This is a genomic window from Streptomyces sp. SID9727, assembly GCF_010550605.1.
GTDB lineage: Bacteria > Actinomycetota > Actinomycetes > Streptomycetales > Streptomycetaceae > Streptomyces.
Window position 1 is genome coordinate 1 of the sequence record NZ_JAAGNI010000294.1, and the last position, 44,112, is coordinate 44,112.

At 71.9% G+C, this 44,112-nt stretch carries 36 protein-coding genes and 1 tRNA gene; 27 read left to right on the plus strand and 10 right to left on the minus strand.

The window, feature by feature from the left end; all coding sequences use genetic code 11:
- Positions 1 to 271: 271 nt before the first annotated feature.
- Both G3I41_RS18800 and G3I41_RS18805 read right to left on the minus strand, forming a co-directional pair.
- On the minus strand, positions 272 to 1,366 hold the full coding sequence (locus G3I41_RS18800) for a LacI family DNA-binding transcriptional regulator (RefSeq protein WP_164401408.1): 1,095 nt from the start codon (positions 1,364 to 1,366) through the stop codon (positions 272 to 274).
- A 95-nt stretch (positions 1,367 to 1,461) separates the two neighbouring features.
- Entirely contained in the window at positions 1,462 to 2,451 is a 990-nt protein-coding gene (locus tag G3I41_RS18805) for a hydroxyacid dehydrogenase (RefSeq protein WP_164401376.1), read from the minus strand.
- Between the two features lie 340 nt (positions 2,452 to 2,791).
- On the opposite strand from G3I41_RS18805, the gene G3I41_RS18810 reads away from it, so the two are divergent.
- The 6 genes from G3I41_RS18810 (at position 2,792) to G3I41_RS18835 (ending at position 10,324) form a co-directional block, all read left to right on the plus strand.
- Positions 2,792 to 3,814, plus strand: a complete 1,023-nt coding sequence (locus tag G3I41_RS18810; protein ID WP_164401377.1) for an ABC transporter permease subunit — start codon at positions 2,792 to 2,794, stop codon at positions 3,812 to 3,814.
- Positions 3,815 to 3,896: 82 nt separating this feature from the next.
- Positions 3,897 to 4,757, plus strand: coding sequence for a carbohydrate ABC transporter permease (locus G3I41_RS18815; protein WP_164401409.1), 861 nt, complete (start codon positions 3,897 to 3,899; stop codon positions 4,755 to 4,757).
- Positions 4,758 to 4,802: 45 nt separating this feature from the next.
- A complete protein-coding gene (locus G3I41_RS18820; RefSeq protein ID WP_164401378.1) occupies positions 4,803 to 6,476 on the plus strand; it encodes an extracellular solute-binding protein in 1,674 nt (557 codons plus the stop codon).
- Complete coding sequence (locus G3I41_RS18825; protein ID WP_164401379.1) at positions 6,473 to 7,939, plus strand: M1 family metallopeptidase; 1,467 nt, start codon at positions 6,473 to 6,475, stop codon at positions 7,937 to 7,939. The genes G3I41_RS18820 and G3I41_RS18825 overlap by 4 nt, the downstream gene beginning before the upstream one ends.
- Positions 7,936 to 10,131, plus strand: coding sequence for a right-handed parallel beta-helix repeat-containing protein (locus G3I41_RS18830; RefSeq protein ID WP_164401380.1), 2,196 nt, complete (start codon positions 7,936 to 7,938; stop codon positions 10,129 to 10,131). The genes G3I41_RS18825 and G3I41_RS18830 overlap by 4 nt, the downstream gene beginning before the upstream one ends.
- Positions 10,132 to 10,250: 119 nt before the next feature.
- Positions 10,251 to 10,324 (plus strand) — tRNA-Pro (locus G3I41_RS18835).
- A gap of 88 nt (positions 10,325 to 10,412) precedes the next feature.
- Here G3I41_RS18835 and G3I41_RS18840 read toward each other — a convergent pair.
- Positions 10,413 to 11,102 carry a helix-turn-helix domain-containing protein gene (locus G3I41_RS18840; RefSeq protein ID WP_343242166.1) on the minus strand — a complete coding sequence of 230 codons (690 nt, stop codon included), beginning with the start codon at positions 11,100 to 11,102 and terminating at the stop codon, positions 10,413 to 10,415.
- Between the two features lie 180 nt (positions 11,103 to 11,282).
- Between G3I41_RS18840 and G3I41_RS18845 the strand changes: the two genes are divergently transcribed.
- Genes G3I41_RS18845 through G3I41_RS18855 form a run of 3 tightly spaced genes read left to right on the plus strand, consistent with a single transcriptional unit; the run spans position 11,283 to position 14,714 of the window.
- Positions 11,283 to 12,830 carry a bifunctional 3-(3-hydroxy-phenyl)propionate/3-hydroxycinnamic acid hydroxylase gene (locus G3I41_RS18845; RefSeq protein ID WP_164401382.1) on the plus strand — a complete coding sequence of 516 codons (1,548 nt, stop codon included), beginning with the start codon at positions 11,283 to 11,285 and terminating at the stop codon, positions 12,828 to 12,830.
- Positions 12,831 to 12,870: 40 nt separating this feature from the next.
- Positions 12,871 to 13,857: a VOC family protein gene (locus G3I41_RS18850; RefSeq protein WP_164401383.1), complete on the plus strand. Its 987-nt coding sequence runs from the start codon at positions 12,871 to 12,873 to the stop codon at positions 13,855 to 13,857.
- Positions 13,857 to 14,714 carry an alpha/beta hydrolase gene (locus G3I41_RS18855; RefSeq protein ID WP_164401384.1) on the plus strand — a complete coding sequence of 286 codons (858 nt, stop codon included), beginning with the start codon at positions 13,857 to 13,859 and terminating at the stop codon, positions 14,712 to 14,714. Before G3I41_RS18850 ends, G3I41_RS18855 begins: the two co-directional genes overlap by 1 nt.
- Before the next feature lie 237 nt (positions 14,715 to 14,951).
- Here the strand turns inward: G3I41_RS18855 and G3I41_RS18860 are convergent, their stop codons facing one another.
- The gene (locus G3I41_RS18860; protein ID WP_164401385.1) at positions 14,952 to 15,746 is read right to left on the minus strand and encodes an IclR family transcriptional regulator; all 795 of its coding nucleotides are present in this window, start codon (positions 15,744 to 15,746) and stop codon (positions 14,952 to 14,954) included.
- Positions 15,747 to 15,813: 67 nt separating this feature from the next.
- On the opposite strand from G3I41_RS18860, the gene G3I41_RS18865 reads away from it, so the two are divergent.
- The 7 genes from G3I41_RS18865 to G3I41_RS18895 all read left to right on the plus strand — a co-directional run bounded on the left by G3I41_RS18865 (position 15,814) and on the right by G3I41_RS18895 (position 22,898).
- Positions 15,814 to 16,974: a cupin domain-containing protein gene (locus G3I41_RS18865; RefSeq protein WP_343242167.1), complete on the plus strand. Its 1,161-nt coding sequence runs from the start codon at positions 15,814 to 15,816 to the stop codon at positions 16,972 to 16,974.
- Between the two features lie 2 nt (positions 16,975 to 16,976).
- Positions 16,977 to 17,804, plus strand: a complete 828-nt coding sequence (locus G3I41_RS18870) for a fumarylacetoacetate hydrolase family protein (protein WP_164401386.1) — start codon at positions 16,977 to 16,979, stop codon at positions 17,802 to 17,804.
- Positions 17,801 to 18,436, plus strand: a complete 636-nt coding sequence (locus tag G3I41_RS18875; RefSeq protein ID WP_164401387.1) for a maleylpyruvate isomerase family mycothiol-dependent enzyme — start codon at positions 17,801 to 17,803, stop codon at positions 18,434 to 18,436. Before G3I41_RS18870 ends, G3I41_RS18875 begins: the two co-directional genes overlap by 4 nt.
- Before the next feature lie 12 nt (positions 18,437 to 18,448).
- The gene (locus tag G3I41_RS18880; protein WP_203601299.1) at positions 18,449 to 19,717 is read left to right on the plus strand and encodes an FAD-dependent oxidoreductase; all 1,269 of its coding nucleotides are present in this window, start codon (positions 18,449 to 18,451) and stop codon (positions 19,715 to 19,717) included.
- A gap of 147 nt (positions 19,718 to 19,864) precedes the next feature.
- Positions 19,865 to 21,100: an ATP-binding protein gene (locus G3I41_RS18885; protein WP_164401388.1), complete on the plus strand. Its 1,236-nt coding sequence runs from the start codon at positions 19,865 to 19,867 to the stop codon at positions 21,098 to 21,100.
- Positions 21,097 to 22,218, plus strand: a complete 1,122-nt coding sequence (locus G3I41_RS18890; RefSeq protein WP_164401389.1) for a tetratricopeptide repeat protein — start codon at positions 21,097 to 21,099, stop codon at positions 22,216 to 22,218. The genes G3I41_RS18885 and G3I41_RS18890 overlap by 4 nt, the downstream gene beginning before the upstream one ends.
- Before the next feature lie 89 nt (positions 22,219 to 22,307).
- A complete protein-coding gene (locus G3I41_RS18895; protein ID WP_164401390.1) occupies positions 22,308 to 22,898 on the plus strand; it encodes an HAD family phosphatase in 591 nt (196 codons plus the stop codon).
- 10 nt (positions 22,899 to 22,908) lie between these two features.
- Here the strand turns inward: G3I41_RS18895 and G3I41_RS36925 are convergent, their stop codons facing one another.
- The gene (locus tag G3I41_RS36925; protein ID WP_239081704.1) at positions 22,909 to 23,913 is read right to left on the minus strand and encodes a substrate-binding domain-containing protein; all 1,005 of its coding nucleotides are present in this window, start codon (positions 23,911 to 23,913) and stop codon (positions 22,909 to 22,911) included.
- 169 nt (positions 23,914 to 24,082) lie between these two features.
- Between G3I41_RS36925 and G3I41_RS18910 the strand changes: the two genes are divergently transcribed.
- Positions 24,083 to 25,528, plus strand: a complete 1,446-nt coding sequence (locus G3I41_RS18910; RefSeq protein ID WP_164401391.1) for a glyceraldehyde-3-phosphate dehydrogenase — start codon at positions 24,083 to 24,085, stop codon at positions 25,526 to 25,528.
- Positions 25,529 to 25,585: 57 nt separating this feature from the next.
- On the opposite strand, the gene fusA is transcribed toward G3I41_RS18910, so the two are convergent.
- Positions 25,586 to 27,670: an elongation factor G gene (gene fusA, locus G3I41_RS18915; protein ID WP_164401392.1), complete on the minus strand. Its 2,085-nt coding sequence runs from the start codon at positions 27,668 to 27,670 to the stop codon at positions 25,586 to 25,588.
- 707 nt (positions 27,671 to 28,377) lie between these two features.
- Positions 28,378 to 29,295 (minus strand): DUF2510 domain-containing protein, encoded by a 918-nt coding sequence (locus G3I41_RS18925; RefSeq protein ID WP_164401394.1) that lies wholly within the window; start codon positions 29,293 to 29,295, stop codon positions 28,378 to 28,380.
- 174 nt (positions 29,296 to 29,469) lie between these two features.
- On the opposite strand from G3I41_RS18925, the gene G3I41_RS18930 reads away from it, so the two are divergent.
- The 4 genes from G3I41_RS18930 to G3I41_RS18945 all read left to right on the plus strand — a co-directional run bounded on the left by G3I41_RS18930 (position 29,470) and on the right by G3I41_RS18945 (position 32,555).
- On the plus strand, positions 29,470 to 30,210 hold the full coding sequence (locus tag G3I41_RS18930; protein ID WP_164401395.1) for a class I SAM-dependent methyltransferase: 741 nt from the start codon (positions 29,470 to 29,472) through the stop codon (positions 30,208 to 30,210).
- 34 nt (positions 30,211 to 30,244) lie between these two features.
- Positions 30,245 to 30,664 carry a DUF4440 domain-containing protein gene (locus tag G3I41_RS18935; RefSeq protein ID WP_164401396.1) on the plus strand — a complete coding sequence of 140 codons (420 nt, stop codon included), beginning with the start codon at positions 30,245 to 30,247 and terminating at the stop codon, positions 30,662 to 30,664.
- A 9-nt stretch (positions 30,665 to 30,673) separates the two neighbouring features.
- On the plus strand, positions 30,674 to 31,717 hold the full coding sequence (locus G3I41_RS18940) for a S66 peptidase family protein (protein WP_164401397.1): 1,044 nt from the start codon (positions 30,674 to 30,676) through the stop codon (positions 31,715 to 31,717).
- A 91-nt stretch (positions 31,718 to 31,808) separates the two neighbouring features.
- A complete protein-coding gene (locus G3I41_RS18945) occupies positions 31,809 to 32,555 on the plus strand; it encodes an FCD domain-containing protein (RefSeq protein WP_164401398.1) in 747 nt (248 codons plus the stop codon).
- 18 nt (positions 32,556 to 32,573) lie between these two features.
- On the opposite strand, the gene G3I41_RS18950 is transcribed toward G3I41_RS18945, so the two are convergent.
- Entirely contained in the window at positions 32,574 to 34,250 is a 1,677-nt protein-coding gene (locus tag G3I41_RS18950; protein ID WP_164401399.1) for an L-lactate permease, read from the minus strand.
- A gap of 198 nt (positions 34,251 to 34,448) precedes the next feature.
- Here G3I41_RS18950 and G3I41_RS18955 point away from each other — a divergent pair, with 198 nt between their 5' ends.
- The 4 genes from G3I41_RS18955 to G3I41_RS18970 are packed head-to-tail and all read left to right on the plus strand — an operon-like array spanning position 34,449 to position 38,185.
- Positions 34,449 to 35,216, plus strand: a complete 768-nt coding sequence (locus G3I41_RS18955; protein ID WP_164401400.1) for a (Fe-S)-binding protein — start codon at positions 34,449 to 34,451, stop codon at positions 35,214 to 35,216.
- Positions 35,213 to 36,751, plus strand: a complete 1,539-nt coding sequence (locus tag G3I41_RS18960) for a LutB/LldF family L-lactate oxidation iron-sulfur protein (protein ID WP_164401401.1) — start codon at positions 35,213 to 35,215, stop codon at positions 36,749 to 36,751. The genes G3I41_RS18955 and G3I41_RS18960 overlap by 4 nt, the downstream gene beginning before the upstream one ends.
- Complete coding sequence (locus tag G3I41_RS18965) at positions 36,748 to 37,380, plus strand: LUD domain-containing protein (protein ID WP_164401402.1); 633 nt, start codon at positions 36,748 to 36,750, stop codon at positions 37,378 to 37,380. Before G3I41_RS18960 ends, G3I41_RS18965 begins: the two co-directional genes overlap by 4 nt.
- A gap of 37 nt (positions 37,381 to 37,417) precedes the next feature.
- A complete protein-coding gene (locus G3I41_RS18970; protein WP_164401403.1) occupies positions 37,418 to 38,185 on the plus strand; it encodes a sulfite exporter TauE/SafE family protein in 768 nt (255 codons plus the stop codon).
- A 69-nt stretch (positions 38,186 to 38,254) separates the two neighbouring features.
- On the opposite strand, the gene G3I41_RS18975 is transcribed toward G3I41_RS18970, so the two are convergent.
- Both G3I41_RS18975 and G3I41_RS18980 read right to left on the minus strand, forming a co-directional pair.
- Positions 38,255 to 39,778, minus strand: coding sequence for an amino acid permease (locus G3I41_RS18975; protein ID WP_164401404.1), 1,524 nt, complete (start codon positions 39,776 to 39,778; stop codon positions 38,255 to 38,257).
- Between the two features lie 49 nt (positions 39,779 to 39,827).
- A complete protein-coding gene (locus G3I41_RS18980) occupies positions 39,828 to 40,814 on the minus strand; it encodes a hypothetical protein (RefSeq protein ID WP_164401405.1) in 987 nt (328 codons plus the stop codon).
- Positions 40,815 to 41,144: 330 nt separating this feature from the next.
- Here G3I41_RS18980 and G3I41_RS18985 point away from each other — a divergent pair, with 330 nt between their 5' ends.
- A complete protein-coding gene (locus G3I41_RS18985; protein WP_164401406.1) occupies positions 41,145 to 42,578 on the plus strand; it encodes an FGGY family carbohydrate kinase in 1,434 nt (477 codons plus the stop codon).
- Positions 42,579 to 42,609: 31 nt separating this feature from the next.
- Complete coding sequence (locus G3I41_RS18990; RefSeq protein WP_164401407.1) at positions 42,610 to 44,031, plus strand: NAD(P)/FAD-dependent oxidoreductase; 1,422 nt, start codon at positions 42,610 to 42,612, stop codon at positions 44,029 to 44,031.
- Positions 44,032 to 44,112 lie beyond the last annotated feature (81 nt).

The window sequence follows — 44,112 nt, forward strand, 5'->3', positions numbered from 1 at the left end:
CGCGCCCGCCGCCGCGCCGAGGACGGCGCGGCGGCCCACGGAGGAGGCGGATCCGGGGGCGGGGGAGGCGGCCGGGGTGGCGGAGCGGGTGTGCGAGGGGGTGTGCTGACGCATGCGGAACTCTCCCTGCAGTCATGAACGAGGGGCGAAGGCGTGCGGAACGGTGGGGGTGCTCCGTCAGCATGTAAGCGGTTGCTGTCGAGCCGCAAGAGGGGTCGGGAAGTTACTGTGATTTTCTATGGCCAACTGCGGACAGGCGGGAAGTAACCGGTCACTTCCGGAGCGGTCTGCCGGACCGGGGCGCCACGGAATCGCGTACCACGATGTGCGTGCCGAGTCGCAGCGCGCCGGTGGTCGGCTCCCGCCAGTCGTCCTCGTCCCCGCCGGACACGGCGAGCCGGACCGCCTGCCGCCCCATCTCCTCCAGCGGCACATGGACGGTGGTCAGCCGGGGGCGCAGCTCCTGGGCGACCGGGATGTCGTCGTACCCCACCAGCGAGACGTCCTTCGGAACCCGGACGCCCGCCTCCTCCAGGGCCTGCGCCGCACCGGCCGCGACCATGTCGTTGGCCGCGAACACGGCAGTGAACTCGGGACCGCCCCGCAGGAGTTCGGCCATCCTCCGGTACCCGAAGCCACGGCTGAAGGCGCCCGGCTGGGCAAGCTCGGGATCGATGGCCACGCCCCGCAGCTCCAGGGCGCGGCGGTGCCCGGCGAGCCGGTCGCGGGTGGTGGAGAGCTTGGGCGGCCCGCCCAGGTAGAGGATGCGCTCGTGGCCCTGCATCAGGAGGTGGTCGGTGATCGCGAAGGCGCCGCCCTCGTTGTCGTACTCCACGGCGGCGGTCGGCGCGGACTCGCCGAGCGGGGGCCGGCCGCACAGGACCAGCTTCGAGCCGCCCGCGTCCAGCTCGCGCGCCCGGCGGGCCAGCTCCGCGGTGTAGCCGCGGTCCGCGAGGGAGCCGCCGACGACCACGACCGCGTCCGCCCGGCGCTCGTGCATCAGGTCGATGAAGGCCAGTTCGCGCTGCGGGTCGCCCTGGGTGCAGCAGACCAGGCAGAGCCGTCCGCCGAGCGCCGCCTCCCGCTCCACACCGCGCGCGATGTACGCGTAGAAGGGGTCGATGACCTCGTTGACGATGATGCCCACGGTGCGGTTGGAGACGCCGGCCAGGGCGCGGGCGTGCGCGTTGACCACGTAGCCGAGCTCGCGCATGGCGGACTCGACGCGCTCCCGGGTCGCTTCGGCGACGGGGTAGTTGCGGTTCAGGACCCGTGAGACGGTGGCCGTCGAGACGCCCGCGTGCCGGGCGACGTCGGTGACCGTCGCCCGCCGCTGTCCGTCCCCGGCCGTGCTCTGCCGGCGCATCCGGCTCACCCCCTGAAGGCTGTTGTGTGACGACGAGCCTAGTGCCGTGGCGGGCGTGGCCGGCCGCGTCGCCGGAGCCCGCGGCGGAAGGGCGGTCACGCGATCCGCCCCAGGTCGGCCCGGTGCACGGGGTGCCCGAACGGCTCGCCCCGCGCGTAACGCGCCAGCTCGTCCACGGCGAGGGCGCCGAGCCGGCCCACCTCGTTGCCCTGGGCGCCCGCCAGGTGCGGGGTCAGGAACACGTTGGGCAGGTCCCACAGGGGGTGGCCGGCCGGCAGCGGCTCGGGCGAGGTCACGTCGAGGACCGCGTCGAGCCGGCCGCTGACCAGGTGCCCGGTCAGCGCCTCGGTGTCCACGAGCGGGCCGCGCGCGGTGTTGACGAGCAGCGTCCCGGGCCGCATCAGTCCGATCCGGCGGGCGTCGATCATGTTCCGGGTCTCGGGTGTGTCCGGGGCGTGCAGGGTCACCACGTCGCTCGTCGCCACGAGGGTGTCCAGGTCGACCGGGGTCACGCCGAGGAGGGCGGCCTCGGCGGCGCCGACGTACGGGTCGTGGAGCAGGACGTCCCCGTCCAGTGCCGTCCGCAGCAGCTCGATCACGCGGCGTCCGATGCGGGAGGCGCCGACCACGCCGACGGTCAGCCCGTGGGTGCCGAGCCAGTGGTGGCGGTCCAGGTCGGCGGCGGTGCGGTGGGTGCGGCGGGTCCGGTAGAGGCCCGCGAGCGGGAAGACGCGCTTGGCGCCCATGATGATGGCCGCGAGGGTGTACTCGGCCACCGGCACGGCGTTGGCCGCGGCGGCCGAGGAGACGACGATCCCGCGGTCGAAGGCGGCCGGTGACAGGAAGGTCTTCACCGTACCGGCCGCGTGGACGACGGCCCGCAGCGCGGGCGCCCGGTCCAGCAGCGCCGGGTCCACCGGCGGACAGCCCCAGCCGGTCAGCAGCACCTCCGCCTCGGACAGCGCCCGGGCGGCGGCCGGCGAGTCGAACTCGCTGATCACCGCCGGATCGAGCAGCTCGGCGGTCTCCTCGAGACGCGACCGGACGGCGGGTGGGAAGACGTCGTCCAGCAGGCCCGTGCTCATGACCAGAACCGTGCGCGGACGCCGCCCGGGCGGCTCCGCTGCCTCGGTACCGGAACGGGCCGGTGCCTCTTCGGTGGTTCGCACCCTGCCTCCGGATAGTAATCGTGTTCTATCGAGTGACGGGCACGCTAGGGAGGTCGATGGCCGACCGTCAAGCGCTCGACCTGCCGAAATGAGACGTTGCGGGTGGTCTGTTCACATTTACTACCCCGGAAATCGCCTCGAAGATCGACGACCGGCGAAGACGTTCGTGCGGATCCCTTGACGCTTGGGTTAACCGCTTACTAACTTGCCGCCGCAGAAGGCACACCACGCGCCACCCAGCCGAACAGGACCCACCATGGCTGACACAGCACCCCCGCTGCCGCGCGAAAAGCGGCGAACGCGGCGAAAGCAGGCCGAGGGGCCTGCCCCGCGGCCCGGCCCGAACCTCGCCGCCCCGCACCGGCTGACGCTCGGACAGCGCCTCAAACGCGACCGGGTGATGCTGCTGCTCACCCTGCCCGGCCTGCTCTACTTCATCGTTTTCCACTACGTGCCGCTGCTCGGCTACGTGGTGGCGTTCCAGGACTACCAGCCGTACCTCGGGTACATGCACAGCGTCTGGGTCGGCTTCGCCAACTTCTCCGCGGCGTTCAGCGAACCGGCCTTCTGGAGCGCGACGTTCAACACCCTGGAGATCGCCCTCGTCCAGCTGGTGTTCTTCTTCCCGGTGCCCGTCGCCCTTGCCCTGCTGCTCAACAGCATCGCCAGCGACCGCATCCGGCGCTTCGTGCAGAGCGTCGTCTATCTGCCGCACTTCATCGGCTGGGTCATCATCGTCTCGATCTTCCAGCAGATCCTGGGCGGCGCGGGCGTCCTGCCCGACGTCCTCGGCAGCATGGGCCTGCCCCGCTACGACATGATGAGCGACCCGGACGCCTTCCCCTGGCTGCTCACCCTCCAGGTGGCCTGGAAGGACGCCGGCTGGGGCACGATCATCATCCTCGCCGCCCTCCTCAACATCGACCGGCAGCAGTACGAGGCCGCCGCGATCGACGGAGCGGGGCCCCGGCGCAGGCTGTGGCACGTGACGCTGCCGGGCATCGCGCCCGTGCTCATCCTGCTGCTCATCCTCAACCTCGGGCAGATCCTCTCCGTCGGCTTCGAGCAGATCCTGCTCCAGCGCGACGCGGTCGGTCCGGACGCCGGCGAGGTGCTCGACACCTACGTCTACTACCACGGCATCAGGGACAACGACTGGGGCGTCGCCGCCGCCGTCGGACTCGTCAAGGCGGTCATCGGCACCGCACTCGTGCTGGGCGCCAACAAGTTCGCCCACCGACTCGGCCACGAAGGGGTGTACCGCGGTGCTGACCGCTGAGAAGACGCGCGCCACGGCCCGGACCACCGCGCCCGAGCCCCCGCCCGCCCCCGCCCGCAAGTCCGACGGCCGTCCGCCGTGGATGGAGCGCCCGACCCGCATCGGTCAGACCGCGAAGGCCGTCGCCGTCGTCGTGGTCGTCCTCGCCGTCGCGTACCCGCTCGTCGGCGTCATCGGGACGAGCTTCGCCTCGCAGACCGACATCATCAGGAGCTCCGGCCTCGTCCTGTGGCCGGACCACCCCACCCTCGACGCCTACCGCACCATCTTCACCGGCGGCGTCGTCAGCCGGGCCCTGATCGTGTCCGTGGGCATCACCGTGCTCGGCACCCTCGCCAGTCTGCTCGTCACCGTCGGCATGGCGTACGGGCTCTCCCGGCGCGAGGTCACCGGCTCGCGCTTCATCCTGATGACAGCCCTGTTCACCATGCTGTTCAACGCCGGCATCATCCCGAACTTCCTGCTGGTCAAGGGACTCGGGCTGTACGACACCTACGCGGCGCTCGTCATGCCCACCCTGGTCAGCGCCTTCAACCTGGTCGTCCTGCGCTCCTTCTTCATGAACCTGCCGGAGGAGCTGTACGACGCGGCCAAGGTGGACGGCGCCGGGGACTTCCGCATCCTGGTCCGCATCGTCCTGCCGCTGTCCAAGGCCGTCCTCGCCGTCATCAGCCTCTTCTACGCGGTGACGTACTGGAACGCCTTCTTCAACTCGCTCCTGTACCTCAACGACTCCGACAAGTGGCCGCTGCCCATGGTGCTGCGGACCTACGTCCTCCAGGGCCAGAGCCTCGACTCCGCCTCGGCGGGCGAAGTGCTCGCCCCGCAGCAGGCCGTGCAGATGGCGGTCCTGGTCATCGCCGTCGTCCCGATCCTCTGCGTCTACCCCTTCCTCCAGCGCTACTTCACCAAGGGCGTGCTCACCGGCGCCGTCAAGGGCTGACCGCCGCCCTCCATTCCTTCCTTCCCTTCTTCCAAGGAGATCCAGGTGCCGAGCTCCACCCCCGTCAACCGCAGAGCACTCTTCCGCCTGGGTGCCGGCGTCGGTCTCGGACTGGCGGCCGCCCCGCTGCTGGCCGCCTGCGGCGACGGCGGCACGACCGCGAAGGCCGAGGCGAAGAGCGCGTCCCTGCTCCCGCGCAGCGCCGTCCGCAACATCGGGCTCAAGCCCGACCTGGAGGGCACCGCGGCCGGCGTCCCGCAGGGCTTCTTCAGCTACCCGGCCAAGCCGCTGCGGGCCACGAAGACCACCCCGCTCAAGGGCGCGAAGCCCATCAGCGCGGCCATGGAGACCTTCTCCCCGCCGCCGCCCTCGCGCGGCAAGAACGCCGCCTGGCAGGAGATCGAGAAGCTGCTCGGCGGCCAGGTCGACATCACGGCCGTCCCCGCCGACGACTACGGCACCAAGTTCTCCACGATGGTCGCCAGCGACAGCCTGCCCGACCTCTTCATGTACCCGGAGAGCGGCGGCGTCGACAACAAGGCCGCCTTCCTCCAGGCCAAGTGCGCCGACCTCACCCCGCACCTCGCCGGGGACGCGATCAAGGACTACCCCAATCTCGCCGCCATCCCGAAGGGCGCCTGGCAGGGCGCGATCTTCGGCGGCAAGCTCTACGGCATCCCGATCGCCCGCACCGGCACCGCCGGCGCGGGGGTCTACCGGCACGACCTCTTCGAGGAGGTCGGCGTCACCAGCCTGGACCAGATCACGGACCTGGACCGGTTCGTCGAGGTCTGCAAGGAGCTGACCCGCCCCAAGGAGGACCGCTACGCCATCATCGCGGGCGTCACCACCATGCTCGCCATGTCCGCCGGAGCACCCAACTTCTGGCGGCTGGACGAGAAGACGGGCAAGTTCACCCTCGACCTGGAGACCCCGGAATACCGCACCGCGGTCGAGACGGCCCGCGCGCTGTACAAAGCCGGCTGCTACTACCCGGGCACCCTCCAGATGTCCGGGGCGCAGAAGGCGCAGTACACGGACATGTTCAAGAACGGCAAGGGCGCGTACGTCTACGACGGCATGCCCACGTACCTCGCGCCGGGTGTCGGCTACATCGCCGCGATGAAGGCCATCGACAAGAAGTTCGACCCGCGCCCCTTCGTGCCCGTCGGCAAGGACGCCGTCGCCTGGATGGACAACGTCGCGCTCCAGAACACCCACATCAGCAAGGCGTCCGGCGACCGCGTCAAGGAGATCCTGCGGTTCGCCGACTTCGCGGCCTCCCCGTTCGGCAGCCTGGAGTACACCCTCATCAACTACGGCGTCGAGGGCAAGGACTTCACCCGCGACGACAAGGGCAACCCGGCCCTCACCAAGCAGGGCACCCAGGACGTCACCGTCCCCTGGAAGTTTGCCGCGTCCGCGGTCCCCGCGATCTTCAGCGCCGACTCCGAACAGGGCGTGCGCCACGTCCACGACACCTTCACCAAGATGATCCCGATGATGGTGCCGGACCCGACCCTCCAGTACTCCTCGCCCACCTGGGACTCCAAGAGCGCCGGCAGCCTCGGCACCCTCAAGGGCGACGTGCTCAAGGACATCGTCGCCGGCCGCAAGCCCATGTCCGCCTACGACCAACTGGTCAAGGACTACCTGGCCAAGGGCGGCGAGAAGGCCCGCGGCGAGTTCGAGGAAGCCTTCCAGAAGGGGAAGAAGTGAGCACCCGACGCTCGGTCCTCGCGCTCGGCGGCGCGGCGGTCGCGGCAGCCGTCACCGTCCCCGCCCTCGGCGCCCCCGCCGCCGCCCGGCCGCACGGCTTCCACCCGGAGCCCGGTTCCGACGGCGTCGGCGACCCGCTCTTCCCGACCCTCGGCAACGGCGGCTACCAGGTCACCCACTACGACCTGACCTTCGACTTCACCCCGGTGACGTACGACTTCACCGCCACGGTGGAGATCAGCGCCAAGGCCACCCAGGACCTGTCCTCCCTCAACCTCGACACCGACGGTCACACCATCGACGGCGTCACCGTCGCCGGCCGCCCCGCCACCTGGCAGCTCACCGCAGGCCGGAGCGGCCAGGAACTCACCGTCACCCCGGCCCGCCCGATCCGCGACCACCAGGCGTTCACCATCGAGATCCGCTACCGGGGCAACGGCAAGGCACCCCGGCTCGGCCTCACCGGCTGGCGGTTCGGCAGCGACGGCGGCTTCGCCTCGGCCGCCCAGTCCTCCCGCGCCGACACCTTCCTGCCCTGCAACGACACCCCCTCCGACAAGGCGACCTGGACCTTCCACCTCAGCGCCCCCGAGGGCTACGTCGCCACCGCGAACGGCGAGCTGACGCACCGCACCCCGCGCGCCGACGGCTCCACCGTCTGGCACTTCGCCCTCCGCGAGCGCATGGCCACCGAACTCATCGGCATCGCCGTGGTCAAGGGCACCTACCTGTACGGCAGCAGCCACCGCGGCCTGCCCCTGCGCCACATCGTGCCCCGGGGCCAGGAGGACACGTACGCCCCGGTCGTCGCCCGTACCGCCGACCATCTGGCCTGGCTGGAGGCGAAGTTCGGCCGCTATCCGTTCTCCGTCTACGGGGTGCACATCTACGACGGCTACACCGACGCGCTGGAGAACCAGACGCTGTCCCTCTTCGGCACCAACTGGTTCAAGCCCAACGCCCAGGGACAGCCCGGCTACGAGACCACCATGGTCCACGAGCTCGTCCACCAGTGGTTCGGCGACTCCGTCACCCCGCACGACTGGCAGCAGGCATGGCTCAACGAGGGCCCCGCCGTGTACTACGCCGGTCTGTACGGCGAGGAGCGCGGCTGGTCCGTCCTCGCGGACAAGATGAAGGCCACGTACGAGAAGCTCGACGCCGTCCGCGCCGCCGACGGCCCGCCCGGACTGCCCAAGGCGCTCGGCGGCACCAACATCTACGACGGCGGCGCCCTCGTCCTCTACGCCCTGAACCAGCGCATCGGCCGGCGCGCCTTCGACACGGTCATGCGCGAGTGGGTGAGGCGGTTCAAGGACTCCACGTACACCTCGGAGCAGTTCATCCGGCACACCGTCGACACCACCCGCGACCGCTCGCTCGACCCGTTCCTGCGCGACTGGCTCTTCGGAGCCGTCAACCCGCCCATGCCCGGCCACCCCGACTGGAAGGCCACTGCGTGAACCGCCCCCTGAACGTCCTGCGAGCCACCGCCGCATCCGCCACCGCCGCCCTTCTGACCGCCCTCCTCGCCGCCCCCTCCGCCGGAGCCGCGCCCGCGACCCGCACCCTGTACGCCGCCCCGGACGGCCGCGGCTCCGCCTGCACCGCCGCCCGCCCCTGCACCCCGGAGGGCGCCCGCGACCTGGCGCGGACCGAGCACCGCCGCGCCGTCCGGGTCCTCCTGAAGGACGGCACCTACCGGCTCGACGAGCCCCTGAAGCTCGGCCACGCCGACTCCGGCACCACCTGGACCGCCGCCCCCGGCGCCCACCCGGTGCTCTCCGGCGGCCGGGACCTCACCGGCTGGCGGAAGAACGCCGACGGCACCTGGACCGCCCCCGTGCCCGCCGGTGTCACCCCACGCCAGCTCTTCGTGGACGGCCGCCGCGCCACCCGCGCCAGGGGCGAGGCGTGCCCCGCCGCCACCTGCGACGCCACCGCCACCGGCATGACCGGTGCCACCGCGACCGGCATCGGCCACTGGGCGCACCCGACCGACGCAGAGGCCGTCATCCGCATCCGCTGGCGCAACTACCACTGCCGGATCGCGGGCGTCAGCGGCGACACCCTCACCTTCACCCAGCCCTGCTGGACCAACTCCGCGAGCGGCACCGACCGCACCGGCCCCGCATGGGACACCACCGCCGTCGACTCCACACGGTACAGCGGTGTCGCGTTCTTCGAGAACGCCGCCGAACTCCTGGACACGCCAGGCGAGTTCGTGTGGAACTCCACCGACCGCACCGTCACCTACCTCCCGCGCGACGGCGAGAACATGCGCCACGCGCGGGCCGTCACCCCCCACACCGAACAGCTGCTCACCGTCGACGGCGCCCACGACCTCACGGTCAGCGGCATCGGTTTCGCGTACGCGGCCTACCGGCAGCCCGGCACCGACGAGGGCTACGCGGGCATGCAGGCCGGTCTCACCCTGACCGGAGCCACCGGCCCCGTCGACCACGCGGGCCGCTACTACACCAAACCGGCCGCCGCGCTCACCGTGCGCGGCGGCCGGCGGGTCACCGTCGACTCCGCGAGCTTCACCCACCTCGGCGGCGCCGGAGCGATCCTGGAGGCCGGTTCCCAGGACAGCGCGCTCACCCGGTCCACCTTCACCGACCTCTCCTCGGGCGCGGTCTACGTCGGCGACACCGAGCCCGTGCCGGAGCCCGCACTCGCCGGCGAGCGCAACACCGTCGCGTACAACACCATCAGCCGCACCGGCGTCGAGTACACCGACGCGGTCGGCATCTGGGCCGGTTACGAGGCCGGGCTCACCGTCGACCACAACACCCTGGACCACCTCCCGTACTCCGCGATCTCCGTCGGCTGGGGCTGGAACCAGCCCGAGGCGCAGAGGTCCGTGCTCCGGGACAACAAGGTGACGAACAACCGCATCACCGACGTCATGGAGGTCGCCCGGCAGCAGCACGACGGCGGCGCCATCTACACCCAGGGCGCCCAGCCCGGCACGGTCGTCGGCGGCAACTACATCAACCGCTCCGCGTACGGCAACACCGAGCGCGACGGCAACGGCATCTACCTGGACGAGCAGTCCTCGTACATCACCGTCGAGAACAACGTCATCACCCGCATCGGCTACAAGTGGGTGTCCAACTGGGCGGACTACGGCATCCGGAACACCGCGCGCGGCAACTGGACCGACACCGCCGCCCCCGCCCTCGGCGGTACCGGCTCCGTCATGACCGGCAACCACACCGGCCTGGACCGCCTCCCGGCCGCCGCCCTCGCCGTCGCCGCCCGCGCCGGAGCCCACGGCGGCCCGGTCGAGCAGCTGCGCACCGACCTGGCGCGCACCGGCACGGCCGCCCAGTCCTCGACGGACGGCACCGCCACTGCCGCGCTCGCCCTGGACGCCGACACCAACACCGACACCCGCACCCTCGCCGAGCCGGGCGCCTGGTGGCAGGTGGACCTCGGAACCACCCGGCACATCCGCCAGGTAGAGGTCTGGAACGACGCCTCCACGACGACGGCCGGCTTCGACATCGTCACCGACGACGCCACGATCCACGTCAGCGGCAAGGCCCTGCGCCCCACCGTGGTGGACCTGGACAGCCGCACCCGTACGGTCCGCGTCGTGAAGACCGGCACGGGCCGGGTCGCCCTCTCCCAGGTACTGGTCCACTGAGCGTGCCCACCCGGACACGGAGGGCGGACGACGGGAAAGCGGTTCGTGACCACCCGATGAAGTGCGGTATTGTTCTCATGCGCGTTCGGCCAGGGGGAAACCCCAGGTCAGGCGGGCATCGGGACGTGGCGCAGCTTGGTAGCGCACTTGACTGGGGGTCAAGGGGTCGCAGGTTCAAATCCTGTCGTCCCGACTGGTGACAGTCGTCGGCCGAGGGCCGGTTTCGGAGAAATCCGAAACCGGCCCTCGGCCGTTTCCGGGACCGGATCAGAGGCCGGCCCTCAAGAAGCGGCCCCGTCCGTGATCCCCGCCACGAGGGATGCGCCGAGCCCCGCCAGTGCGTCCGTGAGCAGCTTCATCGCCTCCGTCAGCGAGCGGGACGGATCGGCCTGCCAGGCGACGAACGCGCCGTCGAACCCGGCGATGGCGAAGTAGTCGAGCCGGTCCGCGACGGCCTGCGCGGCCTCGACCCCGTAGGCGGCGAACGAGTCGGCGATCAAGCGGTTCATGTGGGCGCGGCCGTCCCGTCGCACCCGCGTGATGATCCCCTCGACCTCGGCCGCCTCCGCCGCGTCCGCGACCTCGGCGTTCATGACCAGGATGAGATGCAACCGCAGGAAGTCGGAGTGGGTGAGGGCGACCTCGCCGGTGCGCCGGAGGTACCAGTCGAGCCGTTCCCGGTGGCCGCCCTCGCGCGGCGGACGGGCCTGCGCCTGTGCCATGTCCGCGAAGAACGCGTAGGCACCGTGCTCCATCACCGCGGACAGCAGTCCGGCCTTGGAGCGGAAGTGGTGGTAGACGGCGCTCTTGGGTACCCCCGAGGCGCGGCTCAGCTCCGAGAGCGTCGTCGCCGCGAATCCCCGCTCGGCCATGAGGCGGGAGGCGGTCTCCAGGATCTCGTCCCGGGAGCGTCGTCCCCTGCGGTTGCCGGCCCTGTCGCTCCTGGGTTCCACGTCGCTCCTGGGTTCCACGCGGCGAAGCATACCCGGGTCCTTTCGGCCGCAGCTTAGGCACCGGGGCCCGCTCCGCACGTTGATTCTGCTGTGCGGAATCCATCTCTCCCGCCCTTGACCGGCGTGTTTCAGCCATGTGACAGTCCCCACTATTGGACTGAACGACCGGTCCAAAACTTGGACGGCAAGGAGGCCGCCATGCCCCAGAACTTCGATGCGGACGTCGCCGTCATCGGCTACGGCCCCTCAGGCGTCGTCGGCGCTCTGACCCTCGCCCGGCAAGGCGCGAGCGTCCTCGCACTCGAACGGGACAGAGACATCTACGGGCGGGCACGGGCCGTCACGGTCAACGACTGGACCATGCGCATCTTCCAGGGCCTGGGCATCGGCGAGCGCATCGAGAAGGTCATCGACCCGCAGCGGGCCCTGCGCTGGGTGACCTACGACGGCGACGAGGTGATGCGCATCGAGCACCCGCCGTCGACGCTCGGGGCCACCTCGCGCTTCTACAACATCTACCAGCCGGCCATGGAGAGCGAACTGCGCTCCTGCGCACAGGAGCGGGGCGAGCTGCTCTCGGTGCGCTACGGCGCCGAGGTCACGGAGATCGAGCAGGACGACTCCGGCGTCACGCTCACCACGACGGACACCGCGACCGGCGAGGTCGCCCGCCACCGCACCCGGTACGCCATCGCCGCCGACGGTGGCAGCAGCGCGACCCGGCAGCGGCTCGGCATCCCGCTGCTCGGCGACACCAACGAGACGACCTGGGTGGTCGTCGACTGCCGGGTCAAGCGCTGGTGGCCCGACCGCGACTTCCTCACCTTCTGGACGGACAAGGAACGCCCGGTCGTCGACATCGCCCTGTCGGCCGGCAACCACCGCTGGGAGATCCCGCTCAAGCCGCACGAGACCGAGGCCGATTTCCCCACCAGCGCCGCGGTGTGGCCGCTGCTGAAGGCGCTGGGGGTGAGCGAGGACGACGTCGAGATCCACCAGCACGCCTTCTACCGCCACCACGTGCGCATGGCGCAGACCTGGCGCTCGGGCCGGGTCTTCCTCGCCGGCGACGCCGCGCACCTGATGCCGCCGTGGGCGGGCGCCGGAATGCAGAGCGGCATGCGTGACGCGCACGACCTGGGCTGGAAGCTCGGCCGGGTGCTCGCCGGACGGCTGCCCGAGGCGTGGCTCGACACGTACGAGGAGGAGCGCCGCCCGAACGCCGCCTTCTACACCTCGCTCGCGGTACAGCTCGGCCGGGTGATCAAGCAGGAGATCTCCGACGACGAGCGCGCCGCACTGAACGCGCCGCCGCCGCCGGGCCTGTGCACGCCGTTCGAACCGCCGTTGAACGCACCGCCGGTGCTGGAGGCCGGCTGGCTGCGCGGCCCGCTCGGCGATGCCAGCGTCGTCGGCCGCATGGTCCCGCAACCGGTGGTCGGCGACACCGTGGGCCGGATGGCACGGCTGGACGAGCTGCTGGGCGACGCGTTCGTGCTGCTGGGCGACGACGTCGACCCGGCGACGCTGCTGAGCGAGGAGGAACGCCGGCAGTGGGACGCGCTCGGCGCGCGCTACCGCGCGGTGCGCCCGCAGAACGCCTACACCCGAGGCCCGGACGAGCTGGTCGACCTGGAGGGCGTGCTCGGTCCCTGGCTGCGCCGGTACGGCGTCCGCGCGGTGGCCGTGCGCCCGGACCGTTTCGTCGCCGCCGCCGACACCAGCGGGCTCGCCGTCCCCGCCTAGGGACTGTCCGACACCACCCCCGTCTTCAAGGAGAGACCCCATGAGCGGAGTCAAGGAACTCGCGTACGTGGTCTACGAGGTCAGCGACCTCGCCGAATGGGAGCACTTCGGTGTCGACCTGCTCGGCATGCAGCTCGGCGAACGCCACGCCGACCGCCTCACCCTGCGCCTCGACGAGAAGGCGCACCGCTGGATCGTCACCCGGGGCACGGCCGACGACCTGGTCGCCAGCGGCTACGAGGTCGAGGACGCCGCCGCCCTCGACGCCCTCGTCGACCGGCTGCGCGCGGCCGGGCTCCCGGTCGAGGAGGGCGACGCGGCACTGGCCGCCGTCCGCCGGGTCGAGCGGGTCTTCACCACCACCGACCCGATGGGCAACCGCCTGGAACTGGTCACGGGCCTCGCGGACGCCGACACCCCGTTCGCCTCCGCCTCGCTGCTCGGCGACTTCGTCACGGGAGCGGGCGGCGCCGGACACCACGTGCTGCTGGCGCACGGGGTCGGCCGCGAGGAGTACCTGGCGTTCTACCGCGACCTGCTGGGCTTCCGGATCAGCGACATCATCGTCGAGGAGCTGGCGCCCGGGATCGTCGCGGACCTGATCTTCCTGCACTGCAACGGCCGCCACCACACGGTCGCGTTCGGCGACATGCCCTCCACCAAGCGCATCCACCACTTCATGGTCGAGGTGACCGACATCCGGGACGTGGGCCGTGCCTACGACCGCTGCATGGACGCCAAGCAGCCGTTCGAGATGACGCTGGGGATGCACCCCAACGACCAGATGTTCAGCTTCTACGTCTTCACCCCGTCCGGCTTCTCCGTCGAGTACGGCTGGGGCGGACTCGTCATCGACGACGCCACCTGGCAGGTGCGCACCCTCGACCGGCTGCACAGCTGGGGCCACCGCCCGCCCGGCGCGGTGGCGGGCCTGCTGGCCGCGGCCCCGCCCGCCCCGACGACACCCCCCGCCCCGCCCGCGCCCGCCGCGCCGGGCACCGACGTGCACGAAGGAGGCCGGAGCTGATGGCACTGGTCAAGGAGGACACCGCCCGCAGCGTCACCACCCGCGACTGGACGCTGCGCTACTACGAGGCCGGCGAGGGCCACCCGCTGGTGCTGCTGCACGGCAGCGGGCCGGGCGCCACCGGCTGGAGCAACTTCAGCGGCAACATAGCGGCGCTCGCCGAGCACTTCCGTGTGTACGCCGTCGACATGCCCGGCTGGGGCGAGTCCGACGCCGCGACCGTGGACCGGCTCGACCACGTCGACGCCGCGATCCAGTTCCTGGACGCGATGGGCATCCCGCGGGCCGCCTTCGTCGGGAACTCCATGGGCGGCCAGACCTCGCTGCGTCTGGCCACGGAGCACCCGGACCGCATCAGCCACCTGGTCACGATGGGCCCCCCGGTCGGCCGCATGCCGAGCCTCTTCGGCGCGGGCGGCGGCCCCTCCGAGGGGCTGAAGGTCCTCATCGAGGCGTACCGGGACGCGAGCCCGGAGAACATGCGGCGGCTCGTCGAGATCATGTGCTACGACAAGGAGCGCTTCGCCACCCCCGAGCTGTGCGAGGCCCGTTCGCAGGCCGCGCTCGCCCGCCCCGAGCACCTGGCCAACTACGTGGCGGGGCTGCCGCAGGGGGCGCCGCTGCCGCGCTGGGTGGACCCGGCCCTGCTGTCCGGCATCTCCGTGCCGACGCTGCTCATCCACGGCCGCGACGACCGGGTGGTGTCCTTCGAGAGCTCGCTGTTCCTGCTGGCGAACATCCCCGACTCACGGCTCGTGCTGCTCAACCGCTGCGGGCACTGGGCGATGATCGAGCACGCCGAGGAGTTCAACCGGCTGGTCATCGACTTCGTACGCGGGAACCCCGGCGACGCGTGACGCCCAGGGGCGCGGTCCGCTGACGGCCATGGGCGGTGCGGGGCTCGCGTGAGCGCTGCCCCCGGCCCCGGCGTCGGCCGCGGGCGGGGCGACCGTCCGCTCCGACCTCCGGGTCCCGCACGTGGGACGGCGGGCCGACGACGCCCCCGGACGCCCTGCCGCACCCTTCCGCGGCAGGGCGTCCGCGTAGGCGCGCCTCCGGTGCCCCCGGGGGCCCGCGGCGGCACGCCCGGCACGTCACCCCCGGACGGAGGCCGTCGACGGATCGCCCAGGTCCCTCTCCACGGCGTGCGCCGCGGCGTCCAGCGTGGCGACGAGGGAACGCAGGCGCTGCGGGTCGTAGCGAACACTGGGCAGGGAGACGGACAGGCCGGCCAGCGCGGTGCCGTCCGGACCGCGCACCGGCACGCCGACGGCGACGAGCCCGCGCTCGGACCGCTCCCGGTTGACGGCGAAACCGTTGCGGCGCATGAGGACGAGTTCCTGGCGCAGCTGGGCGAGGTCGGGCCGGTCGGCCGGGTGGTCCCGCTCGCCCTCGGGGGCGTAGACCTCCTTCAATTCCTCGTCGTCCAGCTCGGCCAGCAGCAGGAGCCCCGCCGTGGTGCGGCGGGCGGGGAACACCATCCCCTCCCGTGAGCCGACCCGGAGCGCCTGCCGGCACTCGACGCCGGCGATGAACCGCACCGTCTCCCCGGTGCGGACGATCAGGTTCGCCGTCTCGTCCAGGAGATCGACGACACGGTTCAGGTGGGGGAGGGCCACCGTGCGCAACCGTGACACCAGCGACTGCGAGTGGGCGGCCAGCTCCAGCACCGGGCCCGCTCGGTAGACGCGGTCCTCGCCCTGCACCGCGAAGTCCCGGTAGACGAGCATCGCCAGAATCCGGTGAGCCGTCGAGCGTGCGACCTCCAGGCGTTCCGCGAGCTGCGCCACGGTCGCGCCGCCCTCCATCTGCAGGATGGTCGCCGCCCGCAGCGCGTGGTCCACGCTGGCGATCGGATAGGGCGGCGGCGTCTTCAGCGGCTTGTCCACGGCTCTCCCTGATTCTGGTGTGCAGAATCTCCATGTTCTCTCAGCAGACACACCGCACGCTGGTCCGGTGACTGAGCCCATTCTCACCCCAGACATCGCTGCGGACTCCCCGGTGCGACTCCACGCCCTCGCCGCCGAGGGACAGCCCGAGGTCACCCCGGCGCTCAAGGAGCTGTACCGCGGCTTCGAACAGGAACTCCTCGTCCCGCTGTGGACCGAGATCGGCGACCTGATGCCCGCCCACCCGCACTCACGAGCCGTCCCGCACCGGTGGCACTGGGAGAAGCTGCGGGAACTGGCCGCGCAGGCCGGCGACCTGGTCCCCGTGGGCCGCGGCGGCGAGCGCCGGGCCATCGCGCTGGCCAACCCGTCCCTCGGGGGACGGCCCTTCGCCACACCGACGCTGTGGGCCGCCATCCAGTACCTGATGCCCGGCGAGGACGCCCCCGAGCACCGGCACACCCAGCACGCCTTCCGCTTCGTCGTCGAGGGGTCGGGCGTGTGGACGGTCGTCGGCGGCGACCCGGTCCCGATGAACCGCGGCGACTTCCTGCCCCAGGCCGGCTGGAACTGGCACGCCCACCACAACGCCAGCAACGAGCCCATGGCCTGGATCGACGGCCTGGACATCCCCTTCCAGTACGTCACCGAGGCGCAGTTCTTCGAGTACGGCCGGGACGGGATCGGCGACGCCGAACGGATCACCCCCGAAAGGTCCCGCTCCGAGCGCCTGTGGGGACACCCCGGTCTGCGCCCGCTGTCGGCCGCCCCCGCCGCACCGGGCAGCCCGCTGCTGTCCTACAAGTGGCAGTACACCGACGCGGCCCTGCGCGACCAGCTCCTGCTGGAGAGGGAGGGCTACGGCGGCACCACCGAGCCCGGCCACGCCGCCGTGCGTTACGCCAACCCGCACGACGGATCGGACGTCCTGCCGACCGTCCGCGCCGAGTTCCACCGCGTCGCCCGAGGCGCCGAGACCGTACCGGTGCGCGAGACCGGCTCGTCCGTCTACCAGGTCTTCGACGGCTCCGGCACGGTGACCGTGGGATCGGAGACCTGGACGGTCACCCGCGGCGACCTCTTCGTCGTCCCGTCCTGGGAGCCGTTCTCCGCGAAGTCCGAGGCGGGGACCACCGACTCCGACTCCGGCGCCCTCGACCTGTTCCGCTTCTCCGACGCGCCCGTCTTCGAGGCGCTCAAGCTCGACCGTACCCAGAAGGACAGCTGACCATGAAGCTCGCCACCCTCCGCACCACCGACGGCACCCGGGCCGTCCGCCTCGACGGCGACACCCTCGTCGACCTCGGTCACACCGACCTGGGCGAGCTGTTCGCCGAGGACGGCTGGCAGCACCGGGCCGCCACCGCGTCCGGCGCCACCTACCCGGCCGAAGGCGCCGACTTCGCACCGGTGGTCCCGCGCCCCTCCAAGATCGTCTGTGTCGGCCACAACTACACCAACCACATCAAGGAGATGGGCCGGGACCTGCCGGCCCACCCGACCCTCTTCCCGAAGTTCGCCGACACCCTGATCGGCGCGTACGACGACATCGCCAAGCCGCCCGAGACCGACGCCCTCGACTGGGAGGTCGAGCTGGCCGTCGTCATCGGCAAGCAGGTGCGCCGCGCCGACGAGCAGCAGGCCGCCGACGCCATCGCCGGTTTCACCGTCATGAACGACATCTCGGCGCGCGACTGGCAGTTCCGCACCATCGAGTGGACGCAGGGCAAGATCTGGGAGGCGTCCACCCCGGTCGGCCCCTACGTCGTCACCCCCGACGAGGTCGGCGGCGTCCGCCCCGCCCTGCGGGTGAGGACGGTCGTCGACGGCGAGGTCATGCAACAGGACGACACCGGCACGCTGCTGTTCGACCCGGTGTTCCTCGTGCGGTACATCTCCACGGTCATCACCCTGCGGCCCGGTGACATCATCGCCACCGGCACCCCGGCCGGCGTCGGCAACGCCCGTGACCCCAAGGTCTTCCTCCTCCCCGGTCAGACCGTGGTCACCGAGATCAGCGGGCTGGGCGCCTGCGCCAACAAGGTGGCCGAAGGATGAACACCACCCCCCGGACCCACGCCGACGCCCGCGCCTGGGCCCGCACCGGCACCGAGCTGATGCTCGACGCCGTCGCGGGCCTCGACGAGAGCGGCTTCCAGGCCCCCAGCACGCTGCCCGACTGGACGCGCGGCCACCTCGTGGCGCACGTCGCCGCCAACGCCGACGCCCTGTGCAACCTGGTCCACTGGGCGGCCACCGGCGAGGAGACCCCCATGTACGCCTCCGCCGAGGAGCGCGCCGCCGGCATCGCCGAGGGGGCCACCCTGACGGGCGACGAACTGCGCTCCTGGCTGGCGTCCTCCGCGCACAAGCTGGCGGCGGGCCTCGACGGCCTCACCGACGAGCAGTGGCGGAACGAGGTCGTCACCGCGCAGGGCCGCACCGTGCCCGCCGCCGAGCTGCCCTGGATGCGCGCCCGCGAGGTGTGCGTCCACGCCACCGACCTCGGCACCGGTGCCGTCACCTTCGCCGACCTGCCGAAGGGCTTCCTCGCCTCGCTCGTGGAGGAGATCCGCGCCGGGCGCGGGCTGACCGGACTGCCCGAAGGTCCGCTGCCCGAGGTCGCAGCCTGGCTCACCGGCCGCCCCCACCCACTCACCGATGTCCCCGAACTCGGCCCCTGGCTCTGAGAGGTCAGTCCCATGTCCCAACCTGATGTGATCGTCGCCGGCGGTGGCCTCGGCGGCCTCGGCGCGGCGCTCTCGCTGACCCGCCAGGGCCTCGCCGTCCGCGTGCTGGAGAGCGCCCCCGCCTTCGGCGAGGTCGGCGCGGGCATCCAGCTCGCCCCCAACTGCACCCGTATCCTCGACGACTACGGCCTGTTGCACGAGGCCATACGCCTCGGTGTGCTCCCGGACGCGATGGTCATGCGCGACGCGGTCGACGGCGAAGAGCTGACCCGGCTCGACCTGCGCGACCTGGAGAAGCGCTACGGCTACCCGTACCTGGTCATCCACCGCAGCGACCTGCACGGCCTCCTCCTGCGGGCCTGCGAGCGCGCGGGGGTGGAGCTGGTCACCGACGCGCGCGTGACGGCGTTCGAGAACACCGCGGACGGCGCCCGCGTGACCCTCGCCTCCGGTGCGACCCACCGGGCGGGGCTGGTGATCGCTGCCGACGGCCTGCACTCCGTCGCCCGGAAACTGTTCGTCGACGACCGGCCCGTCTCCTCGGCGTACGTGGCCTACCGTGGCACCGTCCCCGCCGAGCGGCCGCGCGTGCGCTCCGCCGACCTGGGCGAGGTCGGCGTGTACGTCGGCCCCCGCTGCCACTTCGTCCACTACGGCCTGCGCGGCGGCGAACTCCTCAACCAGGTCGCCGTCTTCGAGTCGCCCAAGGCGCTGGCCGGGCAGGAGGACTGGGGCACGCCCGACGAACTGGACGCGGCCTTCGCCCGGACGTGCGACTTCGTCCGGGACGGGCTGCCCTTCATGTGGCGCGAGAAGTGGTGGCGGATGTTCGACCGCGAACCGCTCTTGAACTGGGTCCAGGGCCGGATCGCCCTGCTCGGCGACTCCGCCCACCCGCCGCTCCAGTACATCGCCCAAGGCGCGATCATGGCCATCGAGGACGGCTGGGTGCTGGGCGAGCACGTCGCTCGCCACAAGGCCCCCGACGGCACGGTCGACTGGAGCGCCGCGCTCGCCGCGTACGAGGCGGTCCGCCCCGAGCACTGCCGCCGGGTGCTGACCACATCGCGAGCATGGGGCGAGCTGTGGCACCTCGACGGCCCCGACCGCGAGCGGCGCAACGTCCTGCTGCGGGCCCGCGACGCCTACGACTACTCGTTCACCGACTGGCTGTACGGTCCGACCGCGCTGACACCGGACCAGGAACCGGAGATGTTCACCCCGATTCCGCTGTCCTCGGTGTCCCTCGGCGAAGCGGCGCTCCCGAGGGGCACGACGTGACCCCGCCCGGCACCGAGGCGGCGGCCGGCACGTGAGCGACGGGTGGGGGCCGGTTCCGGAGATATCCGGAACCGGCCCCCACGGCGGAGTGCGCGATGTGGTGCGACCCCTCCGACACCCCCGGACGGCAGCGTTAGGCTGTCGATCATGCCGGACAGCTCCCCCCTCATACAGAGCATGCGGGCCGCGGTCGCCGCCGCGCCCGCCGATGTACCCCTGCGCCTGCACCTGGCCCACCTTCTCCTGGATGCGGGCCGAGCGGATGAGGCCGTGGCCGAGGCGGCCGTGGCCCTTCAGCACGCGCCCGCCGACGCGCAGGCCCGGGAGTTGATGGTCCGGGCGATGGGCCTGGCGCCCTCACCGGCCGCGCCGCCGGCCCGTGAGGGGACCGGGTTCGACTGGAAGGCGGCCGAGGAACAGGTCGGTGACGCGGTGCCACCGCGGTTCGTGGAGACTCCGGCTCGCGTGGACGGCCAGGACGACGCGGGGGACACGGCGGCGTGGGACGTCGAGGAGCCCGGCGCGCTGAGGCTGGCGGACGTCGGCGGGATGCACGAGGTGAAGGACCGGCTGGAGGCCGCCTTCCTGGCCCCGCTGCGCAACCCGGAGTTGCGCAAGCTGTACGGCAAGAGCCTGCGAGGCGGCCTGCTTCTGTACGGTCCGCCCGGCTGCGGCAAGACGTTCATCGCACGGGCCGTGGCAGGTGAGCTCGGCGCGTCGTTCCTGTCGGTATCGGTGAACGACGTGCTCGACATGTGGATCGGCAACTCCGAGCGCAACATGCACGAGATCTTCGAGACCGCCCGCCGCCAGGCACCATGCGTGGTCTTCCTGGACGAGCTGGACGCCCTGGGAGCCAAGCGCAGCCGCACCGCGCACAGCGGCATGCGCAACGCGGTCGCCCAGTTGCTCACCGAGCTGGACGGCATCGACTCGACGGCGAACGAAGGGGTGTTTGTACTCGCCGCCACCAACGTCCCCTGGGACGTGGACAACGCCCTGCGCCGCCCCGGCCGGCTGGACCGCACGATCCTCGTCCTGCCGCCCGACGGGCCCGCCCGGGAAGCGATCCTCCGCTACCACCTGCGGGACCGGCCCATCGAAGGTGTCGACCTGGGCAAGCTCGTCAAGGTCACCGACGGCTTGTCCGGCGCCGACCTCGCCCACCTCTGCGAGTCGGCGGCGGAACGCGCGCTGCTGGACTCGGCGCGTACCGGCAGCGTACGGATGATCGGCATGAAGGACCTGCTCACCGCCGCGAAGGACGTCGTACCGTCCGCCGAACCGTGGTTCGCCTCCGCGCGGAACGTCGCCATGTTCGCCAACGAGGGCGGGACGTACGACGATCTGGTGGCTTACCTGAAGAAGAGGCGCATGCTGTGACCGCCGCTCTGCACCCCGCCGTCGAGCGGGCCGGTCTGCTCATCGAACTCAAGCGGTACGACGAGGCCAGGGACGTACTGGTGCAGCGGCTGGCGGACGACCCCGAGGACATCCGCGCCTGGACCAGGCTCGCCTCCGCCCATCTCGGGGAACGGCCCAACGGTCCCAAGGCGCTTGAGGCGACCGAACGGGCGCTCGCTCTGGACCCCGAGGACACCGGCGCGCTCACCATGCACGCACACGCCCTGCGCCACTCGGGACGCTTCCCCGAGACCGAGGGCGTCCTGCGCGAGGTGATACGCCTGGCCCCCGACCACTGGCACGGCTACGCCCTGCTGGCCGACTGGGTATGGCGCTTGAGGGTTTGGGCCTCGCAGCCGAATGGCGGCCAGCTCGAACGCGAGGTCCTGCTCACCGCCCTGAGGGAAGCGGACCTCATCGCCCAAGAGGCCATCCGCCTGGGCCCCGAGGAGGTCTACGCGTACGAAGTGGCGCGGCTCATCGCCGACATGGGCGGAGACACGGCCGCTGCCGCCCGGCTGGACGAGACCATCCTCCGGCTCGACCCGCACAACGAGATCGCGCTGACCCGCCACACGAAGCGGCAGGCCACCGCCCCCGGCGTGAAGGCAGCGCAGGCGGCCGCCCTCTACGCCGACGCGCTGGCCACCACGCCCGGTTCGGCGACGATGCGGCAGGGTCTGGACCACGCCTCGTACCGCCTGCTGCGCGGCATCCGCTGGCTGGCCCTTCTCTGTCTCGCCCTCGCCGCCACGGGCATCGACCTGTTTCCCACCGAGGACGAGGTACAGCGCGAACTTCCTCTCGCCCTGGGCCAGCGTCTCTGGGACCTCGTCCCCATGGCCGCGATCTGGGCCCTCGGAGCCCTGCTGCGTTACCGCCGCCTGCGGGCCGGCGTCCGCGTCAACCTCCACTCGCTGATCCGGCGCCGCGCCTGGCCCCGCGTGGTGCTGGCGCAGGCGGCGTGGGCGATGCTCATGGCTCTGCTGATCACTCAGATCCCCTGGACGGACCGCGCCGCGCCGACCGCCCTGTTCTGGGCGGGCCTGGTACCTACTGCGGCGACCCTGTGGTTCGACCGCAGAAAGGTAAGCTGAGCGTCCTTCGAGCCAGTCGCGCGAAAGTCGAGCCAGCCGCACGGAAGACAGGGGCGAGCACGGCATTGTTTCCGGATAGGGAGCCCAGGGTGTTCCTCTTCGATCTCGGTGGTGTCGTCTGTCGCTTTCACCGTGAGCGGCGGCTGGAACTTCTCGGCGCCGCCTGCGGGCTCTCCGCGCGGCGCGTCGAGTCGGAGCTGTACGGCTCCGGGCTGATCGCGGCCTGGGACCGGGGCCAGGGGAGTGCCGACGACATCGAGCGGGTGATCCGGCGGCGCCTCGGGTTCGCGGGTACGGCCGGGGAGCTGCGCCGCATCTGGTGCGAGGCGTTCGAGCCCGACCCCGAGGTCCTGGCCGCGGCCGACCTCGTACGGGGCCGGCCGACGGCCCTGTTCACGGACAACGACGCGTTGCTGCGCGCCGGGCTCCCCGAGAGGCTGCCCGAGGTGGCCGACCGCTTCGACGTGCTCGCCTTCTCGTGCGCGCTCGGTGCGACCAAGCCCGCCGGGGAAGCCTTCGCGGGCGCGCTCGGGCTGCTCGGGGCCACCGCCGGGGAGGCGTTCTTCGTGGACGACCGGGAGGCCAATGTCCGGGCCGCCCGCGAACTCGGTCTCACCGCTGTGCTCTTCGAGGGCGGTGCGGCGCTCCGGCAGACGCTGGAACGGCTGCTCGCAGGCTGAGCCGCGGGCCTCACCACACCCCGTCGCGCCCGCCCGACCCCTCCGTGGACTCGCGCAGCACCAGGCGGTGCGCCACCACCCGGTCCTGAGGGTGCTCCGCGGCCGGGCCGTCCGCCTCGTCCGGGCGGCGCGCGGCCTCCTCGATCCGGCGCAGCAGCAGCTCCACCGCGACCCGGGCCACCGCCTCCGTGTCCGGGGCGACCGTGCTCAGGGACGGCACGCCGAAGCGGCCGCCCTCCACGTCGTCGAAGCCGATCACCGCGACGTCCTCGGGTACCCGTGCCCCGTAACCGTGCAGCGCGCGCAGCGCACCCAGCGCCAGCTGGTCGTTCAGGCAGAGCAAGGCGTCCGGCCGCACGCCGGAGGCCAGCACCCGGCGGACCGCGCCGAGACCTGCACGGGGGCCTGGATCTCGTACCACGGGCCGGTGCCGTTCTCCGTGTTGGCGAGGATCGTGCGCCCGCTGTCGGAGGCGGGCGTGCCGTCCCGGTTCTGGAGCTGCTGGCCGGTCAGGAGGAGCCGGCCGTTCGCCCCACCGCCGGGCGTGGGCGCCCAGGCGATGGCGGGCGCGGCGCGGAAGTACGTGCCCCGTCCACGGTCTCCGGGCGGTAGCCCAGCGAGACGGGGGCGCCCCAGTTCCCCGTCGGGGGAGGTCCGGTAGTGCACGACGCACTGGTACTGGCCGCCCGGATTGCAGATCTCGTAGCTCATGAAGTACGTGCCGTTCGGCAGCCGGCGCACCATGGGCATCCCCGGCCGGTCCGGCTCCCAGGAGCTGGCGACGGTGTTGCGGCGGACGCCGGGGCGAAGGACAGGCCGATGACGGCGGCCAGGACGGGGGCGACAGCGCGGGCCGCCCAGCGGGCGAGGCGGCCGGTCGGAGCGGGGGAGGGGCGGGGTGCGGGTCCGGGGGTCGGCGCAAGGAGGGCACAGGCGTCCTTTCTCGGGGGCGCGAAGGCGTGGGGGGTGGCCGAGAGGGGCTGCTGGCGGCGAAACAGCAGGGCCGGATGTACATCGATGTAAACAGGGCGTACGGCTACGCGTCGCAGGGGAGGCGGGCCGAATGGCCCGCGCAGGGCGGTCGGTGTGCACGGGGGAGTGCCGGCGGAGTACCGGGCCGGGGTGAGGCATCGAATGAACGTCTGGTTACCATATGAGCGCCGCCTAGCTCGAAAGATAAACCTGTGACTGTCAATGACGACGCGTTCACCAACTGGAAGAACCGCGAGGAAATCGCGGAATCGATGATTCCGATCATCGGCAGACTGCACCGCGAGCGGGACGTCACCGTCCTCCTGCACAGCCGCTCGCTGGTGAACAAGTCGGTGGTGAGCATCCTCAAGACCCACCGATTCGCCCGGCAGATCGACGGCGCGGAACTCTCGGTCACCGAGACCCTGCCCTTCCTCCAGGCCCTCACCACCCTCGACCTGGGCCCCTCCCAGATCGACATCGGCATGCTCGCCGCCACCCACAAGGCCGACGACCGCGGCCTCAGCGCGGCGGAGTTCACCGCGGAGGCCGTCGCCGGCGCCACCGGGGACAACAAGATCGAACGCCGTGAGGCCCGCGACGTCGTCCTCTACGGCTTCGGCCGCATCGGCCGTCTGCTCGCCCGGCTGCTCATCGAGAAGGCGGGCTCCGGCAACGGTCTGCGGCTGCGCGCCATCGTGGTCCGCAAGGGAGCGGGCCAGGACATCGTCAAGCGCGCCTCGCTGCTGCGCCGCGACTCCATCCACGGCCAGTTCCAGGGCACGATCACCGTGGACGAGGCCCACAACCGGATCGTCGCCAACGGCAATGAGATCCAGGTCATCTACTCGGACGACCCGACCTCCGTCGACTACACCGCCTACGGCATCGACGACGCCATCCTCATCGACAACACCGGCAAGTGGCGCGACCGCGAGGGCCTGTCCAAGCACCTGCGGCCCGGCATCGCCAAGGTCGTACTGACCGCCCCCGGCAAGGGTGACGTCCTCAACGTCGTGCACGGCGTCAACCACGACATGATCAAGCCGGACGAGCAGATCATCTCCTGCGCCTCCTGCACCACCAACGCGATCGTGCCGCCCCTGAAGGCGATGGCCGACGAGTACGGCGTCCTGCGCGGACACGTGGAGACCATCCACTCGTTCACCAACGACCAGAACCTGCTGGACAACTACCACGGCTCCGACCGGCGTGGCCGCTCCGCGCCGCTCAACATGGTCATCACCGAGACGGGCGCCGCCTCCGCCGTCGCGAAGGCGCTGCCCGACCTGGAGGCCACGATCACGGGCAGTTCGATCCGCGTCCCCGTCCCGGACGTGTCGATCGCGATCCTCAGCCTGAAGCTGGGCCGCGAGACCACCCGTACCGAGGTCCTCGACCACCTCCGCGAGGTCTCGCTCACCTCCCCGCTCAAACGGCAGATCGACTTCACGACCGCCCCCGACGCGGTGTCGAGCGACTTCATCGGCTCGCGCCACGCCTCCATCGTCGACGCCGGCCCCACCCAGGTCGACGGCGACAACGCGATCCTCTACCTCTGGTACGACAACGAGTTCGGCTACTCGTGCCAGGTGATCCGGGTCGTGCAGCACGTCTCCGGCGTCGAGTACCCGACCTTCCCGGTCCCGGTCGCCTGACCCCGGCTCGCACGACCACAGGTCCCGCCCGCCGACACGGCGGGCGGGACCTGTCCGTCAGCCGGTCCCGGAGACCGTGACGGCGGGCGCGGGCGCGTACCCCGTCGCCCGGGTCGTGAACGTGCCCCGCCCCTGCGTACGGCTGCGCAGCCGCGTCGCGTAACCGAACAGCTCGGCCAGCGGCACGGTCGCCGTGACCACCGCCGCGCCGCCCCGCGTGGTGGAGCCGGAGACCCGTCCGCGCCGGGCGGCCAAGTCGCCGAGCACTCCGCCGACCGCGTCACCGGGAACCGTGACCGTCACCTCCACCACCGGTTCCAGCAGCACCATCGCGCTCGCCCGCAAGGCCTCCCGCAGCGCGAACCGCCCCGCCGTGCGGAACGCCATCTCCGAGGAGTCCTTGGGATGCGTCGCCCCATCGGTCAGCGTCACCCGCACCCCGGTCACCGGATGCCCGCCCAGCGGCCCCTCGGCCAGCGCGTCCCGGCAGCCCGCCTCGACCGCCCGCACATACTCCTGCGGCACCCGGCCGCCCACGACCGCCGAACCGAACGCGAACTCCGCCGCGTCCTCGCCCTCCTCGGCCGCCAGCGGTTCGACGTCGATGACGACGTGCGCGAACTGCCCGGCTCCGCCGTCCTGTTTGACGTGCCGGTAGACCAGACCGGACACCCCGCGCGCCAACGTCTCGCGATGCGCGACCTGCGGGCGGCCGACCCGCACGTCCAGACCGTGGTCGCGGCGGATCTTCTCCGCGGCCACCTCCAGATGGAGTTCACCCATGCCCGAGAGAACGGTCTGACCGGTCTCGGGGTCGGTACGCACCACCAGCGACGGGTCCTCCTCGGCCAGCCGGACCAGGGCGGCCATCAGCCGCTCGGTGTCCGTGCTCCGCCGCGCCTCCACCGCCACGGACACGACCGGGTCGGCCACCGTGGGCGGTTCCAGGACCAGCGGGGCGCCGGGCGCGCACAGCGTGGCACCGGGGCGTACGGCCTTCGGGCCGATGACCGCGACGATGTCCCCCGCCACCGCCGCGTCCACGTCCACATGCCGGTCCGCCTGGACCCGCAGGATGCGCCCGACGCGCTCGGTGCGCCGGGTGGTCGCGTCCAGCACCGTCTCCCCCTTCCGGATCGTTCCCGAGTACACGCGCAGATACGTCAGCCGGCCCGTCGCGGTGGCGTTCACCTTGAACGCCAGTGCGGCGAACGGCCCTTGGGGGTCGGCAGCCCGCTCCTGCTCCGCCCCGTCGAGCACGCCCCGTACCGGCGGCACATCGAGCGGGGAGGGCAGATACGCGACGACCGCCTCCAGCAACGGTTCGACGCCCCGGTTGCGGTACGCCGAACCGCACAGCACCACGACCCCCTCACCGCTCCGCGTCAGATCGCGCAACGCCCCCGTCAGCGTCTCGGCCGAGAGCTCGGAGCGTACGCAGAACTCCTCCAGGGCCGCCGGATGCAGCTCCGCCACCGCCTCCTCCAGGAGCCGCCGGCGCCGGGCGGCCTCCTCGCGCAGCCCGGCGGGCACCTCGCCCTCCTCGTACGCGTCGGCGCCGTCCGCCCACACCAGCGCGCGCATGCGCACCAGGTCGACCACCCCGCGGAAGGCGTCCTCGGCGCCGATGGGCAACTGCACCACGAGCGGGACCGTGTGCAGCCGGTCCCGGATGGAGGCGACCGCGGTGTCCAGGTCCGCGCCGGCCCGGTCCAGCTTGTTGACGAAGGCGATACGCGGGACCGAGTGCCGGTCCGCCTGGTGCCACACCGACTCGCTCTGCGGTTCCACCCCGGCGACCGCGTCGAACACCGCGACCGCGCCGTCGAGCACCCGCAGCGCACGCTCGACCTCGTCGGCGAAGTCGACGTGTCCCGGGGTGTCGATGAGATTGATCCGGTGACCGTCCCAGGCGCAGCTGACGGCGGCGGCGAAGATGGTGATGCCCCGGTCGCGTTCCTGGGAGTCGAAGTCCGTGACGGTCGTGCCGTCGTGGACCTCACCGCGCTTGTGGGTGGTGCCGGTGGTGTAGAGGATGCGCTCCGTCACGGTGGTCTTGCCGGCGTCGACATGGGCGAGGATGCCCAGGTTGCGGACGGTGGTGAGAGCGGTGACGGAAGAACGGTGCTGGCGGGTACGCACGGCCGGTGGCCTTTCGGGACGATCCGGAAGAAAGACGGCGCGATACCCCCGGACGACGCGGCCCGGATGCGGGCCTGCGGGGGCCCACTCGACATGACTGGACGTCAGAAAACGTGCGTGGCCCGAGTGTTCGTCACGGGGTCCGGGGCCGGCCGCGCAGCCGGCGCCGGGCGGCGCGAGACACCAGGATCACCTCGAACCGCGACGGGGGGACGACGGCGGCGGTGCGGTAACGCACGGCGGTCTCCCCTCAACGGTCACGGCGGACGCGCCGGCGGACGGCCGGCGCGCGGTGTGCGGCGAGTCTAGGGAAGTCGGGGAGCGCGTGGGAACCGGTTTTTCGGCCGCGTGACTCCCGGAGCCAGGGGCCGGCAGGCGGTCCGGCACCGGCGCAGGGCGCTCCGTCCGCAGCCGCGCCACTCGGCCGGCGACGGACCCACGCCCCGGCCGCCCCGCGTGATCAGGGCGTTCACCGGGGTGTGCGGGTCCAGGGCCATCGTGCGCGCGAAGATCACACCGATCACCAGCGGGGCGAGCGAGAGGGCCAGGGAAGTGCCGGCACTGGTGACGTGCCGCACGCGGAGGCGCTTCGGGTCGGGAGCCATGACCCCATTTCAGCGGGGGCGCCCCGGGCCGGGATCGGCGGACGTACTCAGACCGCACGGCCCGGATACTCAGCCGGGCCGTGCGGTGCGCCCGCGGAACGCTCAGGCGTCGGTGCCGGAGCCCCCGCCGCCGGACGCCGCCTTGATGCCCTTCGTGATCGTGTCCAGGACGGACAGCGAAGGCGCCTTGCTGTTGATGTCGAAACCGGAGCGGATCACCACCAGCATGTCCTTGGCCAGCGGGGACGGGAAGGCCAGCGACTCGACGTAGCCGTCGTCGCCGTTCTCCGTCACCACCTTCCAGCGCACCCGGTAGCCCTGCTGGCCGGCCACCGTGACCGCCTCGGACTTCAGCTCCTCGTGCGAGGTGATGCCGCCGTAGATCTTCTCGCCGTAGGACTCGTTGGCGTTGGTCTCTATGTCCTTTTCGGCGGTGGCCTTCGCGGTCTTGGTGGTCAGCTTCAGCGCCTCGGCCGGGGCGGAGAACACCCCGCCGCGCACGCACGTCTGCTCGGTGTCACCGGGGCAGGCGTAGGACCCGGTGGTCACCCCGGCGCCCATGCCCGACTCGCCCTTCCAGCCGTCGGGCACCGGGATGCTGATGCCGCTGGCCAGGTCCGTCGCGTAACCGTCCTCGACCTGCGGGCGGCCCTGCTCCGGCGACTCACTGCCGCCGCCGTTGCCGCCGTCGCCGCGCTCGTCACCGTTCCCGCCGCCCGTACCGCCGCCGCGCTGCCGGTCGGGCCCGGGGGACGGGGAGCCGGACGGGGCGGTGGCGGTGGTGTCGCTCTTGCCGTCCGAGTCGTCCGTCAGCAGATAGACACCGCCCCCGATGGCGGCGAGCACCACCACGGCGGCGGTGATGGCGGCCCCGATGCGTACGCGCCTGCTGCGGACGGCCGCCGGTGGTACGCGCAGATGGTCGGTCCACTGGGTGCCGTCCCACCAACGCTCGTGGCGGGGGCCGAATCCTGAGTACCCGGGGTCTGGATGCCAGCCGGGCGGGGTCGTCTGGGTCACGCCCGACACGGTAACCGGACTGCCTGAGAATCCTATGAACTGGGTGGTGCTCCCAGTCGGTCGACGGCCCGCACCTGCCGCCTTCCTTGGTCTAGACAAGTGAAGGGGGTGTAGCTAGCATCCGCCGACGAGGCGCGGCGGACCCGCCTGACCGCGCCCAGAAGTGAGGGCCCCATGGAAGCGACCGCCGCCGACCGTCGTTTCGCCGAGGACTACCGCCTCGCCCGGGAGATACCGCGCGACGGGCTGACCGCGTGGCGCGCCGCCATCGCCGCCGAGGTGGAACTCGCACCGGGTGCCACCGTCCTGGACGTGGGCGCGGGCACCGGTTCCTTCGCCTCCGCTTTCGCCGACTGGTTCGGCGTCCGGGTCCTGGCCGTGGAACCGGCCGCCGCCATGCGGGCACTCATTCCCCGGAACGGGCTGATCGAGGCGCTGGACGGGCGGGCCGAGGCACTGCCCGTGCCGGACGGCTGCGCGGACGCGGCCTGGCTGGGCTCGGTCGTCCATCACATCGGCGATCTGCCCGCCGCCGCGAAGGAGTTGCGCAGGGCCCTCAAGCCCGGCGCGCCGGTGCTCATCCGCAACTCCTTCCCGGGCCGGTGCGCACGGGACCTCCGGGTGCGCTTCTTCCCCGGCGCCGAGCGCATCGTGGACGCTTACCCGACGGTGGAGCAGACGTGCGCCGCCTTCGCCGGGTCCGGTTTCGGCCGCGTCGCCCTGCACGCGGTGCCGCAGCAGAGCGCGCCGAGCCTCGCCGCCTTCGCCGACCGGATCAGGCGGGACACCGACGCGAAGCTCGCCGGCCTCGGCGACGACGAGTTCGAGCGCGGGATGCGCCGGCTGCGTACGGCGGCGGAACAGGAGCCGGACCGGCCCGCGGTGAGCTGGATGGACCTGCTCGTCCTGGTCTGACGGCCCGCGCGCGGCCGACGTAGAGTCGGGCCGCATGAGACTCAGCGACGAGGAGGGGCGGGCCGTACGGGCCGCCATGGCGGGCGAACTCCGGCTGCTCGAACCGGCGGTGCGGGCGTCGCCCGATGCGGTGGGGGAACTGCTCGACCCGGAGTTCACCGAGTTCGGTGCGTCCGGACGCCGTTACGACCGCGTCTCCATACTCGCCGTCACCTCCGCCGTCGAGGACGACGACCCCGGCCCGGACGTCTCCGACCTGTCCGGCAGCATGCTCGCCCCCGACCTCGTCCACCTGACGTACGTCACCGAACGGAACGGCCGTCTGTGCAGACGCAGTTCGCTGTGGCGCAGGACCGGTGAGCAGTGGCGGCTGTACTTCCACCAGGGCACCCCGGCCGGCCCGGCGCGGGGCACCGCCGAAAATCCGGCGGACTCTCGCGGCGGTGCTGCGTAGGCTCACGCGATGACACCTTCCCGCTATCCGCCCAAGCCCCGGCCGGGCGACCGCGTCGCCGTGCTCTCGCCCTCGTCCGGACTGCCCGGCATCCTCCCGCTGCCGTACGAACTCGGCCTGCGCAGGCTCCGCGAGGACTTCGGCCTGGAACCGGTGGATTACCCCTGCACCCGGAAGATGGGCTCCACCCCGCAGGAGCGCGCCGCCGACCTGCACGCCGCGATCGCCGACCCGGACATCAAGGCGGTCGTGGCCAGCATCGGCGGCGACGACCAGATCACCGTGCTGCCGTACCTGGACCGCGAACTGCTGCGCGCCAACCCCAAGCCGTTCTTCGGCTACAGCGACAACACTAACCTGCTGGTGTTCCTCGACAACCTCGGCATCGTCGGGTACCACGGCGGCTCGGTCATGGTCGAGTTCGGCCGCCCCGGCGCGCTGCACCCGCAGACGGCCGAGTCCCTGCGAGCCGCGCTCTTCACCCACGGCGCGTACGAGCTAACGCCGGCGAAGGAGAGCGGCTGCACCGACCGGGACTGGAAGGACCCGCGCACCTTCGAGCGGGAGTCCGGCCTGCTGCCCGCCGACGGCTGGATCTGGCACAACGCGGACCGGGTGGTCGAGGGAGCGAGCTGGGGCGGCAATCTGGAGATCCTGGCCTGGATGCTGATGGCCGACCGGGAGATCCTGCCCCCGGAGGCCTACGAGGGCCGGGTGCTGTTCCTCGAGACCTCAGAGGAACTGCCCGGTGCCGACGAGGTGTACCGCATTCTGCGCAACATGGGGGAGCGGGGGCTGCTGCGGCGCTTCCCCGCCCTGTTGATGGCACGCGCCAAGAACTGGTCCTTCGACCAGCCGCTCGACGCGGAAGCCGGCGCGGTGTACCGCCGGGAACAGCGGGAGGCGGTGCTGCGGGCCCTCGCGGAGTACGCCCCCGACACGATGGCCGTCTTCGACGTCGACTGCGGCCACACGGACCCGCAGGTGATCATCCCGTACGGCGGCCACATCCGGGTGGACGGGACGACCCGCCGTATCACCGTCACCTACTGATCACCGGGGTCCCCGTTTGCGGTCCGACCACATGGTGTGTGTGACATAGTCGGGATGTACGCATACGCCCGAACGGGGAGTGGAGAAGCGGATGCCTGTCGAGTGGCAGCCCGTGCGGCAGGCCCGGACCCATGAACTCGTGCTCCAGAGCATCGAGGAGCAGGTCTTCGCCGGGAAGCTGAGGGCTGGGGACCGGCTGCCGCCCGAGCGCGAGCTCGCCCCCGTCTTCGGGGTGAGCCGGTCGGCGCTCCGGGAAGCGCTCCGGGTGCTGGAGACCATTGGCGTGCTGGTCGCCCAGCCCGGCCGGGGGCACGACTCCGGGGCCCGGATCGTGCGCAACCCGGACGACGCGCTGGGGCGGCTGCTGCGCCTGCACTTCGCTCTCGGCAGCTACAGCCTCCACGACGTGATGGAGGCCCGGGTCGCCCTGGAGCGCTCCAGCTTCGCGGCCGCCGCGGAGCACGCGTCCGACGAGGACCTGGACGCGGCGGGCAGGGTGGTCCACCGGATGTCGCGGGAGGGGATCGGGCCGGAGGAGTTCAACGAGCTCGACACCCAGTTCCACGTCAAGGTGGCGAGCAGCTCGGGCAACGCGCTCACCTCCACGTTGACCGCCGCGGTGCGGGAGTCCGTACGCCCCCTCATCCTGCGGGCCCTCGAAGAGGTGGACGACTGGCCCGCGACGCAGGCCCGGCTCAACGCACAGCACACCGAGATGCTGCGGCTGGTGCGCACCGGTGACGGTGAGGGCGCGGCCGATCTCGCCGAGCTCCACATCCGCGGTTTCCACGGCACGCTGGTCGACGAGGACCGGTCCGGCGGCGAAGGCGCCGCATAGCGCCCCCGCCGCCCGGCCCTACGGCAGCATCCAGGACAGTACGGCCGTCGACTGGAGGTAGACCAGGACGCAGAGGACGGCCAGCATGGCCAGGCTGTATCCGGCGACCTTGCGCAGCAGGATGCGTTCCGAGCCCTGCATCGCGACCGCGGTGGCGGCGATCGTCAGGTTCTGCGGGCTCACCAGCTTGGCCACCACGCCGCCGGAGGTGTTCGCCGCGACGAGCAGCGTCGGGTCGATCCCCGCGGTCTGCCCGGCCGTCTGCTGGAGGTTGGCGAACAGTGCGTTGGCCGAGGTGTCGGAGCCGGTCACGGCCGTACCCAGCCAGCCGAGCACCGGCGAGAGCAGGGCGAAGAGTCCGCCCGCCGTGGCCAGCCAGGTGCCGATGGCGACGGTCTGACCGGACTGGTTCATCACGTAGCTCAGCGCCAGCACGGTGGCGACCGTAGCGATGGCGGTCCGCATGTTCTTCAGCGTCCGGCCCGCGGCCGAGAGCGCGACGCCACCGGTCATCGGATAGGCAGCACGGTCCTTGGCGAACCGGTAGACCAGTGTCACCAGAACGCCGGAGATGATCAGCAGGGTCCCCGGGTTGCCCAGGACCTCCAGCGTGTAGACCGCGCTGGACGACGGCGTACCGCCGGTGGTCATCAGCTCGCCGTGGAGCCCCGGCCACTCGATCCTGAGGTTGGCGTGGCTCAGCACCTCGGGCACGTCCAGCCCGCCCAGGTTCAGCTTGGCGATGCCGAAGATCGCGATCACCAGGACGTACGGAAGGACGGCGTACGTCACCCGGCGCCGGGTGAGCGGCTCGTTCTCCACCTGGGAACGCTGATCGTCGGGGGTGGGCGGCTTCCAGAAGCGCAGCATCAGCACCGCCACTCCGAAGCCCACGAGCGAGGCGACCACATCGGTCAGCTCGTACGCGAAGTGGTTGGCGCACCAGAACTGGGTCAGGGCGAAGACGCCACCGGTCACCAGGGCGATCGGCCACAGCTGACGGACGCCGCGGGTGCCGTCCACGACGAACAGCAGCAACAGCGGCACGAAGATCGCGAGCAGGGGCGACTGGCGCCCGATGACCGAGGCGATGTCCTCCGGGGGGATGCCGGTGAGGTTGCCGGCCGTGGTGACCGGGATGGCCATGGCGCCGAACGCGACCGGGGCCGTGTTGGCGAGGAGCACGGTCACCGCCGCCTTGACCGGGGGCAGGCCGAGGGCCAGCAGCATCACGGCAGTGATGGCGACGGGCGCGCCGAATCCGGCCAGTGCCTCCAGCAGGCCGCCGAAGCAGAACGCGATGAGCATCGCCTGCACGCGCAGGTCGCCCCGGCCGACGGCGCTGAACGAACGCCGGAGGTCCTCGAACCGGCCGCTGACGACCGTGAGTTCGTAGAACCAGATGGCCGCGACGACGATCAGCATCACCGGGAACAGGCCGAAGACGAGCCCCTGGGACGCCGAGAGCAGCCCCAGCCCGACCGGCATGCCGAACCCGATGACCGCCACGAGCAGAGCCGTGACGACCGAGCCCAGAGCGGACACCAGCGCCGAGCGCTTCGCCGCCATCAGGAGCACGAAGAACACGGCGAGCGGGATCAGGCTCACCAGAGCGGTCGCCAGGAGGCTGCCCCCGATGGCGTGGACATCAGGCGTGTAGGAAGCCAGCACGCTGGCCGGTGGTGCGGAAGCCACGGAATTACTCCTCGCTGAGTGGCGCAGCTGATTTCAGCGATCAGTAGGACACCGCAGATGTCGTATGTCAATAAGGTCAGACCAAAAGATGGCCAGGTCACTTCGCCTCCGAGGGGGACTGGAGGGTGCGTGTGCATACTGTCGCAATCGGCCGGAGGGTAGTATGGTCGGACCACAACTTGCGATCGGGGAGGTTCCATGCGTATCGGACTCTTCGCCACCTGTCTGGGAGACACGCTCTTCCCCGAGGCGGTGAAGTCCACCGCGGTGCTGCTGGCCCGCCTGGGCCACGACGTGGTGTTCCCGCCGGGCCAGACCTGCTGCGGACAGATGCACGTCAACACCGGGTACCAGCGCGAGCCGGTCCCGCTGGTGCGCAACTTCGCCGAGCAGTTCGGCGACGCCTCCATCGACGCCGTCGTCATGCCGTCGGGCTCCTGTGCCGGATCGGTGCGCCATCAGCACGAGATCGTCGCCGAGCGGTACGGGGACGCGGCGCTGCGCGCGGGGGTCGCCACGGTCAAGGCGAAGACGTACGAACTGTCCGAACTCCTGGTGGACGTGCTGGGTGTGACCGATGTCGGCGCGTACTTCCCGCACCGGGTGACGTACCACCCCACCTGCCACTCGCTGCGCATGCTCAGGGTCGGCGACAAACCGCTGCGGCTGCTGCGGGCCGTCGACGCGATCGACCTGGTCGAGCTGGACGAGGCCGACGCCTGCTGCGGGTTCGGCGGCACCTTCGCCGTGAAGAACGCCGACACCTCGACGGCGATGCTCCAGGACAAGATGCGCAACGTCACCGCGACCGGAGCCGACGTGTGCACCGCCGGTGACTCCTCCTGCCTGATGCACATCGGCGGCGGGCTCTCGCGCATCAAGGCCGGAACGAAGACCCTGCACCTCGCCCAGATCCTGTCCTCCACCCGCACCTCGCCGCACGCCCTTACGGAGGCCGCCCGATGAGCGCGACGTTTCTCGGCATGCCCGCGACCCCGCCCCGCTCCCCGTACGGCACGGGCAATCTGCGTGGCGACCGGAAGTTCCCCGCCGCCGCCCACGACGAGCTGGGCAACGAGCAGCTGCGCCGCAACCTCGGCCGCGCCACCCACACCATCCGCGCCAAACGCCTCCACGTCACCGGCGAACTGCCCGACTGGGAGGAGCTGCGCGACGCCGGGTCCGCCATCAAGACCGACACCATGAACCGGCTCCCCGAGCTCCTCGAGGAGCTGGAACGCAACGTCACCGCACGCGGGGGCACCGTCCACTGGGCGCGCGACGGCGTCGAGGCGAACGATATCGTCGCCCGGCTGATCCAGGAGACGGGCAGCGACGAGGTCATCAAGGTCAAGTCGATGGCCACCCAGGAGATCGGCCTCAACGAGCACCTCGAATCCCTCGGCGTCACCGCGCACGAGACCGACCTCGCCGAACTCATCGTCCAGCTCGCCCACGACAAGCCCTCGCACATCCTCGTCCCCGCCATCCACCGCAACCGGGACGAGATCCGGCAGATCTTCCTCAAGGAGATCCCGGGCGTCGACCCGGCCCTGGACAACGTCCCCGCCCACCTGGCCGCCGCCGCCCGCGCCTACCTGCGCGAGAAGTTCATGACCACCAAGGTGGCCGTCTCCGGGGCCAACTTCGGCATCGCCGAGACCGGCACCCTCTCCGTCGTCGAGTCCGAGGGCAACGGCCGCATGTGCCTGACCCTCCCCGACACGCTGATCACCGTCATGGGCATCGAGAAGGTCCTCCCGCGCTACCAGGACCTGGAAGTCTTCCTCCAGCTCCTGCCGCGCTCCTCCACGGGCGAGCGGATGAACCCGTACACCTCCATGTGGACGGGCGTCACCCCCGGCGACGGACCGCAGACCTTCCACCTGGTCCTCCTCGACAACGGCCGCACCGCCGCCCTCGCGGACCGGATCGGCCGTGAGGCGCTCAACTGCATCCGCTGCTCGGCCTGCCTCAACGTCTGCCCGGTGTACGAGCGCGCCGGCGGGCACGCCTACGGCTCGACCTACCCCGGGCCGATCGGCGCGGTCCTGACCCCGCAGCTCGCCGGGATGGACGCCGCCAAGGACGACCCGAACAGCTCGCTGCCGTACGCCTCCAGCCTCTGCGGGGCCTGCTTCGACGCCTGCCCCGTCAAGATCGACATCCCCTCGCTGCTGGTGGAGCTGCGCCACCAGCACACCGAGCGGTCCGGCACCACCGCCGAGAAGCTGGCCATGAAGGCGGCGGGCGCCGTGATGAGCCGGCCCAAGGCCTACACCGCCGCGCAGAAGGCGTCCCGGCTCGGCCGGGTCCTGGCCCGGGACGGGAAGCTCCCGGCGCTGCCGCCCCCGCTCAGCGGCTGGAGCGACAGCCGCGACACCCCCGCCCCGCCGAAGCAGACCTTCCGCGCCTGGCTCGCCTCGTCCGAAGGCACGGCGGCCATGCGTGAGGCGTCCGCCGAGCACACCCGCAACCAGCAGCAGGAGGACGGCGAATGACGAACGCCCGTGACATCGTGCTCGGCCGCGTCCGGGACGCGCTGGCCCTCGCGCCCGCCGGCGAAACCGCGGTCCCGCGCGCCTACCGCTCCGGACGCACCCTCCCCGACGAGGAGCGCCTCGCCCTCTTCACCGACCGGCTCGTCGACTACAAGGCACAGGTCCACCCCTGCACCGCGGACCGGACCGCCGAAGTCGTCGCCCAGGTGCTGCGGGACCGGGGAGCCGCGCGCATCGGCGTCCCCCCGGGGCTCGACACGGGGTGGCTGGCCGCTTACGACGGCGAGGTGCGGCAGGACTCCGCGGACATTCCGGCGCCGCGCCTGGACGCCCTCGACGGTGTCGTCACCGCGTCCGCCGTCAGCTGCGCCGAGACCGGCACCATCTTCCTGGACGGCTCGCCCGACCAGGGGCGACGGGCACTCTCCCTCGTGCCCGACCTCCATGTGTGCGTGGTCGACCTGTCGACCGTGGAGGTGGGTGTGCCCGAGGCGGTGGCCCGACTGGTCCCGGAGCGCCCTACCACGCTGATCAGCGGTCCCTCGGCCACCTCGGACATCGAACTGGAGCGGGTCGAGGGCGTCCACGGCCCGCGCACCCTCGCGGTCGTCATTCGCACAGACGTCTAGGTCGTCATGCCGGGCGGGATTACGCTCTCTGCCTGGCATGGACACACTTACCCTCTGGCAACTGGCGGCACTGGCCGCGGCGTCCGCACTCGTCGGCTTCTCCAAGACGGCCGTCAGCGGCGCCAACACGATCAGCCTCGCGGTCTTCGCGGCGGTCCTCCCCGCCCGCGAGTCCACCGGGGTGCTGCTCCCGATCCTGATCGCCGGCGATGTGCTCGCTGTCCTCGTCTACCGGCGCCACGCGCACTGGCCGACACTCCTGCGGCTCTTCCCGGCCGTCGCGGCGGGCGTGGTGGCGGGCACCCTTTTCATGATGTGGGCCGACGACGCCACCGTGCGGATCTCGATCGGCGCGATCCTGGTCTTCATGGCCGGCGTCACCGTCCGGCGCCGCCGCACGGCCGAGGCCGTCGCGGAGCCCGGCGCCGACGACGGGCCGCCGACCGCCGGTGAACGGCTCAAGGCACGTTCGTACGGAGTGCTCGGCGGTTTCACCACCATGGTCGCCAACGCGGGCGGCCCGGTGATGTCGCTCTACCTGCTTTCGGCCGGATTCCGGAAACTGGGCTTCCTGGGCACCTCGGCGTGGTTCTTCCTGATCGTCAACACCACGAAGGTGCCGTTCAGCGTGAGCCTCGGGCTGATCGACGGGCACTCCCTGCTGCTGGACGCCTGCCTGCTGGTGTTCGTGCTGCCGGGCGCCTGGATCGGGCGCACGTGCGTGGACCGCATCGACCAGCGGCTCTTCGAGCGCATCGTCCTGGCCGCCACCGTCGTCGGCGGCCTCCAGCTCCTCCTGACCTGAAGGCGTACGCCGACGGCCCCCGCGGACACGCGTCCGCGGGAGCCGTCCTCCGTATCCCGGCGGGGCCGGTCAGATGATGCCCTCCTCGATCTCCGCCTGCTCGCGCGCGTTCCCGTACGCCGACGGCGTGCCGTACGAGCGCCGCGCGACGAACCACCACACCGTGGCCAGGGCCAGCACGACGACCAGGGCGATCGACGCGTAGTTCATCGAGCCGATCGTCACCGGGGAGGACTGCGGCAGCAGGAACAGCACCGTCACGATCGCCACCCACACCACGGCGATCCAGCCGACCGGCTTCGACCAGCGGCCCAGGTGCCACGGCCCGCGCTGGAAGCGGTCCCCGGCGCGCAGCTTCAGGAGGACCGGGATCGCGTAGGCGGGCGTGATCCCGATGACGTTGATCGCGGTCACCGCCCCGTACGCGGTCGCCGAGTACAGCGACGGCAGGGCCAGCACCCCGGCGACGATCACCGACAGCCACACCGCCGGCACCGGCGTCTGCGTCCGCGCGCTCACCTTCCGCCAGAGCGAGGAGCCGGGCAGCGCGTTGTCCCGGCTGAAGGCGAACACCATCCGGCTGGCGGCGGCGACCTCCGCGTTGCCGCAGAACAACTGCGCCGCGATCACGATCAGCAGCATCGCCGTGGCGCCCGAGGTGCCCAGCGCGTCGATCAGGATCTGCGCGGGCGGCACCCCGGTCTCGCTGTTCTGCGTGCCCGCGTAGTCCTGGATGGCGAAGGTGAGCCCGGCCAGCAGGACGAAACCGGCCACCCACGAGACCCAGATCGCCCGGACGATGCCGCGCGCCGCCGAGACCGAGGCGTTGGAGGTCTCCTCCGACAGATGGGCCGAGGCGTCGTAGCCGCAGAACGTGTACTGAGCGAGCAGCAGCCCGATCGCCGCCACGTACAACGGGTTGTGCCAGCCGGTGTCGTTGACGAACTCGGTGAAGACGAACGAGGGCGACTGGTGGTGTGAGGGCACGATCGCCAGTACGGAGACGATCACCGCCACGCCCGCCAGATGCCACCACACGCTGATGGAGTTGAGGATGCTCACCACCCGCACCCCGAACAGGTTGATGACGGCGTGCAGCAGCAGGATGCAGACGAAGATGATCATCGTCTTCCCCGGAGTGGGCGTGAAGCCCCACTGGAGCTTCAGCAGCGCGCCCGTGAACAGCGCGGCACCGTAGTCGATGCCCGCGATGGCACCGAGCAGCCCGAGCAGGTTCAGCCAGCCGGTGTACCAGCCCCACTTGCGGCCACCGAGCCGGTCCGCCATGTAGTACAGCGCCCCCGACGTCGGATACGCGCTCGTCACCTCGGCGAGCGCCATCCCGACGCACAGCACGAACAGGCCGACCCCGGCCCAGCCCCACAGCATCACCGCGGGCCCGCCCGTCGACATGCCGAACCCGTACAGCGTCATGCAGCCCGACAGGATCGAGATGACGGAGAAGCTGATGGCGAAGTTGCCGAACCCGCCCATCCGGCGGGCCAGGACCGGTTGGTAGCCGAGCTCACGGAGCCGCTGCTCCTCGTCCTTCGGCGCACTGGTCCCCTTGCGGGGCGAGGTGGACACGGACATGGGGGACCTCCTGGAGGTGAACGGACGGAACGAGAAGGGGCGGGGACGCTCAGCCGGGATCCGCGGCCAGCGCACGGGCGCGGGCCCGCACGAAGACCTCCTCGGCACCGCCGGGGTCGTCGGGCGTACGGGATCGGCAGGCCCAGGGCAGCGACGTGAAGTACGGGCCCAGCTCACGGAACACCTCGGCCGCGTCGGCGAACCGGAGCGCCCCCCACAGCGCGTGCGCGAGGTGGTTGAGGTCGGGCAGGGCGCGGGTGGCGGCGGGGGCGCGCCGATACCAGACCTCCAGCGCGCGCAGGGCCTCGCGCTCGGCGTCCTCGGTGACCCAGTGCAGGTCGAGGGCCTTGTCGTGATCGTGCTCCCGGCGGTAACGCTCGACCCGGACGTAGAGTGGGAGCACATGGAGGGCCGAGCCCTCGGGTGCCGTGGACGACGCCCACTGCACGAAGTTCACCGCCTCGGAGAGCGTGCCGCCGGCCCTGCGCGCGTACACGAACTGGAGCATCCGGTGGTACGCCTCGCGGTTGTGCGGGTCGCGCCGGTCGGTCTCGGCCAGCAGCCCCCACGGGCCGGGGAACAGCATGGGGCCGGGCGGCGGGAGCCGGTGCTCGGCGAGGCGCTGGTCGTCGTCCAGCTGGGACAGGGCGAGGAGGCAGACCCAGGGCACCGGGTCGGCCGGCGTGGCGTGGGCCGCCGAACGGCACGCCTCCCAGGCCTCCTGCCAGAGCTCCCGGCCGCTGGGGTGCCCGGAGCGGTTGGCCCGGACGGCCCGCTCCACGGCGACCCGGGCGCGCATCACGGCCGCGGCGGCGCTCTCCGGCTCCTCGGTCAGCCAGGTGCGTATCGCGTCCGTCCCCGCCGCGACCGCGCCGAGGACCTGGGTGCGCTGGGTCCACAGCGCCCAGTCCGGGGTGCGCGCCAACAGATCGCGCATGGCGATCCAGCGTCCGGTGCGTAAGTCCTGTAACGCCGCGCGGAGTTCATTGTCGTGACCGGCCGGATGGTAAACCGGCCGGAATTCACCGTTGGCCATGGACGCGCTCGGGACGGGATGCTGAATTCATCGATCCTCAGGGATGATTGCGAGGGAGAAACAGTTGAAGTGCAAACTGTTTTCGGGCTTCCGGTTGCTGTTCGGCGGTGAGTGTAGAGCCGTTTGCGCGGAACTCTCGAACGAATCAATGATTCCGTCCAAGTCGCGTGCCGGTTACTCGTGTTGGCACCTCCCACAATCCTCGAAAGGTTCCGGACATACGGCCGTCGCGCGCTTGACGTAACCGCTGGGCTGCACCACTGTGGGGGGCCGCGACCGAAGATCACCATTCCGTTCGAGCCCCCGGGCTCGCGTACCGCTGGAGAACCGATGGCAGGCCCGGTGCTGGCAATCGACCAGGGCACATCGGGAACGAAAGCGCTGGTGATCTGCCCCGAGCGCGGCGTCATCGGTTCCGGTTCCGCCCCCGTGCGGCCCCGCTACGGTCCCGGCGGAGCCGTCGAGACGGACCCGGCCGCATTACTCGCGTCGGTCGTCGCGGCCGGCCGGCGGGCCCTGGCCGCATCGGGCGGCACCGTCGACGCCGTCGGGCTCGCCAACCAGGGCGAGACGGTCCTGGCGTGGGACCCGGACACCGGGCGTCCGCTCACCGAGGCGATCGTCTGGCAGGACCGCCGCGCCGCGGGCGTCTGCGCGGAACTCGCACCTCGCGGCGAAGAGCTGCACCACCTCACCGGACTCCCTCTCGACCCCTACTTCGCCGCCCCGAAGATGGCCTGGCTCCGCCGCGAACGGACCCGCGAGGGCGTCGTCACCACCAGCGACGCCTGGCTCGTCCACCGGCTCACCGGCGCCTTCGTCACGGACGCCGCCACGGCCGGACGCACCCAGCTCCTCGACCTGGACCGCGTCGCATGGTCTCCCGAGGCGCTGGACGCCTACGGCCTCGGCGACGAGCGACTGCCGGCCGTGACCGACGCCGCGGGAACCTTCGGCACGACAGGGGTCTTCGGCGGCGACATCCCGCTCACCGGACTCCTGGTCGACCAGCAGGCGGCACTGCTGGCCCAGAGCGCCCTGGACCCGTCGGTCGCCAAGTGCACCTACGGGACCGGCGCGTTCCTCCTCGCCGGGACCGGCGCCGCCCCGCGCCGCGGCACCGGCGGGCTGGTCAGCTGCGTGGCCTGGCGGCTCGACGGGCGGACCAGCTACTGCCTGGACGGCCAGGTGTACACGGCGGCCTCCGCGGTGCGCTGGCTCACGGACCTCGGGGTGATCGCCGGCGCCGCCGACCTCGACCCGGTCGGCGCCACCGTCCCCGACACCGGCGGCGTCACCTTCGTCCCCGCGCTCGCCGGGCTCGCCGCCCCCTGGTGGCGAAGCGACCTGCGCGGCTCGGTCACCGGGCTCGGCCTGGACACCTCGGCCGGGCACCTGGTGCGCGCCCTGTGCGAAGGGATCGCCGCCCAGGTGGCCGAACTGGCCGCCGCGGTCACCGCCGACCGGGGCGCCCCGCTGTCCGTCCTGCGCGTCGACGGCGGCCTCACCCGCTCCGCACTCCTCATGCAGACCCAGGCCGACCTGCTGCAACGCCCGGTCGAGGTCTCCGCACTCCCCGACGTCACCGCGCTCGGCATCGGAGCCGTGGCCCGCATGGGCGCCGACCCCGCGCTCCCGCTCGCCCGGGCCGTCCCCGACTGGAGACCGGCCGCCGTCTACGCACCACGCATCGGCCCGGACGAGGCGGCCGAACGCCTCGACACGTTCCGGACCGCCGTACGCGGGCTGCTGGAGCGGACGTGAGCGCGAGCGCCGCCCGCCGGTCGGGCCCGACGTGGTAGCGGCCACGCCCACCGTCACCCGCGCCGGGCACCCGCTCCCCGACGGCCCGCCCTACGACGTCACGGTCATCGGCGCCGGAGTCGTCGGCACCGCCATCGCCCGCGAACTGGCCCACCGCCCCCTGCGCACCGCCCTCGTCGAGGCCACCGACGACATCGCCAACGGCACCTCCAAGGCCAACACCGCGATCCTGCACACCGGTTTCGACGCGGTCCCCGGCACCCTGGAAGCCCGCCTCGTCCGCGAGGGGCACCACCTGCTCTCCGCGTACGCCACCCGCACGGGCATCCCCGTCGAACGCGTCGGCGCCCTCCTCGTCGCCTGGGACCAGGAACAACTCGAAGCCCTGCCCGGCCTGCTGGCCAAGGCCGAGCGCAACGGGTACCACGCGGCCCGGCTGCTCGACGCCCAGGAGACCGCAGCCCGCGAACCGCACCTCGGACCCGGCGCGCTCGGCGCCCTGGAGATCCCCGACGAAGCCGTCATCTGCCCCTGGACCACCCCGCTCGCCTACGCCACCGAAGCGGTCCGGGCCGGGGTCCACCTCCACCTGGACTGCCCCGTCCAGGACATCGCGTACGCCGGCGGGCTGCACACCCTCACCACCGGCCGGGGCGTCCTGCGCACCCGCCTGCTGATCAACGCCGCCGGGCTGCACGCCGACACGATCGACCGGCTGCTGGGCCTCGCCACCTTCACCGTGCGCCCGCGCCGGGGCCAGCTCGTCGTCTTCGACAAGCTCGCACGCGACCTGGTCCGCCACATCCTGCTGCCCGTCCCCACCGCCGCCGGCAAGGGCGTCCTGGTCGCGCCGACCGTCTTCGGCAACGTCCTGCTCGGCCCCACCGCCGAGGACCTGGACGACAAACGGGCCACCGAGACCACCGCCGAAGGGCTCGCCCTGCTGCGCGAGAAGGGACGCCGCGTACTGCCCCGGCTGCTCGACGAAGAGGTCACCGCCGTCTACGCGGGACTCCGGGCCGCCACCGGCCGGGAGGACTACCGGATCACGGCCCACCCGGAGCGGGCCCTCGTCACCGTCGGCGGCATCCGCTCCACCGGACTCACCGCTTCCCTGGCCATCGCCGCCTACGTGGTCTCCCTCCTCCCCGACGCCGGCATCGAGCCCGGAGAGCCCGCCGAACCGGCTCCCCTCACCATGCCCGCTCTCGGCGAAGCGGCCCTCCGCCCCTACCTGGACCCCGAGTCGATCGCGCGCGACCCCGCGTACGGCACCCTCGTCTGCCACTGCGAACGCGTCACCGAGGGCGAGATCCGCGACGCCCTCGCCTCGGTGCTGCCGCCGCGCACGGCCGACGGCCTCGCCCGCAGGACCCGGGCCGGCAACGGACGCTGCCAGGGCTTCCACTGCGGCGCCGCGCTCCGCGCCCGCTTGGAGGGGGCCCGCCCATGACCCGCCGTGAACGCCAGGTCGATGTACTGGTCGTCGGCGCCGGACCGGCCGGCCTCGCCGCGGCCGCCGGCCTCGCCGGCG

Excerpts from the sequence above, each read along its gene's own strand:
- G3I41_RS18815 (WP_164401409.1), top strand. The coding sequence starts at position 3,897 with ATGGAGCGCCCGACCCGCATCGGTCAGACCGCGAAGGCCGTCGCCGTC.
- G3I41_RS18850 (WP_164401383.1), top strand. The coding sequence starts at position 12,871 with ATGAGCGGAGTCAAGGAACTCGCGTACGTGGTCTACGAGGTCAGCGAC.
- G3I41_RS18970 (WP_164401403.1), top strand. The coding sequence starts at position 37,418 with ATGGACACACTTACCCTCTGGCAACTGGCGGCACTGGCCGCGGCGTCC.
- G3I41_RS18870 (WP_164401386.1), top strand. The coding sequence starts at position 16,977 with ATGAAGCTCGCCACCCTCCGCACCACCGACGGCACCCGGGCCGTCCGC.
- G3I41_RS18955 (WP_164401400.1), top strand. The coding sequence starts at position 34,449 with ATGCGTATCGGACTCTTCGCCACCTGTCTGGGAGACACGCTCTTCCCC.
- G3I41_RS18975 (WP_164401404.1), bottom strand. The coding sequence starts at position 39,778 with ATGTCCGTGTCCACCTCGCCCCGCAAGGGGACCAGTGCGCCGAAGGAC.
- G3I41_RS18885 (WP_164401388.1), top strand. The coding sequence starts at position 19,865 with ATGCCGGACAGCTCCCCCCTCATACAGAGCATGCGGGCCGCGGTCGCC.
- G3I41_RS36925 (WP_239081704.1), bottom strand. The coding sequence starts at position 23,913 with ATGTACATCCGGCCCTGCTGTTTCGCCGCCAGCAGCCCCTCTCGGCCA.
- G3I41_RS18880 (WP_203601299.1), top strand. The coding sequence starts at position 18,449 with ATGTCCCAACCTGATGTGATCGTCGCCGGCGGTGGCCTCGGCGGCCTC.
- G3I41_RS18845 (WP_164401382.1), top strand. The coding sequence starts at position 11,283 with ATGCCCCAGAACTTCGATGCGGACGTCGCCGTCATCGGCTACGGCCCC.
- G3I41_RS18965 (WP_164401402.1), top strand. The coding sequence starts at position 36,748 with ATGACGAACGCCCGTGACATCGTGCTCGGCCGCGTCCGGGACGCGCTG.
- G3I41_RS18985 (WP_164401406.1), top strand. The coding sequence starts at position 41,145 with ATGGCAGGCCCGGTGCTGGCAATCGACCAGGGCACATCGGGAACGAAA.
- G3I41_RS18945 (WP_164401398.1), top strand. The coding sequence starts at position 31,809 with ATGCCTGTCGAGTGGCAGCCCGTGCGGCAGGCCCGGACCCATGAACTC.
- G3I41_RS18980 (WP_164401405.1), bottom strand. The coding sequence starts at position 40,814 with ATGGCCAACGGTGAATTCCGGCCGGTTTACCATCCGGCCGGTCACGAC.
- G3I41_RS18800 (WP_164401408.1), bottom strand. The coding sequence starts at position 1,366 with ATGCGCCGGCAGAGCACGGCCGGGGACGGACAGCGGCGGGCGACGGTC.
- G3I41_RS18935 (WP_164401396.1), top strand. The coding sequence starts at position 30,245 with ATGAGACTCAGCGACGAGGAGGGGCGGGCCGTACGGGCCGCCATGGCG.
- G3I41_RS18960 (WP_164401401.1), top strand. The coding sequence starts at position 35,213 with ATGAGCGCGACGTTTCTCGGCATGCCCGCGACCCCGCCCCGCTCCCCG.
- G3I41_RS18940 (WP_164401397.1), top strand. The coding sequence starts at position 30,674 with ATGACACCTTCCCGCTATCCGCCCAAGCCCCGGCCGGGCGACCGCGTC.
- G3I41_RS18805 (WP_164401376.1), bottom strand. The coding sequence starts at position 2,451 with ATGAGCACGGGCCTGCTGGACGACGTCTTCCCACCCGCCGTCCGGTCG.
- G3I41_RS18855 (WP_164401384.1), top strand. The coding sequence starts at position 13,857 with ATGGCACTGGTCAAGGAGGACACCGCCCGCAGCGTCACCACCCGCGAC.
- G3I41_RS18930 (WP_164401395.1), top strand. The coding sequence starts at position 29,470 with ATGGAAGCGACCGCCGCCGACCGTCGTTTCGCCGAGGACTACCGCCTC.
- G3I41_RS18810 (WP_164401377.1), top strand. The coding sequence starts at position 2,792 with ATGGCTGACACAGCACCCCCGCTGCCGCGCGAAAAGCGGCGAACGCGG.
- G3I41_RS18875 (WP_164401387.1), top strand. The coding sequence starts at position 17,801 with ATGAACACCACCCCCCGGACCCACGCCGACGCCCGCGCCTGGGCCCGC.